55 protein-coding genes (2 of these 55 running past the window's edge) are annotated in these 57671 nt (G+C 46.0%); all 55 read right to left on the bottom strand.

All coding sequences use genetic code 11. The features are described from left to right. Positions 1-549: the 5' portion of a recombinase RecA gene (recA, locus tag MHI38_RS27620; RefSeq protein WP_090923809.1), read on the bottom strand. It extends 516 nt beyond the left edge of the window; 549 of the gene's 1065 nt are visible here — the first part of the coding sequence; the start codon lies at positions 547-549; the stop codon falls past the left edge of the window. A 240-nt stretch (positions 550-789) separates the two neighbouring features. Then, positions 790-2046, bottom strand: coding sequence for a competence/damage-inducible protein A (locus MHI38_RS27615; protein WP_154886336.1), 1257 nt, complete (start codon positions 2044-2046; stop codon positions 790-792). A gap of 109 nt (positions 2047-2155) precedes the next feature. Continuing rightward, positions 2156-2743 carry a CDP-diacylglycerol--glycerol-3-phosphate 3-phosphatidyltransferase gene (gene pgsA / locus MHI38_RS27610; protein WP_090923811.1) on the bottom strand — a complete coding sequence of 196 codons (588 nt, stop codon included), beginning with the start codon at positions 2741-2743 and terminating at the stop codon, positions 2156-2158. Between the two features lie 317 nt (positions 2744-3060). Continuing rightward, the gene (locus MHI38_RS27605; protein WP_090923812.1) at positions 3061-3552 is read right to left on the bottom strand and encodes a YajQ family cyclic di-GMP-binding protein; all 492 of its coding nucleotides are present in this window, start codon (positions 3550-3552) and stop codon (positions 3061-3063) included. 149 nt (positions 3553-3701) lie between these two features. Next, positions 3702-3866 (bottom strand): hypothetical protein, encoded by a 165-nt coding sequence (locus tag MHI38_RS27600; RefSeq protein ID WP_167375816.1) that lies wholly within the window; start codon positions 3864-3866, stop codon positions 3702-3704. A 73-nt stretch (positions 3867-3939) separates the two neighbouring features. Then, on the bottom strand, positions 3940-5022 hold the full coding sequence (locus tag MHI38_RS27595) for a helix-turn-helix domain-containing protein (protein WP_154886337.1): 1083 nt from the start codon (positions 5020-5022) through the stop codon (positions 3940-3942). Between the two features lie 66 nt (positions 5023-5088). Then, the gene (locus tag MHI38_RS27590; protein ID WP_090923944.1) at positions 5089-5856 is read right to left on the bottom strand and encodes a DUF3388 domain-containing protein; all 768 of its coding nucleotides are present in this window, start codon (positions 5854-5856) and stop codon (positions 5089-5091) included. A gap of 197 nt (positions 5857-6053) precedes the next feature. Further along, positions 6054-6317, bottom strand: coding sequence for a DUF3243 domain-containing protein (locus MHI38_RS27585; protein ID WP_090923814.1), 264 nt, complete (start codon positions 6315-6317; stop codon positions 6054-6056). Between the two features lie 141 nt (positions 6318-6458). Next, positions 6459-7190, bottom strand: a complete 732-nt coding sequence (ymfI, locus tag MHI38_RS27580; protein WP_090923945.1) for an elongation factor P 5-aminopentanone reductase — start codon at positions 7188-7190, stop codon at positions 6459-6461. Between the two features lie 91 nt (positions 7191-7281). Further along, positions 7282-8562 carry an EF-P 5-aminopentanol modification-associated protein YfmH gene (yfmH, locus tag MHI38_RS27575; RefSeq protein WP_090923815.1) on the bottom strand — a complete coding sequence of 427 codons (1281 nt, stop codon included), beginning with the start codon at positions 8560-8562 and terminating at the stop codon, positions 7282-7284. A gap of 2 nt (positions 8563-8564) precedes the next feature. Beyond that, positions 8565-9848: an EF-P 5-aminopentanol modification-associated protein YfmF gene (gene yfmF, locus MHI38_RS27570; RefSeq protein WP_154886338.1), complete on the bottom strand. Its 1284-nt coding sequence runs from the start codon at positions 9846-9848 to the stop codon at positions 8565-8567. 127 nt (positions 9849-9975) lie between these two features. Then, positions 9976-10809 (bottom strand): spore cortex-lytic enzyme, encoded by an 834-nt coding sequence (gene sleB, locus MHI38_RS27565; RefSeq protein ID WP_090923817.1) that lies wholly within the window; start codon positions 10807-10809, stop codon positions 9976-9978. Positions 10810-10988: 179 nt separating this feature from the next. Next, the gene (locus MHI38_RS27560) at positions 10989-13769 is read right to left on the bottom strand and encodes a DNA translocase FtsK (protein ID WP_154886339.1); all 2781 of its coding nucleotides are present in this window, start codon (positions 13767-13769) and stop codon (positions 10989-10991) included. A 90-nt stretch (positions 13770-13859) separates the two neighbouring features. Then, positions 13860-14090 carry a YlzJ-like family protein gene (locus MHI38_RS27555; RefSeq protein ID WP_154886340.1) on the bottom strand — a complete coding sequence of 77 codons (231 nt, stop codon included), beginning with the start codon at positions 14088-14090 and terminating at the stop codon, positions 13860-13862. Continuing rightward, positions 14087-14863: a ClpP family protease gene (locus MHI38_RS27550; protein ID WP_418792739.1), complete on the bottom strand. Its 777-nt coding sequence runs from the start codon at positions 14861-14863 to the stop codon at positions 14087-14089. Before MHI38_RS27550 ends, MHI38_RS27555 begins: the two co-directional genes overlap by 4 nt. 246 nt (positions 14864-15109) lie before the next feature. Next, entirely contained in the window at positions 15110-16759 is a 1650-nt protein-coding gene (locus MHI38_RS27545) for a ribonuclease J (protein WP_373323207.1), read from the bottom strand. 512 nt (positions 16760-17271) lie between these two features. Then, complete coding sequence (dapA, locus tag MHI38_RS27540) at positions 17272-18150, bottom strand: 4-hydroxy-tetrahydrodipicolinate synthase (RefSeq protein ID WP_341181884.1); 879 nt, start codon at positions 18148-18150, stop codon at positions 17272-17274. Positions 18151-18197: 47 nt separating this feature from the next. Then, positions 18198-19415, bottom strand: a complete 1218-nt coding sequence (gene dapG, locus MHI38_RS27535; protein WP_154886341.1) for an aspartate kinase — start codon at positions 19413-19415, stop codon at positions 18198-18200. A 304-nt stretch (positions 19416-19719) separates the two neighbouring features. Continuing rightward, positions 19720-20316 carry a dipicolinate synthase subunit B gene (locus MHI38_RS27530; protein ID WP_123064494.1) on the bottom strand — a complete coding sequence of 199 codons (597 nt, stop codon included), beginning with the start codon at positions 20314-20316 and terminating at the stop codon, positions 19720-19722. Next, positions 20313-21212, bottom strand: coding sequence for a dipicolinate synthase subunit DpsA (dpsA, locus tag MHI38_RS27525; RefSeq protein ID WP_090923824.1), 900 nt, complete (start codon positions 21210-21212; stop codon positions 20313-20315). Before dpsA ends, MHI38_RS27530 begins: the two co-directional genes overlap by 4 nt. Before the next feature lie 182 nt (positions 21213-21394). Continuing rightward, on the bottom strand, positions 21395-21847 hold the full coding sequence (gene dut / locus MHI38_RS27520) for a dUTP diphosphatase (RefSeq protein WP_186809549.1): 453 nt from the start codon (positions 21845-21847) through the stop codon (positions 21395-21397). Further along, positions 21804-23084 carry a M16 family metallopeptidase gene (locus tag MHI38_RS27515; RefSeq protein WP_090923826.1) on the bottom strand — a complete coding sequence of 427 codons (1281 nt, stop codon included), beginning with the start codon at positions 23082-23084 and terminating at the stop codon, positions 21804-21806. The genes dut and MHI38_RS27515 overlap by 44 nt, the downstream gene beginning before the upstream one ends. A gap of 102 nt (positions 23085-23186) precedes the next feature. Further along, a complete protein-coding gene (locus tag MHI38_RS27510) occupies positions 23187-24182 on the bottom strand; it encodes a polysaccharide deacetylase family protein (RefSeq protein ID WP_186809550.1) in 996 nt (331 codons plus the stop codon). Positions 24183-24362: 180 nt separating this feature from the next. Next, a complete protein-coding gene (gene pnp, locus MHI38_RS27505; protein WP_090923827.1) occupies positions 24363-26465 on the bottom strand; it encodes a polyribonucleotide nucleotidyltransferase in 2103 nt (700 codons plus the stop codon). A gap of 259 nt (positions 26466-26724) precedes the next feature. After that, the gene (gene rpsO / locus MHI38_RS27500; protein ID WP_056700672.1) at positions 26725-26994 is read right to left on the bottom strand and encodes a 30S ribosomal protein S15; all 270 of its coding nucleotides are present in this window, start codon (positions 26992-26994) and stop codon (positions 26725-26727) included. Between the two features lie 158 nt (positions 26995-27152). Continuing rightward, positions 27153-28091, bottom strand: a complete 939-nt coding sequence (locus MHI38_RS27495) for a bifunctional riboflavin kinase/FAD synthetase (RefSeq protein ID WP_373323191.1) — start codon at positions 28089-28091, stop codon at positions 27153-27155. A gap of 69 nt (positions 28092-28160) precedes the next feature. Continuing rightward, positions 28161-29084, bottom strand: a complete 924-nt coding sequence (gene truB / locus MHI38_RS27490) for a tRNA pseudouridine(55) synthase TruB (protein WP_154886344.1) — start codon at positions 29082-29084, stop codon at positions 28161-28163. Then, positions 29078-30055, bottom strand: coding sequence for a DHH family phosphoesterase (locus tag MHI38_RS27485; RefSeq protein WP_154886345.1), 978 nt, complete (start codon positions 30053-30055; stop codon positions 29078-29080). The genes truB and MHI38_RS27485 overlap by 7 nt, the downstream gene beginning before the upstream one ends. Positions 30056-30074: 19 nt before the next feature. Then, entirely contained in the window at positions 30075-30440 is a 366-nt protein-coding gene (gene rbfA / locus MHI38_RS27480; RefSeq protein WP_090923831.1) for a 30S ribosome-binding factor RbfA, read from the bottom strand. Between the two features lie 25 nt (positions 30441-30465). After that, positions 30466-33045 carry a translation initiation factor IF-2 gene (infB, locus tag MHI38_RS27475; RefSeq protein ID WP_154886346.1) on the bottom strand — a complete coding sequence of 860 codons (2580 nt, stop codon included), beginning with the start codon at positions 33043-33045 and terminating at the stop codon, positions 30466-30468. Further along, positions 33038-33367, bottom strand: coding sequence for a L7Ae/L30e/S12e/Gadd45 family ribosomal protein (locus MHI38_RS27470; RefSeq protein WP_154886347.1), 330 nt, complete (start codon positions 33365-33367; stop codon positions 33038-33040). Before MHI38_RS27470 ends, infB begins: the two co-directional genes overlap by 8 nt. Beyond that, positions 33360-33668 (bottom strand): RNase P modulator RnpM, encoded by a 309-nt coding sequence (gene rnpM / locus MHI38_RS27465; protein ID WP_154886348.1) that lies wholly within the window; start codon positions 33666-33668, stop codon positions 33360-33362. The genes MHI38_RS27470 and rnpM overlap by 8 nt, the downstream gene beginning before the upstream one ends. 27 nt (positions 33669-33695) lie before the next feature. Next, a complete protein-coding gene (gene nusA, locus MHI38_RS27460; RefSeq protein WP_090923835.1) occupies positions 33696-34793 on the bottom strand; it encodes a transcription termination factor NusA in 1098 nt (365 codons plus the stop codon). Between the two features lie 123 nt (positions 34794-34916). After that, positions 34917-35378 carry a ribosome maturation factor RimP gene (gene rimP, locus MHI38_RS27455; RefSeq protein WP_090923836.1) on the bottom strand — a complete coding sequence of 154 codons (462 nt, stop codon included), beginning with the start codon at positions 35376-35378 and terminating at the stop codon, positions 34917-34919. 267 nt (positions 35379-35645) lie between these two features. After that, the gene (locus tag MHI38_RS27450; protein WP_154886349.1) at positions 35646-39968 is read right to left on the bottom strand and encodes a PolC-type DNA polymerase III; all 4323 of its coding nucleotides are present in this window, start codon (positions 39966-39968) and stop codon (positions 35646-35648) included. Positions 39969-40116: 148 nt separating this feature from the next. After that, positions 40117-41571 (bottom strand): proline--tRNA ligase, encoded by a 1455-nt coding sequence (gene proS / locus MHI38_RS27445; protein ID WP_154886350.1) that lies wholly within the window; start codon positions 41569-41571, stop codon positions 40117-40119. A 62-nt stretch (positions 41572-41633) separates the two neighbouring features. Beyond that, a complete protein-coding gene (rseP, locus tag MHI38_RS27440; RefSeq protein WP_154886351.1) occupies positions 41634-42905 on the bottom strand; it encodes an RIP metalloprotease RseP in 1272 nt (423 codons plus the stop codon). A gap of 113 nt (positions 42906-43018) precedes the next feature. Further along, positions 43019-44158, bottom strand: a complete 1140-nt coding sequence (locus MHI38_RS27435; protein WP_090923840.1) for a 1-deoxy-D-xylulose-5-phosphate reductoisomerase — start codon at positions 44156-44158, stop codon at positions 43019-43021. A gap of 71 nt (positions 44159-44229) precedes the next feature. Beyond that, on the bottom strand, positions 44230-45024 hold the full coding sequence (locus tag MHI38_RS27430) for a phosphatidate cytidylyltransferase (RefSeq protein WP_090923841.1): 795 nt from the start codon (positions 45022-45024) through the stop codon (positions 44230-44232). A gap of 16 nt (positions 45025-45040) precedes the next feature. Beyond that, positions 45041-45808 (bottom strand): isoprenyl transferase, encoded by a 768-nt coding sequence (locus tag MHI38_RS27425; RefSeq protein ID WP_090923842.1) that lies wholly within the window; start codon positions 45806-45808, stop codon positions 45041-45043. An 89-nt stretch (positions 45809-45897) separates the two neighbouring features. After that, the gene (gene frr / locus MHI38_RS27420; protein ID WP_090923843.1) at positions 45898-46452 is read right to left on the bottom strand and encodes a ribosome recycling factor; all 555 of its coding nucleotides are present in this window, start codon (positions 46450-46452) and stop codon (positions 45898-45900) included. Beyond that, a complete protein-coding gene (gene pyrH / locus MHI38_RS27415) occupies positions 46452-47180 on the bottom strand; it encodes a UMP kinase (RefSeq protein WP_090923844.1) in 729 nt (242 codons plus the stop codon). The genes frr and pyrH overlap by 1 nt, the downstream gene beginning before the upstream one ends. Before the next feature lie 231 nt (positions 47181-47411). Continuing rightward, the gene (tsf, locus tag MHI38_RS27410; RefSeq protein ID WP_154886352.1) at positions 47412-48062 is read right to left on the bottom strand and encodes a translation elongation factor Ts; all 651 of its coding nucleotides are present in this window, start codon (positions 48060-48062) and stop codon (positions 47412-47414) included. Between the two features lie 123 nt (positions 48063-48185). Then, on the bottom strand, positions 48186-48884 hold the full coding sequence (gene rpsB / locus MHI38_RS27405) for a 30S ribosomal protein S2 (RefSeq protein ID WP_024630243.1): 699 nt from the start codon (positions 48882-48884) through the stop codon (positions 48186-48188). 243 nt (positions 48885-49127) lie between these two features. Beyond that, complete coding sequence (locus MHI38_RS27400; protein WP_154886353.1) at positions 49128-49718, bottom strand: endolytic transglycosylase MltG; 591 nt, start codon at positions 49716-49718, stop codon at positions 49128-49130. Positions 49719-49720: 2 nt separating this feature from the next. Next, positions 49721-50302 (bottom strand): hypothetical protein, encoded by a 582-nt coding sequence (locus MHI38_RS27395; protein WP_154886354.1) that lies wholly within the window; start codon positions 50300-50302, stop codon positions 49721-49723. 63 nt (positions 50303-50365) lie between these two features. Next, positions 50366-50680, bottom strand: coding sequence for a hypothetical protein (locus MHI38_RS27390; protein WP_154886355.1), 315 nt, complete (start codon positions 50678-50680; stop codon positions 50366-50368). Between the two features lie 51 nt (positions 50681-50731). Then, positions 50732-52141, bottom strand: a complete 1410-nt coding sequence (locus tag MHI38_RS27385) for a DUF342 domain-containing protein (RefSeq protein WP_154886356.1) — start codon at positions 52139-52141, stop codon at positions 50732-50734. A 59-nt stretch (positions 52142-52200) separates the two neighbouring features. Beyond that, positions 52201-52989 (bottom strand): FliA/WhiG family RNA polymerase sigma factor, encoded by a 789-nt coding sequence (locus MHI38_RS27380; RefSeq protein ID WP_090923849.1) that lies wholly within the window; start codon positions 52987-52989, stop codon positions 52201-52203. A 15-nt stretch (positions 52990-53004) separates the two neighbouring features. After that, on the bottom strand, positions 53005-53445 hold the full coding sequence (locus MHI38_RS27375) for a hypothetical protein (RefSeq protein ID WP_090923850.1): 441 nt from the start codon (positions 53443-53445) through the stop codon (positions 53005-53007). A gap of 3 nt (positions 53446-53448) precedes the next feature. Continuing rightward, the gene (locus MHI38_RS27370; RefSeq protein ID WP_090923851.1) at positions 53449-53946 is read right to left on the bottom strand and encodes a chemotaxis protein CheD; all 498 of its coding nucleotides are present in this window, start codon (positions 53944-53946) and stop codon (positions 53449-53451) included. Then, positions 53939-54559: a chemotaxis protein CheC gene (locus MHI38_RS27365; protein ID WP_090923948.1), complete on the bottom strand. Its 621-nt coding sequence runs from the start codon at positions 54557-54559 to the stop codon at positions 53939-53941. The genes MHI38_RS27370 and MHI38_RS27365 overlap by 8 nt, the downstream gene beginning before the upstream one ends. A gap of 9 nt (positions 54560-54568) precedes the next feature. Then, the gene (locus MHI38_RS27360) at positions 54569-55030 is read right to left on the bottom strand and encodes a chemotaxis protein CheW (RefSeq protein ID WP_090923852.1); all 462 of its coding nucleotides are present in this window, start codon (positions 55028-55030) and stop codon (positions 54569-54571) included. Between the two features lie 42 nt (positions 55031-55072). Next, on the bottom strand, positions 55073-57163 hold the full coding sequence (locus tag MHI38_RS27355) for a chemotaxis protein CheA (RefSeq protein ID WP_341181883.1): 2091 nt from the start codon (positions 57161-57163) through the stop codon (positions 55073-55075). A 32-nt stretch (positions 57164-57195) separates the two neighbouring features. After that, positions 57196-57671, bottom strand: the 3' end of a protein-coding gene (locus MHI38_RS27350) for a protein-glutamate methylesterase/protein-glutamine glutaminase (protein WP_154886358.1). The gene runs 976 nt beyond the window's last position; 476 of the gene's 1452 nt are visible here — the last part of the coding sequence; its start codon lies off the right edge, out of view; it ends in the stop codon at positions 57196-57198.

Genomic DNA, 57671 nt, shown 5'->3' with positions numbered 1-57671 from the left:
AGATTTACTGATTGCACCGGACAATTTACGGAGTGCCTGAGACATCAAACGAGCCTGCAGACCAACGTGAGAATCTCCCATCTCTCCTTCAATCTCCGCTTTTGGTACAAGCGCTGCTACCGAGTCAATAACAATGATGTCTACTGCACCACTTCGTACAAGAGCCTCGGCGATTTCCAATCCTTGCTCACCTGTATCCGGTTGTGACAAGAGCAATTCATCAATGTTAACGCCCAGTTTGCTTGCATAATTCGGATCAAGCGCATGCTCAGCATCGATAAACGCAGCTTGTCCACCTACACGTTGGACTTCAGCAATGGCATGCAATGCCACAGTTGTTTTACCTGAAGATTCAGGTCCATATATTTCAACAATACGGCCTTTCGGCAAGCCGCCTGTTCCTAATGCAATATCCAAAGCCAAAGATCCGCTGGGAATAATTTCCACATTCATGTGAGTTGACTCACCCAATTTCATGATGGAACCTTTACCAAATTGCTTCTCTATTTGACGGAGCGCCATATCAAGCGCGGCACGACGGTCTGACAATAAACTCACACCCTTTACTGTTTATAATATAATGATACCTTGTTTTAACTCGTTTGCCAAGCTTTTTTTCGAACATACATTCGTTTTTTTGTTCAGGCCGAGGCGCCTCTTCCTCATGGAAATCGATGAAAAAACAGAAAAAGAACCGTAAACAAGGCTGTAAAGCCACATTTTACGGTTCTTCCGTCTACAATCATTATACTTCCTCAATTATGCAAATGCAATCTGCCTGCGTAATCATCAATCAATAGCGACTAACTTTTGCCATAACCGATACAGAATGGCCTTTGCCGAGCGAATGCGAACCGTTTCCCGGTTACCGTTTATCCGGAGTTCATGAATCTCCGTATCCTTCCCACGCTCAGCCAAAGCGATAAACACGAGGCCTGGTGGTTTACGTTCCGAATATCCCGGACCGGCTACTCCGGTAATCGACAATCCAAAATCAGCATCCCCGATCATACGGATCTGCTCTGCAAGCACTTTTGCCACCTCTGGGCTAACGGCACCTGGTGCATCTTCACCCTCCAGGTAACTGTGAGGCACATTTAACAGCTTTTCTTTGATCTCATTAGAGTAACATACAATGCCACCTTTTAACATCGAGGCACTTCCAGGCACCGAAGTTAAACTCTGCATCACAAGCCCTCCTGTGCAACTTTCAGCCGCGCTCAGAGTCAGCCCCATATCAGACATCATTGTAACAATCGTGTACTCTATAGGCACATCCTCGTTAGCGTAGAGATGTTCAGATAAACGCTCACGAATCTGCACTTCCATCGCATCCAGCTTTAGCTTGGCTTCTCCTTCGCTCGGAGCCTTGGTAGACACACGTACGGTTACTTCTCCCTCACTCGCGTAAGGAGCAATCGTAGGGTCTGTCTGTCCGTCAATCAAGTCAAGCAAACGGTCCTCCAGAGCAGATTCTCCAATGCCTGCGAATTTCAACATTCGCGAATAAATCGGCATTTCTTCTGTAAGAGCATGCTGAAGCAACCAAGGTTTGACTTCCTGCTCGAACATTGGAATCAGTTCTTTAGGTGGCCCAGGCATAACAACATAATATTTATCGTTATCCGCAATCGCGTTTCCGGCAGCAAGTCCGGTTTCATTCGCCAGAGGGGTTCCACCCTCAAGCACAATGGCTTGGCGCCGATTATTTTCCGTCATTTCCACATTCCGATCGCGGAAGAAACCTTCAATTTTATCCATAGCCATACGGTCAATATGCAACTTCCGATTCAACACTGCAGCCAATGCGTCTTTAGTCAAATCATCCTGCGTTGGACCGATGCCTCCAGAAAATAAAATAATGTCTGCACGGCCCTGCGCGATGCGTATCGCTTCACTAAGCCGATTCTGATTATCTCCAACTACCGTTTGAAAATATACGTCAATCCCCATTGCAGCAAGTTCACGGGAAAGGTATCTGGCATTGGTATTTACGATCTGTCCCAGTAGTAACTCTGTCCCAACTGCAATAATCTCTGCCTTCATTTTGGCTTCCTCCTGTACATATGTGGAGTAGTCAAAGGGCAATAGGATGAGTTCCTATTGCCCTTTGACCCAATGAGTCTTTCATCATTACCCGATTCAGCTTAAGTCATTACGCTTTTGATAAATGAAGCAAGTTTTTGTTTTTGATAAAGTAGTCAATTCCAGACCAGATGGTGATCAGAGCCGCTACATATACCGCAATTTCATCGACATGAATACCCGTGTATGAGAAGGGGAAATTGTTCAGCAGTAGCAAAACAATGGCTACAATCTGTACTACTGTTTTCAGTTTACCCCAAGCACTCGCAGCTACAACCGAACCGTCCAACAAGGCGATCTGACGTAGGCCGGTCACGGCAAATTCACGGCTGATAATAACGACTGCAATCCATGAATCCAGCTTACCCATTTGAACCAATGAAATCAAAACAGCGGTAACCAGAAGCTTGTCTGCCAGAGGATCAAGCAGTTTGCCCAGATTGGTGACCATATTGTTTTTCCTTGCAAGATAGCCGTCTATTCCATCCGTGCTTGCAGCAACGATAAAAATAAAAGCAGCAATTAACTGATTATACGGAAGCGTAAAGCTCCCGAGATGTAACGGCTCTGGATAAAACGGAAAATCCACGAGCAGAAACACCATCAAAAAAGGGATTAAGCAAATTCGTGCAAGCGTAATCCGGTTGGGTAAATTCACAAGACGCCCTCCCTTTGTATCCTCCATTACTTCAAACAATCATCTTACATTCCGTATTCATCATCTGAAGCAAAAAATGAACGATTGAAACGTCGACTTATATTTACATAAAAGCCTATGTAGAAACGCAAAAAATAAAGTCTACCGCTCAAACGCAAAACTGCTTTTAAACGCTCCGGTGACTTCCAGAAGTGTACTGCTTTTCACAAAGTCAGCTAACGATGAAGACTGGACTTGATGCATGACTGCCAGCAATGCACATTCAGTATAATATACGTACCAATACAGTGTCAAAAAGACATTTCTGTACAAGAATTTTATTTAAAATTAGTATATTGCAGATCCAGTGGCAAGTTAGCTCCATTAAGAAGTTGCATAACGGCTTGCAGATCATTTTTGCTCTTACCTGTCACCCGAAGCTGGTCTCCCTGAATCTGACTCTTCACCTTCAGTTTGGAATCACGGATGAGGATATTGATTTTTTTAGCCACATCTTGATCAATGCCCTGCTTGAAATTCAAACGCTGGCGAACTGTACCGGAAGAAGCTGGCTCCACTTTCCCGTAATCCATATTTTTCAGCGGAAGCCCACGCTTTGCCATTTTGGATTGTAAAACTTCAATAACCGCTTTTAATTTGGTCTCATCATCAGACACAATCGTAAGAGCATCCTTATCCAGTTTCAAGCTACTTTTACTGCCCTTGAAATCATAACGAGCACCAATTTCTTTTTCCGTTTGCGTAACGGCATTGGTCAATTCTTGCAAGTCCATTTTGGACACAATATCAAATGAATTTTCTGAACTCAAACCAAGTCACCCTTTCAATTAATCATATGTTCTGTAACATTATAGAGTAAACTTCAAGCAAAAGTCTAATTTTAGTCATGTTTACTCATAGAAAAAAGCATTTTTGGAGTACCATTCGGTCACCAAAAATGCTTGCTGGTCGAGCTACCTTAATACCGGCTACGGTTAGGCTGTCTGAACATATCGAGCACACCGAGCACGATATGCGCAAGTCCAAAGCCCAATATTCCGTAACCCCAGGCATTTGGAGTCAGGTAATAACCCAGGAGGCTGACAATGATCCCTAAACCGGTTACGATCCAGCTGACTGTCACGGCCTTCCACCTCACTTCACCATAAGTTAACTGCAATTGAAGACAAGATTATTGTCCCCTGCAGTTAGCCAGGTTATTCGCTGCTGGAGCTTCCGCCTTCCGAGGAACCACTGGTCGTTGTGCCTGTCATGCCTTCAGTTCCCGTGGAAGTAGCCGCGCTATCTGTATCCAGTTTAAGACGAATGCGGTTGGTTGCTTTGCCGTCCGTTACGACTTGACCGCCAACATCAATTGTTGTTGCCGCCGCATAACCGGATTTAATGTACATGCCAGCGCTGTCCAATGTAAATGTGAACGTGTCACCGTCAGCAGTATTGCCATACTCGAGTTTCTCACCGCTTGAATTCTCACCTTTATACACTTCAAGCCAACTATGACCTGTCGCCTTGATCGTCACGGTTACAGGCTGACCCGTGCTTCCGCTAACTTTGAAGTTTGTAATATTGCCTGATTTTCCATCTTCAGAAACAGTAACAGAACCAGGTGTGGTTGGTGGTGTTCCCTCTGGGGTCTCACCTGTTTGGCCATCCGTTTGTCCGTCAGTTTGTCCATCGGTTTGACCTTTATTTTCTCCGTCGGTCTGACCATTCGTTTCATTACCGCCGCCGTTTCCGCCAGCATCACCTTTACCGGCATCATTCGATCCCGAATCGGTTGCAGGCGGAGTTGCAGTTTGCCCGTTATCGGATGGTTGATCAGGTTTGTCATTAGCAGGTTTTTGACTGTCCGTAATCTTTGTATCATCCAGCCCTTGTGGATTGGTGTCATCGCCCTTGTTGTTTGCCATATACAGATACAAGAGCACGATAATCAGAATAGGGAAAGTCCACATCAGAGCAACAGACATCCAGCGGTTGCTCCGCTCCGCCGGTCGGCTGGAGCGCTTCTGGATTACCGGCTCCATCGTTGCTTCCGCCGTTTCCGCAGGTACGTCCTTTTTGTGTCCTTCCAGCAGCTCATCGGCATTAAGCCCCACCGTTTCCGCATAGGTTTTTATAAATGCACGCACATAGAAGCTGCCGGGTAACACTTTATAGTCCCCTGCTTCTATAGCCTCCAAATACCTCTTGCGAATTTTCGTCATTTCCTGTACATCGTCGAGACTCATCCCTTTTTGCAGCCGGGCCTCTCTTAACTGCTGACCCAGTTCAGACATGCCATCTCCTCCTTATGTTTAACTCTTCAGTTGTTGCTGATCTATTCCATGATTCCGTACGGAGCTTTACAGTTCGTCGGTATAGCTTGCCGTAAACGTATCATAAATAATTTCTTCGTTAGGATTATTACGCAATTCAATAATAATATCAAAATCATTATAATCATATTCGGATTCCTGCACAAAAATATCCGGATGCTCAATCACTTTCGTACTAGGCATCGACATGATATCCTGCAAAAGATTATAGTGCCGCTCACTGGAGCGAATCGTACTGACAATCCCATCGATAATAAATACATTATTCGGGTTTAACTCATCTTCTGACATCTGGCTACGTATCGTTTGGCGAAGAAGGGTAGAAGATACAAAAGTCCAACGCTTCATGGCACATACACTGCCTGCGATGATTGACTCTGTTTTACCAACTCGCGGCATACCCCGCAAGCCGATAACTTGATTGCCTTCTCTTTTAAATACTTCACCCAAAAAATCAACTAATAACCCAAGTTCGTCCCGAGTAAAACGAAATGTTTTGCGATCATCTGAATCCCGGTCAATGTACCTACCGTGACGTACAGCCAGAATATCCACCAATTTAGGTTGACGCAATGCAGATACCGTAATGCTGTTGACTTTACCAAGCATCTCTCCCAGTAGACGAATCTTTTCGTCATCATCTGACTCGAGCAACATGCCCCGTGTTTTGCCTTCAACACCGTTGATGGTCAATATATTGACTTCAAGCATCCCTAGCATGGAGGCGATATCCCCCAAAAGACCAGGTCTGTTCTTATGTATTTTATATTCCATATACCATTGTTTAGTTTCCATGTATACACCCCGTAATGCATTATTCCACATTATTCGACAACATCCGAACGTGTCCATTGGACGCTATTTCGGGTCATCTTCTAAAAATGGGTCACGTTAATGATATATAAAATGAAAATGAATTACAAGAACAGCTCTGTAATCCGTTTGTAATCATTAGAGAAAAGCCCCCTTGCGGGAGCTCTTCATCTCTAGCCTTATGCGTTTTGTTTGGCCAATTTGACCATCAGGCACGCAATCGTACGACGCTCATCCGCATCGCCGACATCCCATAGTTCCTTCAATGCTCGGTTGGAATGGTTCGCCGGGTCAACTTTCTCATCCAGAAAGTCGCCGATCTCGTATGCCAGTTTGTTGATGGTTTCTTCACTCATCCCCATCCTCTCAGCTTGCAGTACGCGATCACCCAGGAACTTCTTCCATGTGTCGAAGTTAGAAACCACTGTTTTGTCTGTTGACATGATAAATCCTCCTTGGCTGACGCATGAGATTTAAAATCAACAGTTGTAATATGTGCTTTCGGGACATTTTATATACGAGCATTTAAAATTAAAATCAAGCTGTAAGTTCACAATCCACTGACTTGCAACTTGAACACGGCATTAAGTCAGCCAGCCCCCATTCGGACTGATAATCTGTCCATTGATATATCCCGACTCAGGTAGCGCGAGAAAATAAACCAGTGACGAAATTTCGTCCGGCTGCGCCAGTCGCCCCGCAGGAATCTCCTCTTCCAACATCTTCAACTCACTCTGATCCAGGTGGTCTAACATCGTGGTCTGAACAGCCCCTGGAGCAACGGCATTCACCGTAACGCCGGAGGGAGCAAGCTCTTTCGCAAGTGCCTTCGTGAAGGCATTTACCCCGCCCTTGGTTGTGGAATACAACACCTCACAAGATGCACCAGATAGCCCCCAGATGGACGACACATTAATAATTCTACCGTATCTTTGGGAGATCATATGTGGCATCATCTCTTGTGTACATAGAAAAGTACCTTTCAAATTAATTGCCATCACTTCATCCCATATTTCCTCTGTCACATCCGCTAGCAAACCATAGTGAGATATACCAGCGTTGTTCACAAGAATATCCGGCAACAACTCGTGAGCAGCCAATTTTTCCCGCATACGCTGAATCTGTTCCCTGCTGCGAAGATCAGCTGAAACCGTCATGATACGTCCATTTCCCCGCTCCATACAACGTCTTGCCGCTTCATTGGCTGCTTCATGCGATTTCATGTAGTGCAATACAACATTCATACCTACACTGGCAAACCGCTCTGCAATTGCGGCTCCTATGCCTCCGCTTGCCCCGGTAACCAGTACAGTCATTTCCCCTATAGCTTTCACAATGTGTTCCCCCCATAACTTTCACTCTCAATCTAGTGAACCCTTCGATCGCTGTCCTATTCCCTCTCCATGGTTAAGGACTAACAACGAGTGATACAGCGAGCTGATCCCAACGAATATGCTCTTTCAATCTTTGATTCACATCTTGAAGTGTAATCGTTTCATACAATGAAATCATATTGAAAAAGTCACCGCCACGGAAATGCTGCCGTGTGAATTCATTCGCAATGTTTTCTGGTGAATTGAGCATGCGCAAATAACCACCAATTTTCTTTTTGCGCGCACGTTCAAAATCGGAAGCATCGAATCCTTTTTGCATAATCGCTTCGACTTCTTGGCGTATCCGTTTCAACAATTGATCCGGGTCTTTCGTATCCCCACCGACTGCAGAGAAGGCATATTGTGGTGAACTGATATAGTCATGTCCAAAACTATCCGAGATCAGATCTTCATCATAAAGCTTCTGAAACAGACGTGTGCTGGAACCAAACAACAGATCCATCATCAGCTGCGTGGTCGTGTCCCGGCGCAAAAGTGGCTCTCCTGTAAGTCCAACATCCGTTTCTTTGAATCCAAACAAACATTTCGGCAGGGAAACGGATAATTTGACCTCTCGTCTGGCCTCCCCCACCTGCTCAGGCTCTGATTCAAAGAAGCGGTGAATCGGGCCCTGCGGCTCGAAATTTTTCTGCTCCTGATTGGAACGAACCATGCTAATGACCTGCTCAGGATCAACACCGCCGACAACAAACAAGAGCATGTTACTTGGGTGATAAAATGTGTTATAACACGTATACAACGTTTCTTTGGTGATCGTGTTAATGGATTGGACCGTGCCCGCAATATCAATATGCACCGGATGTTTTTGATACATTGCTTCAATCAACCCGAAATAAACACGCCAGTCCGGATTATCGGCATACATATTAATTTCTTGTTCGATGATGCCTTTTTCCTTATTGACGTTCTGATCAGTAAAGTACGGATTTTGCACAAAATCAACTAATGTTTGTATATTTTCGTTCATATTTTCGGTTGCCGAAAACAAATAAACGGTCTGATCAAAACTTGTGAAAGCGTTCGCAGAAGCACCGTGAGAAGCAAATGTTGCAAAAATATCACCCGTTGGCTCCTCAAACATTTTGTGTTCCAGAAAATGAGCAATACCGTCGGGCACCTTTACCTCGGCTTGCCCTTCCACCTGAAAGTGATTGTCCACTGACCCGTATTTGGTCGCAAAGGTGGCATATGTTTTCTGAAAACCCGGTTTAGGCAAAACATAGACATGCAGTCCACTCGCCATTACTTCGTAATATAATGTCTCCTGCAAATGTTCATACCGAATGCTCTCCACGACTATTCCTCCTTCTCGTCCCGCAAGAAATAAATCGTATCCAGACGGAACTGCTCTGCGGCCTCACGAACATCCTGCTTGGTAATCTGCTCGATTTGTGCAAGTAGCTCTTCAGATGTTCTCTCCTTACCAGACAACTGACGGTTAAAATCGTAAGCGATCATCTCAAAAGCAGCATCCTGCATTTCTTTTAACAGATTACGGATCATCGCTTTCGTCTGGGACATCTCCAGATCGGTGATATGGCCAAGTTTCATTTCCTCAAGTTGCTGCTTGATGATGGTCACTGCTTTTTCATAATTGGGAATTTCAATCCCGGATTGAACAGTAGCAATGCCTTTGTGCCCGTCGTATCTGGAAGAAGCATAATAGGCGAGGCTTTCTTTTTCACGAACATTGACAAACAGCTTCGAATGCGGGTATCCACCCAGAATACCGTTATACATTAGCGCTGATGCGTATTTATCGTCTGCATAGGTAATGGAAGTGCGAAGCCCCAGGTTCAGCTTGCCCTGCCCAATGTTCAGCCGTTCAATGACCGTATTTGGCTCCTCATCCCCACGCACCGCCTTCTGAGCCTGATAGTCAGAGGAAGTCTTGCGTTCAAGGTTAAAATGACGCTCTACCAGTTCCTCCACTTCTTCCAGAGTTGTATCCCCGACCACATACAAGTCCATACTGGCTTCTTTTAGCCAGTTTTCATAAGTAGCTGTTAATTCAGGAGGTTCAATTGCTGGCAGTGCTTTTCGTTCACCCAAGGGATGAAGCCGGTAAGGTTCATGCTTGCACATTTCTTCGATACACCGTTCAGCTGCATAACGCATTTTATCGTTCACAATCGACTCCAGCTTTTTACGAACCGTCTCGCGTTCTGCCTGTACATACGACGTTTTGAAGTGTCCATTTTCCCTCGCGGGCTTGGTCAACACTTCTCCAAGAAACGCAAACGAACGATCCAGAAGTTGCTGCTCCCCACCTCCGACAAACGAATCATTAATGGTGTCCATACGAAACTGCACAATCTGATAATCACCGCGTTTATAGACGTCAAAACCAAATCCTGCTCCATACAAGTGCTCCAATTGCTCTCGAAACTGCGTTGTTTCCGGATACGACTCCGTCCCTCTTCTTAAAACAAACGGTGTCAGTGCCACGGGAGTAACGGTGTCCTCGCGTAGCGGAACTCCAGCATACAGTGAGATAGCGAACGTCTTGAAACGTTTGGTTGGAAGCACATGGATACGTAGCTGTTTACGGCTACCTCGTTCAAATGCTACGGTATTCAAATGTCAAAACCCCTTTACGGCGTCATTTAGATAACCATTTCCTCAAGCTTAAACGTAACCACCATTTTAAACTATCCAAAAGCCAAGAAGCAACCGAAGTCATGCCTTCTGGTTGCTTCCCGCCCGATTACATGCAGAATATATGCTGCCCAATCGTTTTCACCTGCGGACGAGTCCATATCCATTTGGATGTGGCTGTCTTCGGGTTAAAATAATACAAACATCCACCGGAAGGGTCCCACCCGTTCAATGCCTGTTCTACAGCTTTTTTCGCCTGTGCATTGGGCTCCAGATAAATCTGTCCATCTGCTACGGCTGTAAAGGCTCCCGGTTGAAAGATGACCCCGGAAGGCGTAGATGGAAAACTTGTTGAGTTTACGCGATTCAGAATAACAGCGGCTACGGCTACCTGACCTTCAAACGGTTCTCCTCGCGCTTCGCCATATACGGCATTCGCCATAATTTTAAGCTCGTTCTCGGAGAGTCCGAGCGCATTGGCAGAACCCATATTGTCCTTCTCATTACTTGAAGGTTCTCCACCTCCGCCTGTGTCTCCGCCAGATGCTCCTTCTTTGTGCAAAGGAGGCTCGGTAGGGGACCATTTGGTGCTGGCGTTATACAGCTTTAGCTTCGTTTTGGCTCCAACCACGCCATCTGCCTTCATGCCAAATTCAGATTGAAACCATTTCACTGATTTTAGCGTGCTACTGCCGAAATTACTATCGATTTTGCCATTGTAAAAACCGAGATACTTCAATCGTCCCTGAAGCTCGTAGACATCCTGACCGTAACTGCCATATTTCACGGTATTGTTACTGAAGGTCGGCACTGCTTTTTCCTCTACTGGAGGGTTGTTCTGAGCAGCACTTTGAGGTGCTGTATGCTCAGGAAGCAAATAACGGATTCCAAGCGCGGTTATCAGCAAAATAGCAGTGAAAAGCCATAGGTTCATTTTTCGCATCGACTATGCTCTACCTTTCTCTTGTGGGATTTAACAGAATCGCTACCGTTATTATGACAAGCAGTGTTGTTTCCTATGCACCAATCGATCCGAACTCTGGATCAAATGGCAAAACCTCAAAAGCTGTGAAACAGCAAAAAACCTTCAACCATAACGGTTGAAGGTTTTCTAATGCTTCGCTATGAGCTTATTTTGTTCTGTTGATACTGTTCCAGCGAAACAAGGACTTCGCGCGGTTTGCTGCCTTCATATGGCCCAATCACACCTCTGGCTTCCATCGAGTCAATCAAACGCGCTGCACGCGTATAACCTACCCGCATTCGACGTTGTAAGAGTGACACCGAAGCCTGCTTCGCTTCCAGAATGATCTGTACAGCCTGTTCGTATAGCTCATCCTGTACTTCTTCCGTTGCTTGATTGGAGTCATCTACCTCTGGCACAAGCGATTCGTCATACTGCGCTTCACCTTGACCTCGGACATAATTCACAATATTTTCAACTTCCTCATCGCTCATAAATGCACCCTGAACACGAATTGGCTTGGAAGCACCCATTGGCATGAACAGCATATCGCCCCGACCTAACAGTTTCTCCGCTCCGCCCATATCCAGGATCGTCCGTGAATCGACTTGTGAGGATACGCCAAATGCAATCCGTGAAGGAATATTGGCTTTGATTACCCCTGTAATAACATCAACGGAAGGACGCTGCGTCGCAATGATCAGGTGAATGCCGGCTGCACGAGCCATCTGCGCAAGACGCGCAATCGCATCCTCTACATCTCCAGCAGCTACCATCATCAAATCAGCAAGCTCGTCCACAATAACCACAATGTAAGGCAGTACCGCCGCCGGATTATCTTTCATCAGATTGTTATATCCCTCAACGTTACGTGTACCTGATTTGGAGAACAACTCATACCTTTTCTCCATCTCGACTACGATCTTTTTGAGCGCAAGCGACGCTCTTTTCGGATCGGTCACAACGGGTGCCATCAGATGCGGAATTCCGTTATAAACATTCAACTCAACCATTTTGGGGTCAACCATTAGAAACTTGACCTCATCCGGCTTTGCTTTATACAAAATGCTGGTAATAATGCCGTTGATACATACCGACTTTCCTGATCCGGTAGCACCAGCCACTAACAAGTGGGGCATACGGGCCAAGTTGCCAATGATCGTCTGACCTGATATATCACGTCCAAATGCGATCGTTACTTTGGATTCAGCATCCTGGAACGTGGCTGTTTCCATCACTTCACGCATGGTCACAACGGATACCTCGCCATTCGGAACTTCAATGCCAATTGCCGATTTTCCTGGAATTGGTGCCTCCATCCGAATATCCTTCGCAGCCAGAGCTAGAGCGATATCATCGGTAAGACTGACGATCCGGCTAACCTTGACCCCGATATCTGGCTGAATTTCATACCTTGTGACCGCTGGACCTCGGACAACCTCCAGAACTTTGGCACGTACACCGAAACTTTCTAGCGTCGCTTCCAGCTTGCGTGCTGTCTGCATATAATCCTTCTGGTCTGCGCCTTTTCCATTATTATTAGGCTTGGACAAAAGACGGAACGAAGGAAGCTTGTATGGCTTCGGCGGTGGTGGTGGCGGTACGACCGGTTGCGCATTCTCTCCTGTCACACCATCCTGCTCCGTTCCTGAGTTCAACGTTTCACTCGGTCCGTCTGCTCCATCCGTTATCTCTTGCTCAAGATCGGCTTGAAGCTTGTCTGTTGCGTCATGCGCATCAGTCCACTCAGCTTCTACCAGTTCATCTGTAAATTTAATATCCGCTTTGTCTACCTGATCCAGAGTACTGTCGTTATGATTCAGATCGTCCGGGAACGGATATGCATCATCCAGATCATCATCTTTGTCAGAGCCATCTGATCTGACATGTTCAAAGAAGTCACGAATGATCGGTGCCGAATCAGCCTTGGTCTGCGTTACTGATGCTGTTGCACCAACAGCTGCTACACCAGAACCTTTGATCACAGGTGACTCAGGCTCCCCAGACCATGCCTCGGTTGGCAACTCCTGCCCAGCACGATAAACGACCTGTTCCGATTCAAGCACATCTGTTTCCGATGATTCATCAGCCTGCTTCGCGGGCTGACGATCCGCCCCCCATTTTCCAAACAACTGGAAGAATATCGGTGCCTTACGTTTGGGCAGCTGTCCTTCTTGGGAATCGGGAGAATCATATTCGTCATCCTCTTCCTCATCATCAACGGGTACAGGTGCGAGTTTACGTGCGTTGTTTTTCTTAATCCCCGCAACACTGGAAGCGGAACGTTTTGCTGGTCTGGATTCCAGCTTTTTGTACATCGAGCTGCCAGCATCCCAAATCTTTGTTCGGAATATGCGTATCAAATCAACATAGGACAATCCCGTAACAAGCATAAAGCTAATCACAAACATGACGATCATGATCAATCTTGCGCCTAGACTGCCAAATAACCACAAAAATAAAGCAAACTGTCCTGCACCAAGATACCCGCCGCTAATATCCTTACCCAGCATGGAATCCCGTTCTCCAGAGGCAGCAGGTGTCAATAGTTCAATTTGCATATCATTATGTACCTGGGTCAGCACCGCACCTGGTTCAAGTGCGTCAACCGGAAGCAGCTTCTGATGCATGGCGGATATGGTGCTCATCAAGGTTAACGCAAAGACGAGCAGTACCAAACCAGTCTTGCGTGTAGTCCAGCCACTCGGCCACTTCCGATGAATCATCACCATCAAACCGTAATATATGCCCACAAGCGGAATCGCAAAATAAAACTTGCCAAGCATCAGTCCAAACATCTTGGAAAGCGAGCGTCCCACTGTAGCTTCACCCGATAGTGCTATAACTGCCAGCGTGATTAGCACAATGCCATAAATTTCATATTTTAAGACGCCACTAAATCCGGCACCCTTTTTTTTCCTCTTTTTTCTTCTGGCCAAAATCAGGTCACCCCCAGAAGAATATTATACCATACAAATATATTCCGTACATATGTTCTTTTTCTGCACCATTTGTCTGAATTCGTCGCGTTATGTTGGACTTGTGTTACCCGAAAGCGGAACGGTTGCGCCCGGCAGATTGGACGGGTCCAGATACGCTTCAAGTGGGCAGTCAAGTAAACGCACAATAACAGCCTCGGTGTCGTTTACCGGTCTGACCTGCATTAACAAACCATTCATTCGAATCTCTTTCGTATCCCCCGCCTCTCTCCACATGCCTGACCATAGTTGCTCTGGAGGCATCACAGTATACATTGTCATTGCGTGTATCCTCCCGCCTGCATCGACTGTCTTTTATCTCCCATAAGCTTGTTCAATTGTGCAATGGCTTGACCAATACCACCAACAGCATCCATCAAACCGTACTTCACTGCGTCCGCACTTCCTACCGCTGTTCCAATATCCCGATTCAACTCTCCTGTCTTAAACATCAATTCTTTGAACATGTCTTCGGAAATGTTAGAGTGCGAAGTTACAAACCGTACAACACGTTCCTGCATCTTCTCCATGTATTCAAACGTCTGGGGTACACCTATGACAAGTCCGTTCATACGTATCGGGTGAATCGTCATTGTGGCACTTCCCGCAATAAGCGAGTACGTGGAAGCAACTGCAATAGGTACACCAATACTATGCCCTCCTCCAATGACAACGGTCACCGTTGGTTTGCTCAAAGAGGCAATCATCTCAGCAATAGCAAGTCCAGCCTCCACATCGCCACCTACCGTATTGAGAATAATCAAAATGCCTTCAATCTTCGGATTTTGTTCTGCCGCTACCAGCTGCGGGATAATATGCTCATATTTGGTTGTTTTGTTCTGTGGGGGTAAAATCAAATGTCCCTCTACCTGACCGATAATGGTCATACAGAAAATATTAGATTCACTGGCTGGTGACTGTGTTTGCCCGAACTGCTGAATGGATTCTGTGACTGGAGAAAGTTGCTTCTCCTCCTGCACCGGAATATCTGGAGCTTCGGCCTCCGACTGATTGGATTTTGGCATTCGTTTGTTGTCATTCATCTGCTCATTCATAAAATGCTGTCTCCTTCTCCTGAAAAATATAATTGTTGTCTTTTCCTTAGTATGGGGAATCTGTCAACGACCTTATACTTTCCCTGAACAAACATTTCCATCAATCAGTCTTTGAAATTTTTGCTTCCCTCTCATACTCCCTTTTAAAAACACAAAAAAGCCCCTTCTCTACGAGGAACCGTCCAATATTACTCGTAGAGAAGGGGCGACTGTGTGCCTGATTATATGTTTTTCATTAAACTTATTTTAAACTTCCATAATGATTGGCAAAATCATCGGTCTACGACGCGTTTGCTCATACAGGAAACGTCCCAAAGCATCTTTAACATTTGTTTTAAGTGATGCCCATTCGTTTACATTTTCACTCATCAGCTTCTGCAAAGTACTGCTTACAATGCGATTAGCCTCATCGAGCAGTCCTTCTGATTCACGTACATACACGAATCCGCGGGAGATAATGTCCGGACCAGAGACGATTTTACCATCCTGCTTGCTGAGTGTTACCACGACAACCAGAATACCATCCTGAGACAGCAACTTACGATCACGCAATACGATGTTACCAACATCACCTACACCCAGACCATCAATCAACACGTTACCTGCAGTTACTTTACCTGCTTTACGTGCAGCTCCACCTTGAATCTCGACAACTTCACCGATATCCGTAATGAAAATATTATCCGGGTCGATGCCTACAGATTCAGCGAGAACCGCGTGACGACGTTGCATCCGGAATTCACCGTGAATCGGCAGGAAGTATTTCGGTTTCATCAGGTTGAGCATAAGCTTCAATTCTTCCTGACTTCCGTGACCAGATACGTGAACGCCACTGTTAGCACCGCTGTAATGTACGTTAGCTCCCAAACGGAACAGTTCGTCAATTGTACGGCCTACATACTTTTCGTTTCCTGGTACTGGTGTTGCCGCAATGATAACAGTATCTCCAGGAAGGATGTCCACTTTACGATGCGTAGAACGCGCCATACGTGTCAATGCGGACATTGGCTCACCTTGGCTACCTGTGCAAAGGATAACTACACGATCTGCAGCCATTTTTCCAACTTCTTCCGGCTCAATGATCATTCCGTCTGGAATTTCCAGATAACCTAAATCAGAAGCGATCCCCACCACATTTACCATGCTACGTCCGATCACTGCAACTTTACGCCCAGTAACCTCTGCTGCATTGATCACCTGTTGAATACGGTGCACGTTGGAAGCAAACGTTGCGACAACGACACGTTGGCTAGCTTTGCGGAAAATATCTTCCAGCACAATGCCTACGTTTTTCTCAGATGGAGTAAATCCAGGTTTCTCCGCATTGGTACTGTCAGACAGCAACGCAAGTACGCCGTTGGTTCCGATCTGTGCCATTCGTTGAAGATCTGCATACTGACCATTCACTGGCGTATGATCAAATTTAAAGTCTCCCGTGTGAACAACTGCGCCTTCCGGCGTTTCTACACATACCCCGACGGAATCCGGAATACTATGGTTAGTAGCAAAGAATGATGCTTTCAGCGTTGTTCCCAGTTCGAGCTCTGAATCTGCGTTGATGAGGATACGTTTCGTCTCACCAAGCAAATTAGCTTCTTTCAGTTTGTTCTCGACAAGACCAAGTGTAAGTCTTGTTCCGTAAACAGGAACATTCAAGTGTTTGAGGACATATGGCAAACCGCCGATGTGATCCTCGTGTCCGTGAGTTAAAATAATGCCGCGTACTTTATCACGGTTCTCAGTCAAGTACGAAATGTCAGGGATGACAATATCAATACCAAGCATATCTTCTTCAGGGAATTTAAGACCAGCGTCTACGACTACAATGTCGTTCGCGTATTGGATAACATACATATTTTTACCAATCTCGCCTACGCCGCCCAATGCAAAAATCATCAGCTTCTCGTTATTATTATTTTTCTTAGACAAATGAATCTGAACCTCCTATGGTAGTTGGACGTCGTACCTTATTATTTATTGTAAGTTAAGAAAAGTAGTTCAAACATCACACCCCTAAGAATTAGGGATGAATGCAAAAGAACACCTTTATTCACGATATCTGGAAGAAGTTCTTCGAAGTTATACCCCATCACCAACAGGTTGGATCCGAATTTCCCCTCTTAGCCGTTCCTTCCTTTTTCACCGCAAAGCCACACCAACGAAACGATGTCGCTTTCAATTTCAAAAAAATACCGCACCCAGTCACTTGACATCATTATACATGATTAAAAACAGAAAAAACAAGTCACTCTCTCGTTAACCTGTAGGTTTCCCTTCCTGCAAAAAAAGAAACCTTACATCGCTCGTCAAAAAAAGAACCGCTGCCTCTACTTGAGAGGTGCGGTTCTTTCATTAAACAAAGCGTTCATGCTTATCATTAATAAACGTCTAAAGAATCCAACTTTTATTTACAATTGAAGCAGATTTTTAATGTAATCCTGCTCCTCCGTAGTAGGCGGAATCAAAGGCAGACGTACTGAACCTACGTCCAGTCCGCGTAAAGTTAATGCATATTTTACCGCTACCGGATTAGGCAAAGGCTGTGGGCACTCAAACAGCCCTTTGAAGAGCGGGAAGAGCTTCTGATGAATGCGTCTCGCCTGTAGAGGGTCGCCGCCATAAAAGGCATCGATCATATTTTTCATCTCCGCACCTACGACATGACTCGCCACGCTAACAATACCGTGAGCACCGACTGCAATAGCAGGCAGACCTGCTGCGTCATCCCCTGTATAGACTCTGAAATGGTCAGGCGCACCCGCTGCTATTAAAGTCACCTGCTCCATGGATGCACATTCCTTCGTCGCCACAATATTCGGGATTTGTGCCAGTAGCAATGTGGTTGCGGCAGACAGGTTTGCGACAGTACGTCCAGGTACATTGTACAGCATCACTGGCAACGTCGTTGCAGCAGCAATCGCTTCAAAATGTCTAAACATACCTTCTTGGCTAGGTTTGTTGTAGTACGGTACAACTAATAATACCCCGTCTACCCCGACACGTTCAGCTTCCTCTGTCAGATGGATAGAATGCGCTGTATTGTAGCTGCCCGTCCCGGCTATAATCTTGCACCTTCCAGCCGCATGTTTCACTGCAAATTCGAATAATTGAACTTTCTCTGTATCACTAAGTGTTGGCGACTCCCCTGTTGTACCAGAAATCACGAGAGTCTCCGACTTTTGATCAACGATCAGATAATCGATGAGACGTGCCGTTTCCTCCCAATGTATCTCTCCTTGTGCATTGAACGGAGTGACCATTGCTGTAATCAATCTTCCAAAGTCCAAATCGATTCCTCCCTCAAAACAAGTCTGGGTCCGCTAACATGGGTGAGTTACAAGTGAAGTTCGAATGAGGTATGAAGTGCCCTCAGGGCCTGAACCATATCTTCTTTTTTGACAAGCACCCAGATCGTCGTGTTGGAATCCGCTGATTGCAAAATCTGAATGTCTGCGAGCGTCAGTGACTCCACAATGCGGGCCATAATTCCAGGCACACCGTTAATTCCTCCGCCAATAACAGATACTTTGGCACAGCCGGACAGACTTTGAGGCTTTAGACCGATCTCCTGCAATACGCGTAAAGCCTTCTCTGAATCACTATCAAACACGGTATAGACGACTCCCGAGGGGGTAACATTAATAAAATCAACGCTAATTGAATTTTCAGCCATCGTTTTGAAAACTTTTAATTGCAGTCGATCCGTCCCACCAGGCACATCCACCGTAATTTGCGTAACATTGCTCACATAAGCAATACCGGTTACATAGCGGTCAATAATGCCTGTCTGTACATCCTGAAACCCTTCCGGATGGGTAACAAGCGTACCTTCTGTATCGGCAAAAGTAGATCTTACCCGCACGGGAATTTGCGATTGCATCGCAATCTCGACGGCACGCGGATGAATAACCTTTGCCCCATGATGAGCCATGTTACAGATTTCTGCATAGCTTACTACGGTTAGTGGACGAGCATCTTCAACAATCCGAGGGTCAGCCGTTAATATCCCGTTAACGTCCGTGTAGATGTCCACCATCTCAGCTCGTAGTGCTGCACCCAGAGCTGTAGCGGATGTATCACTGCCTCCGCGTCCGAGTGTGGTAAAATCGCCTTTTTCCGTTTGTCCCTGGAATCCAGTTACAATGACAACACGACCAAGTTGAAGCTGTTCCAGCACACGAACAGGACGGACATCCAATATCCGGGCATTCCCGAAATTGTCGTCCGTCACAAAACCCGCTTGTGCGCCGGTCAGCACTGAAGTTGGAATGCCTTCATGTTCAAGCAAGCTGCTGAGCGTTGTTGCAGAAATAATTTCACCACAGCACAGCAGTAAATCTTTCTCCCGAGCAGATAGAGCATTTCCGTTCTGTGCAGCCCAGTCCAAAAGTGTATCCGTAGCATACGGCTCACCGCGGCGGCCCATAGCTGAAACCACAATAACGAGGTTAAAACCCGCTTCGAGCTCACGTTTAACATGCCGGAGCACATGCTCTCTTGCTTGCACTGTAGAGAGCGATGTACCTCCAAATTTTTGTACCATAATACGCATCTTTATTCCTCCATTTGTGTACGCAAGAAGACTGGACACGGGTCAAATCAACAAATGCATAACCCTTGGGAGCGTTCCGATGCGATAATCTCAGCAATGTATACGGCATGTATGACATGTATATCAAATACATCTCTCCTGCTTGCTGCATGAAGATCATATGCAAGCAGGAATGCCCTTATGAACAGGAACGTGTTTAGAGGTAGCTGTATAGACCAGCTATCGTCCCCCATGATTTTCTTTGTCTCTCGTACCCTTCTTCATTTCTCCAAGCGCATTGCCGTTATTGCCCTAAATGCCATCCTTAAGCCTGTGGAGCACGCTCCACAATCATCGGTTGCAATTGCTTTCCTTCTAGTGCACTCCAGCAAGCCTCCGGGATAAGTTCCATTTTGGCAACTAACGAGTTTGGTTTTTTCATTGGATCATCTTGACCAAACGGTACAAAATATACATATTTGGCCACTAATAATTTAGCTATATTTGCTGCATTCAAACCAAGTCCATCATTCGTCGATATCGCCAGCACAAGCGGACGCTGATTACGCATCTGCGCTTTTGCAGCCATAAGCACCGGACTATCCGTCATCGCGTTCGCCAGCTTGCTTGTGGTATTCCCCGTACATGGAGCAATGACCAGCACATCAAGCAGCTTAGAGGGCCCTAAAGGCTCCGCCTCAACAATTGTAGAGATGATATCATTACCCGTTATATCTTTCAATTGTTTTTGCCAATTCTGCGCTGTACCGAAACGTGTATCTGTCGTCAGTACCGAGTTGGAAATAATCGGAACGACATTCGCGCCTTCGGATACAAAGCGGCTAATGACCGGCATAACCTCTTCAAAAGTACAATGAGACCCCGTAATTGCGTAACCTACCGTTTTACCCTGCCAGTTCATGATTTAACCTCCCGTGCGTTCTGTTCTTCCAAAAGCAAACGGATTAACGCGTCGGCAATAATGCCGCCAGCCGTTTTGGGAGCAACAATGCCGGGGAGGCCAGGTGCGAGCAGTGCCTTGATGCCACGTTTGTCGGCATATCTAAAGTCGCAGCCGCCAGGGGCGGATGCAAGGTCAATAATAACCGCTTTTTGAGGCATTCTGGACAGGATTTGTGCTGTGATTATCATAGTCGGTATCGTATTAAAAAGCAAGTCAACTTCCCCGGTTTGAGCGGCCAAATCCGTTGTCATGAAAGGCTTCCAGCCCATGATTGTTGCTCTGGCAACATCCTCATTCCGCCGAATTCCCACTCGTACATTAGCTCCAAGTCCTTGCAATGTTTTGGCTAGCGTAAACCCTGTTCGACCGATGCCAAGCACGATGCATTCAGACCCGTGAATCGTAAAATCCGTTTCTTTAATTGCAATGGCGATGGCTCCCTCCGCTGTCGGAATAGAGTTGTATAGTGCGATATCATCACGATCAAGCACTTCCACAAGCCGAAGGCCATTCTCCTCGCAAAGTTCACGCAAAAACGGCTTTGCCATACCAGTAAATACGGTGCAATGCTCCGGCAGGGCGGCCATATGTTCCTTTTTCAGAACAATCGGTTCACCACTAAACGAAGAGCTCACTTTTCCTTGATCATCACAGCTCACAACAGGCAGTACCAGTACATCTGCAGAAGCAAATACTTCATCCTTGAGCTCGCGGTGCTCAATGCCCGGAATCACTTGCTCCAGTTGATCGAAGCCTACTACACTTACCGTCGCATCGAGCTCGGCGCATTTTTGAATGACTTCAAGTTGCCTTGCATCTCCGCCAAGAACGACTATCCGGACTCCGGTCAGCATCGGGACGTCACTCCTTTCACCACATGTATGCCTTATCGTATGCAGTGGCCTACAGGGGGGTGAAACAATAAAGGAATGAAATCCTTGTTCAACATAAAAAGCCGCCCTGTAAAGGACGGCTGGGATACACGATATTATTATAGTTATCCAACTATATATTTGTAAAAAAGAAATCGGTATTGTTATTTACCTGTGTGCCCGAATCCGCCTTCGCCCCGCACGGTCTCCGAAAGTTCAGCCACTTCCGTCAATTCGATGGCAGGCACCGTCTGAAACACGATTTGAGCAATCCGTTCCCCACGCACAATCGTAAAGGGCTCCTGACCCAAATTAATGAGCAACACCTTCACCTCACCACGATAATCCGCATCAATGGTTCCCGGTGTATTCAGGCAAGTAATCCCGTGTTTGAAAGCAAGTCCGCTACGTGGACGAATTTGAGCTTCCAGCCCAGCAGGCATCGCCATCGCAAGACCAGTCGGAATCAATGTACGCTGCCCTGGCTCTAGCACAACTTCTTCTTTCAATGCCGCCACCACATCAAAGCCAGCAGCCAGCTCGGACATCTTTTGCGGCAGTTTAATATCTTCGTTACCCGGTAATTTCTTTATTTGAACGTAATGCAACCAAATCATCCCTTCTAAGTCCAGCAATCGTCTTGTCCGATGCTCCTACCATCGCGAGCGCAAACGGCTCTGCAAACATCAGATCAAGCACAGCGTCAATGTCTTTCATCGTGACTTGCTCAATCTTGGCAATCATTTCGTCAAGCGTATGATGTCTGCCAAGCATCAATTCATTTTTCCCCAGTCGGTTCATGCGGCTGCCCGTGCTCTCCAGACTCAGGATCAGACTGCCTTTCAGCTGCTCCTTGCCTTTACGCAGTTCATCTTCGGATAATCCATTTACAGCCAGATCACGTAGCACCTCTTTGGTTAGATCCAGTACTTCTTTGGTCTGTTTCGGCGCTGTACCCGCATAGATCGTGAATAGTCCGCTGTCCGCATGAGAGCTATGATAAGAATAAACGGAGTAAGCTAGCCCTCGCTTTTCACGGATTTCCTGGAACAATCTGGAGCTCATACCGCCGCCAATCGCATTGTTAAGAACAACCATCGCAAATTGTAGCGGGTCTCCGATTTTGCAACCTGGAAACGAAATACAGATATGATTCTGCTCCGTTTTCTTTTTGTGGAAGAGCTGACCGCTTTGAAAAGCCGGAATGTTTACTTCCTCGGTTACACCGTTAACATCAAACGCACCAAAGTGTTTCTCCATCAGATCAATCACGCTATCGTCAATGTTACCCGCAATACTGATCACGGTGTTCTCGATGGTGTAATGTTCCTTCATATATGCACGTAAATGACTGGAATCCATCGCTTTAAGACGTTCTTCGGTTCCCAGGATTGGATATGCCAGCGGATGCTCTCCATATGCAGCGAGCGCCATCAAATCGTGAACCATGTCGTCAGGCGTATCCTCGTACATTGAGATTTCTTCCAAAATCACATTTTTCTCTTTGACGAGTTCACCGTCGTCCATTTTGGAGCGGAAGAACATATCGGACAACACATCCACCGCAATGGGAAGATGCTCATCCAACACTTTTGCGTAATAGCAGGTATATTCCTTGGAGGTAAATGCATTTACGTTACCGCCGATCGCATCAAACTGCTCCGCAATCGCCTTCGCATCAAACCGATCCGTCCCCTTAAAAAGCATATGTTCAATAAAATGGGATACCCCGTTATTTTCTGTTCGCTCATTACGCGAACCTGTTTTGACCCAGATTCCAAATGACACGGAACGACAGGTCGGGATTTGTTCCATCACAACTCTGAGGCCATTGCCCAGCTGAATTTTTTTCACGGTTGGCCCTCCTACATCTCTATAATTGCCCTGATTTCAATAATGATGAAATTGAAATCGACATTTGGTTCCAACTTTTTGATATTAACAAAAAAACGGCGTTCACTCAACCGTATGGCCTTGCACCCGTTCAGAAGACAACGTTTCACTTACAGTTCCTAACGACAGTCCTTTAGCATGTATGGAATCGATCATACCTTTCAGTGCTCCTGCGGAGGATGAGGTTGGATGCATGAGAATTAACGATCCGGCCTCGGTTTTATTGGCAATTTTGGCTATGACAGAGTCTGGGCTGGGTTTGCGCCAGTCCACTGTATCTACCGTCCACAAGACGGTTTTTAGCCCCATAGATGCCGCGATATCCACCGTTTTTTGATTAAAATCACCCGAAGGCGGAGCGAACCAACGATTTTCCACTCCAAGGGTTTGTTGCAACAGATCCTGGGTTTTGCTAATTTCTAATCGGGCTCGCTCTGCACTCAAACGACTCATGTCGGGATGTGAATATGCATGGTTGGAAAGCTCATGTCCACGCTTCTGAATTTCCTTGGCGAGTTCTGCATTTTTGCTCAGCCAACTTCCATCCAGAAAAAATGTAGCCTTCACCTTCTCCGCGTCAAGCGTGTCCAACATTGGAACAAGGAATTCATTGCCCCAAGCGACATTAATCATAAAAGAAACCATGGGTTTACTCTCATTGCCTCGATAAATCGGATGTGCCCCCAGGTCTTTTAACTGAATTTCCGGCTGGGTCTGGCGATAGACATATGGAATTTTGGTATTCAGCGTGCCACCCAGCGCCTTGCGATACGTAGCTTCTACGTCGATCTCCAGGCCGTTATAACCCGGGATCGCTTTCCATACTCGATCAACTCTCGCATTCACCGGTGCAATTCGAGTTTCAGCTGCCTTATCCTTGATCGCAGATAACAATGACTCTTCTCCGGTCGCTTCCTTAAACATGTCAAAAGCATTCTGAGTTCCCGGACCATCACGGATCTCCGTAATGTATGTACGTACACTGTCCACTTGTCCGATTAGCATGACCGCCGCCACACCCGCAAGAACAACCGCCAGTTTTTTGGATTGGTTTCTCACAGCTCCATCCTCCTGCCGTCTTTGTCCCCATCATATGAGGACAAGGACAGGAATATGAATAAAAACTGCAATCTTTTGAATGGAACGTATTTTTGTTTAAACGTTAAAAAAAGAGCCAGAAATTCACATTCTGTCTCTTCATTCAATCATGCTTATGTTATTCAAACCAACGTCAGCAACCTAAGATTGCGCAGGAGCTTCTGCTGTTAGTACTGCTTTACGGGACAAGTTGATTCGACCTTGCGGGTCAATCTCGGTTACTTTTACAGTAATAGAATCACCAATCGCCACAACATCTTCTACTTTCGCTACACGCTCAGTAGACAATTGGGAGATGTGAACCAGACCCTCTTTGTTTGGCAACACTTCAACGAATGCACCGAATTTCTCAACGCGTTTTACTTTGCCGACATAGATTTCGCCAACAAGCACTTCGCGTACAATGCCTTCGATGATCGCTTTGGCTTTATCATTCATCTCCTGATTGGAAGAAGCGATAAAGACACGTCCATCCTGCTCGATATCAATTTTAACACCGGTTTCTTCGATGATTTTATTGATGATTTTACCACCAGCGCCGATGACATCACGGATTTTGTCCGGATTGATATGCATAGTCGTAATTTTAGGCGCATATTGGGACAATTGCTCACGAGGTGTTTTCATCACTTCGGTCATTTTACCCAAAATGTGCATACGTCCCTCTTTGGCTTGAGCTAGCGCTTCGGACAAGATTTGACGATCGATTCCATCAATTTTAATATCCATTTGAATCGCTGTTACGCCTTCAGGTGTTCCTGCTACTTTGAAGTCCATATCGCCCAGATGATCTTCCATACCTTGAATATCACTCAGGATAGATACATGGTCTCCGTCTTTGATCAGACCCATCGCCACACCAGCTACCGGTGCTTTGATTGGTACACCTGCGTCCATCATGGCAAGTGTACTTGCACAGATACTTGCTTGGGACGTAGAACCGTTGGATTCCAATACTTCAGATACCAAACGAATCGTGTATGGGAAGTCCGTTTCAGAAGGAATAACCTTAGACAATGCACGCTCACCAAGGGCACCATGTCCGATTTCACGACGTCCTGGCGCACGAAGCGGACGAGCTTCACCTACGCTGAACGGCGGGAAGTTATAGTGATGCATGAAACGTTTCGTTTCTTCTAAACTGATGCCATCCAGAATTTGAACGTCACCCAGTGCACCTAGTGTACAGATGCTCAGTGCTTGCGTTTGTCCACGTGTGAACAGACCTGAACCATGTGTACGCGGAAGCAGTGAAGTATCACATTCAATTGCACGAATTTCAGCAAGGCCGCGTCCATCCGGACGTACTTTATCGTGAGTGATCAGACGGCGCACTTCTTCTTTGACGATATCGTGCAGCACTTCTTTCACATCTTTTAACAATTCAGGTGATTCAATGTATTTCTCTTCAAAATGAGCAACAGTTTCGTCATTCACGACATCAATCGCATCTTGACGGGCATGTTTCTCAGCAATTTTAACAGCTTCCACCAAACGTGCACTTGCAAACTCACGCACGCTGCTGTTCACTTCTGCATTAACGGCATGCAGTTTCACTTCCATTTTTTCTTTACCAGCTACTTGTACAAGCTGCTCAATCACCGTTACGATGTTTTTGATCTCGTCATGTCCGAACATGATTGCTTCAAGCATCACTTCTTCTGGTAACTCGTTCGCTTCGGCTTCAACCATCATGATCGCATCTCTAGTTCCTGCAACCACGAGTTCAAGTTCGCTGACTTCAAGCTGTGCAATTGTTGGGTTAATGATGAACTCTCCATCAATACGGCCCACCTTCACACCACCAATTGGCCCACTGAAAGGTACATCGGAAATGCTCAGTGCTGCTGAAGTACCAATCATTGCTGCGATTTGTGGTTCACAATCCTGATCCACGCTCATAACAATATTCAGAACTTGTACATCGTTACGGAAACCTTCCGGGAACAATGGACGAATCGGACGGTCTGTCAGACGACTTGCCAGAATTGCTTTCTCGGATGGTCTACCTTCACGCTTGATAAATCCACCTGGGATTTTACCAACAGCGTACAATCTTTCCTCATAGTTCACCGTTAGTGGGAAAAAGTCCAAATCTTTCGGCTCACTGGATGCTGTCACGGTACACAATACGACGGTATCCCCGTATGTTACCTTTACGGCAGCATTTGCCTGCTTGGCCAAACGCCCGGTTTCAAGCGTAAGCTTTCTTCCACCAAGCTGCATTTCAACACGCTGTTCCATGAAATCCCTCCTTTAATTCGTTCCTATCACAATGGATTCTGCATATTCACAGTATTTCCTGCTTGTCCAGCATTCATTAACTATAGTTGGACAGGCCGGAGACTGACTTGCAAAACAAAAGCTCCTTGCGGAGCCCTCAGCTACAAATATATGGCAACATGTTCATCTACAAAACAACCCGGCTGTAAGCTCCGCTTGTCCTTTTAGACAAAAGAAAAGCGGATAACAGCCAGGTTGATTTTGAAAACATGTACGATAATTAACGACGCAATCCGAGTTTTTCGATCAGTGCGCTGTAACGTTTAACATCTTTGTTTTTCACGTAAGCCAAAAGCTTACGACGTTGACCTACCATTTTCAAAAGTCCACGACGTGAGTGGTGGTCTTTCTTATGCGTACGCAAGTGGTCTGTCAAACTTCTGATGTTTTCCGTAAGGATAGCAACTTGCACCTCAGGTGATCCAGTATCGGACTCATGAGTTTTGTGCTCGTCGATCAGTTGTTGTTTACGTTCTTGAGTCAATGCCATCCTATTCACCTCCTTCATTATAATCGCCATTAGCCTCGTCACCGCCGGTGAGAGCGTGTAACCAAGCTAAGGTTAATGTTGCCTCATTCGACAACGTAGTACATTATACCATACTTGCCCGGACAAAGTAAATGTAAACATCCATTTTATTAAAGTTTTTAGGACAGTAAGCGAGCTGCGGTCAGTGCATCTTCACGGATCTGAGCAATCAGAGCATCGATGGAATCGAATTTTCGTTCATTTCGAATGTAATGCACCAGTTCTACTTTCAGTTCCTGATCATAGATTTGGCCGTCAAAATTAAGCAGATGTACTTCGTACGTCGGTCTCATTCCATTCTCGTGAAAGGTAGGTTTGACACCAAGGTTCATCACACCTGTCAATTCTTGATCGCCAACGTTTACTCGTACAGCATATACACCTTTGGCTGGTGTAACATAGTGATCGGTAAGTTCGAGATTGGCGGTAGGAAAACCGATGGTCCGTCCCCTTTTCTCTCCGTGAATCACAGTACCTCTGACACTATAAGGACGTCCAAGCCACTGGCTTGCCTCACCCATCTCACCACGCTTCAAAAGAGCACGGATCAGCGAGCTACTTACTTTCTCCCCGCCCAGCAAAAACGGAGGCACGGTCTCTACTGTCATTTCTCCATCCCCGAGCGCACGAAGCATTTGTTCATCCCCAGCACCTTTGTGCCCGAACCGGAAATCAAATCCAACAACCGCTGTACGCGTTTGGAGAGGAAGCAACAGTTCATGAACGAATTGCTCTGGCGAGAGCTGTGAAAATGATTCATTGAACTCAACAACATAGAGTATGTCTACGCCCATGCCAGCCAAAATTTCTTCTTTGTCTCTCAGAGGCGTCAGATAACCCTCGTAATCCCCTTTGCGCATAACTTCCTTCGGGTGTGGGTGGAAGGTCATGACGGCCGCCTTCATATCCGATTCCCTAGCGATGCGAACAGCGGATAGAATGACGCTTGCATGTCCGAGATGCAACCCGTCAAATTGACCGATAGCCAGCACTTGGGGATGTGTACTCAGTTCCGCCGATTGCAATGTTTGCGGATAGGTTAGCATTACGGTTTTCACAATCATTCACCTGCATTTCACTTGATAGGCCAAGCTTGAACCTCGTCATCACGCCAAGCCATTGCCTCTTTATTCCGGTAAGAAGACTTTAACAGCCCTCACGGTTGGTTTCGATTCATCCCGTTCAAAAATACCTAGAAACGTTCCATCTTGAGCGTATAGACGGAGTAGCCCTGGCTTCTCCACAGGTGGCTCCAGTAAACGTGCTGACAGCTTTTGGCCCTGTAGAGCGCCCTTCGTCTGTTCTTCTCCAACTTTATGGGCTGGAATGGAAGAGATCGCTTCATCTACGGGAATCAATGCTTCAGAGAGAGTCCCTTCGTTCATACGCTGTTCCACGTCTTCGATACGAAGACAATGATCTGCCGAGATACCAGCAGATATGGTGCGCTCCAGCTTAACCATGGTGGAGGGGAAACCAAGTTCACGACCGATGTCTACACATAATGTGCGAATATACGTCCCTTTTGAGCACAAGGCACGGAACGATATATCCGTTGTGCCATCATGGGTTTCGATCCCTATAAGCTCAAGCTCGTAGATGGTGACTTCACGACTCTTGCGTTCTACGGTCTTACCCTCGCGGGCAAGCTCATATAGCCGTTTTCCGTCGACCTTTACTGCTGAATACATTGGCGGAACCTGTGAAATGGTACCCAGAAACTTCTGTAATACCTCTTCCACCTGATCCTGAGTTACTTCTACAGGCGATTCCGAACGTTCAATAACTTCACCCGTCAGATCCTCGGTGTCTGTAGCAAGGCCCAGCCTTAGTGTCGCCAGATACTCCTTCGGAAGTTCCTGCATATACTCCACCACCCGTGTCGCTCGCCCAAGGCATAACGGAAGAACGCCAGTTACCTGCGGATCGAGCGTTCCCGTGTGACCGATGCGCTTCATTTTCAAAATCCGACGCATTTTGGCTACAACATCATGGGAAGTGAATCCCGCTGGTTTGTATACCGGGAGAATACCTTCAAACGGTTTTACCATTGTGTATTCACCTGCTTCAACACTTTTTCCACGCTTTCTTCGACTTTGCCTTCCAGTCGGCATCCAGCTGCGAGAACATGTCCGCCGCCACCAAAAGTTTGTGCCAGTGCTGCAACATCTATTTTACCGGCAGAACGCAAGGAAGCTTTAACAGCATTATCGTTGATCACTTTGAAAAAGATGCCCACTTCTACTCCACGAATGTTACGGGTATAGTTGACGATCCCTTCCAGATCTTCGTTGGCTGCTCCACACTCCTGCATATCTTCTGGTGTAATAACAACCCAGGCAACTCTACCGTCTTCTGACATTTGCAAAGAGGACAGTGCCTTGTTCAATATGCGAATCTGCGGGAGCGTCACCTCTTCGAGTAGCGTTTGTGCCAAATAAGGCCCATCTACACCATGCTCCAGTAAGCGGGAAGCAACAGTCATCACATTGGGACTTGTATTCGCATAACGGAATCCACCCGTATCTGTTAGCAAGCCTGTATATACTGCCGTAGCTATATCCTTATCCCATGTAATGTCAAAGAGTTGTAGCAATTCAAACAAAATTTCGGCCGTTGCTGCTGCATCGGATTTTATAATGTTAACTGAACCATATCCGTTATTCGTAGGATGATGATCGATATTCAAAATAATGGCGTCTTCTTCAAAATATTGACGAGTAAGCCCCACTCTTGCAAAGTCAGCGCAATCAACACAAATGATCGCTTTAAACTTACGCTCCGGGGGGTGTTCGGTCATGTTCACAATGGCATCCGCATGATACAGAAAACGCATGCGTGATGGGATTTCGCCCTCATTAATCATTGTGAATGTTTTTCCCAGACATGACAGCAGCCAGCCCATCGTTACCGTCGAGCTGACTGCGTCACCGTCCGGCTGTACATGCGACACGACCAGGTAATCGTCATGCTCCAGCAAGAATTGTTTTCCTGCCTGGAGCGCCTGTTCATAAGTGTGCATTGCCGTCTCCTCTATTCTGTTACTGGGATTCGTTTTTGTCGTTGTCAGAACCAATATCGCCAAGCAGCTTTTCAATTCGGCTACCATATGCAATTGATTCGTCAATCTTGAATATCAACTCGGGAACATGACGGAACCGGATACGTTTGCCCAGCTCCGTGCGCAAAAAGCCGTTTGCTTTTGCAAGTGCTTTAAGCGAGTTATCCTTTTGCTCCTGTTCACCGAAGACACTCAGATAAACTTTGGCTTGCGACAAGTCGCCAGTTACTTCAACTCCTGTCACGGTAATAAAACCGATGCGTGGATCTTTCAGTTCTGACTGGATGAGCAGACTCAGTTCTTTCTTGATCTGCTCGCCCACTCTACCTGTACGAATCTTAGCCATTGTTGTTCACCTCAAACTTCCTTGCTTATCGTTGTACGGTCTCCATGATGAAGGCTTCAATTACATCGCCTTCCTTGAGATCGTTGTATTTATCCAATGTGATACCACACTCGTAACCTTGAGCCACTTCTTTGGCATCATCTTTAAAGCGTTTCAGGGAATCCAGCTTACCTTCGTAAAGGACGATACCATCACGAATCAGGCGAGCTTCCGCAGAACGAGTGATTTTGCCAGAGGTAACCATACAGCCCGCAATGGTACCCACTTTACTGATGGAGAAGGTATTACGTACTTCAGCATGGCCAATCACTTTTTCTTTGTAGATCGGATCAAGCATACCTTTCATTGCTTGTTCAATCTCTTCGATAACACTGTAGATGACGCGGTGCAGACGAATGTCTACTTGCTCTTGATCCGCAGTAATTTTGGCTTGGTTTTCAGGACGAACGTTGAAACCGATCACGATGGCATTGGAAGCTGCAGCCAAAATGATGTCGGATTCCGTGATCGCACCAGCACCGCTGTGAATGATCTTCACGCGTACACCTTCAACCTCGATTTTCGCAAGGGAACCTTTCAATGCTTCAACCGAACCTTGTACGTCACCTTTAATGATCACGTTCAAATCTTTGATCTCACCATCTTTGATGTGTTGGAACAGATCATCCAGAGTTACACGTGTGTTCGTACCCAGATCGGATTCACGTTGCGTAATCGCACGTTTGTCAGCGATGGAACGAGCTTTACGCTCATCTTCGAACACCATGAACGGATCTCCTGCTCCTGGCACTTCAGTCAAACCTGTAATTTCTACCGGTGTAGATGGTCCTGCTTCTTTCAAACGGCGGCCTTTATCATTGACCATTGCACGTACACGACCAAAACAGTTACCCGCTACGAACGCATCTCCGACTTTCAATGTACCATGCTGTACAAGGATACGTGCAACTGGTCCACGTCCTTTATCAAGCTCAGCCTCAATGACCGTACCCCGGGCACGTTTATCCGGATTTGCTTTGTATTCATTTACTTCTGCAACGAGCAGAATCATTTCAAGTAAACCTTCCAGACCCATTCTTTGTTTCGCAGATACGTTTACAAAGATCGTATCTCCGCCCCACTCTTCCGGAACGAGTTCATAGTTGGTCAGTTCCTGTTTTACTTTGTCAGGATCAGCGCCCGGCTTATCAATTTTGTTAACCGCTACGATGATTGGCAAACCTGCCGCTTTCGCGTGGTTAATCGCCTCAACCGTTTGTGGCATAACACCGTCATCGGCAGCGACTACAATAATCGTCATATCTGTAACTTGTGCTCCACGCGCACGCATTGCTGTAAATGCTTCGTGACCCGGAGTATCCAGGAACGTGATTTTCTTGTGGTTAATTTCAACTTGATATGCACCGATATGTTGCGTGATTCCGCCCGCTTCGCCGCCAGTTACATTCGTAGAACGAATGGCATCCAGCAATGTTGTTTTACCATGGTCAACGTGACCCATAATCGTTACAACTGGAGGACGGGATTGAAGGTCAGCAGGATCATCATTCTCTTCAACGGTTTCAAAACGATCGTCTTCAAGCACAATTTTCACTTCAACTTCAACACCGAATTCACCTGCAAGGAGGAGAATGGTATCGATATCAAGCTCTTGGTTAATGGTTGCCATAACACCCATACCAATCAGCTTTTTAATAACTTCAGAAGCATCCTTGTGAAGAAGTTTCGCTGTTTCACCAACCGTCATATCACCACGAACGATGATTTTCTTAGGCGTGTTATCGATTTTCTCACGTTGTACATATTGTTGCTGATTTCTGTTACGGTTGTTCTTGCCACCACGGTTATTACGGAAGTTACCGCCACGGTTATCGTCGAAACGACGTCCGCCTCCGCCACCACTATTGGAACGGTTGCCGCTGTTATTATTACCGGAATTGCCTTGACCACCTCTGCGCTGGCCGCCTTGTCCCTGCCCTTGGCCACCAGTACGGTTAGCGCTATTGGCAGAGTTACTACCGGTGTTCGGTCCTGTAGTTCTGCCTGGACCACCGCTATTGTTCGGACGTTGTCCGGACCCTTGCGGGCGGGAAGCCGTGTTTCCTTGACCGCTTGAAGCTGGTCTTGGACGATTTCCTGTTTGTCCTCCTTGGCTTGAACCTTGGGAAGAAGAATTTGTTCTGTTACGGCTGTCTTGGCCGCTTGGTCTCTGAGTGCCATTGTTATTGTTGGAATTTGGTCTATTGTTCATACCTACCTGCTTTTCCTGTTGTATTTTTGTTTGTACGGGACTACCGGCTGTTGTGCTGTTATTCGGCGTGTTCACTCCGCCGCCCGGCTTGTTGCTGTCCACTGATTTGTCACTGCGCACAGCCGAAGTCGCAACAGACTTGGCTTCGCCACCTTGTTTCGAAGCGGCAGTGGATTTTATATCTTTAAAAAATTGTTCCACTTTACCGACTGAACCATTCTCCATCACACTCATATGATTGTTAACGGGAATATCCAGCTTTTTAAGAATGGTTATAATTTCTTTACTGCTCATGTTAAGGGACTTCGCATATTCATAAACTCGCAATTTTTCCTTGTTTTCCTGTTTACTCAATATACTCCACCTCCGACATTATACCGACTTGCTTGGAGATCATTTTTGCAAACCCAAGGTCTGTTACTGCAAGAACCACCCGCGTGTCTTTACCGATGCTTGACCCAATACGGTCACGATCCAATCCGATAAGAAGCGGAACCTTGTAAGTAGCACATTTGTCGCGAAATTTCTTTTGTGTATTCGCCGAGGCGTCGCCTGCAACTATAACCATCTTGGCTTCACCCGAACGGATCGCCTTATGCACAATCTCATCACCTGTGAGCAGTTTACCAGCGCGCATGGACAGACCGAGGTAAGACAACACTTTCATATCACTCATCCTCTTCACGCTCCTGTGCAGCAATGAATTCACCCTCGACTGCAATGAAATCGGCAGCGAGCTGTTCATAGATTTCTGGTGAAACTTTACTCTTCAGCGCACGATCAAGCGCACGATTTTTAAGTGCAAGCTTGAAACAAGACTCTTTGCCACACAGATATGCGCCTCGTCCGGACTTTTTCCCGGTCAAATCGATCAGTACTTCGTCCTCAGGCGTTTTAACGATGCGAATCAGTTGTTTTTTGGGCATCATTTCTTGACATGCCACACATTTGCGCAGCGGCACTTTTTTAGGTTTCATACGTCAGCGCCCCCTCCGTGCTTTCCTTTAGTCGACGGAGACGGAATCCTGATGCATTTCCGAAGAAGAATCTTTTTCTCTGCCGAATTCCTGCTCCGCCTGGCTCTCGCTCTTAATGTCGATCTTCCAGCCCGTTAATTTGGCTGCCAATCTAGCATTTTGACCTTTGATGCCGATGGCAAGGGACAGTTGATAGTCAGGAACGATCACCCGAGCCATCTTTTCCTCCTCGAACACGTGAACTTCCAAGACTTTAGAAGGACTCAGTGCATTCGCCACATATTCGTCCACTTGTTCGGAATAACGAACGATGTCGATTTTCTCACCGCGCAGCTCACCCACAATGGTCTGCACGCGCATCCCTTTTGGACCTACACAAGATCCAACCGGATCAACTTCCTCATTGCGAGAATGAACTGCGATTTTGGAACGGAATCCTGCTTCGCGGGCAACCGAACGAATCTCAACTACACCGTCAAATATCTCAGGTACTTCCAGCTCGAAAAGGCGTTTTAAGAGGCCCGGATGAGTACGGGACAAAATGATTTGTGGCCCTTTGGTCGTATTCTCTACTTTGGTGATGTAAGCCTTGATGCGGTCACCGTGAACAAACTTCTCGTTCGGCATTAACTCTGTGAGTGGCAGTGCCGCTTCGATTTTGCCCAGGTCGATGTAGATATTGCGCAAATCCTGACGCTGCACTACTCCCGTAACGATATCTTCTTCCTTATCCACGAAAGCATTGTAGATCAGGCCACGTTCGGCTTCACGAATCCGCTGAGTTACAACCTGTTTAGCCGTTTGTGCGGCGATACGTCCAAAGTCGCGCGGCGTAACTTCAATCTCCGCAATATCTTCCAGCTGGAAGTGTGGATTAATTTCCCGTGCAGCAGGCAATGAAATCTCAGTGCGTGAATCCAGGACTTCTTCCACGATCAGTTTGCGGGCATATACGCGAATAACCCCCGTATTACGGTTCATGTCAACACGTACGTTCTGCGCCGTGTTAAAATTACGCTTGTAACTGGAGATAAGTGCAGCCTCGATCGCTTCAAACAGCACATCCTTGCTGATCCCTTTTTCCCGTTCCAATTCATTCATTGCTTCAATAAAATCCATACTCATGAATGTTGATCCCCCTTTCAAACATGGCATCCCATACGTAAAACGGCTAAGGCTCGAAACTTGTGAGCACCTTGCCGTTATCGTGAGATGTGTCTTTTTCATTAATCAAGTGAACAAGGCACTTTAAAACAAAATGGCCAAGCGCGCACTGGCAACCTTTTCATAAGAAATGGTATGCTGCTTCTTGCCTGCTTCAATCACAAGCTCCCCATTATCAAAGGAAAGCAGCTTGCCTTCGAATTCCTTTAATTTATTCACCGGCTCGTAGGTTGTAACAAATACGTTTTTGCCTACGGCTTTGGCAACATCCTCCGCTTTTTTCAGTGGACGCTCCGCACCGGGAGAAGACACTTCAAGGAAATAGACAGATGGGATCGGATCGTTCTCATCAAGCTTGGCGCTCAGCTTTTCGCTGATCAAGACACAATCGTCGATGTCGATTCCACCCTCTTTGTCGACATACACCCGTAAAAACCAGTTGCTGCCTTCTTTGACGTATTCGATGTCAACCAGCTCGAAGCCTTGTTCGTTCAAGTAGGGTTGGATCATTTCTTCCACGGTAGATTTAATATTCGTTGTGCTCAAAACCGATAACCTCCAACTTAGGTCACACCAACTATAATCGCTGGCAGATGATTAAATACCCAAGATTCTTGTATACCAAAGACTAAAGAGTGGGTTTCCCCACTCTTCAGAAATTCGTACTATCTCGTTCACTTCAGAAATTATAACATAGTCTGGTAATAGTGACAAGTAACCCACCTTTGCATACCAACCACACTAATGAAGGAAAAATCGAAGTGTATGGCTTCAGACATAACAAATGAAGTTATCCTGCTAATTACCTGTCAATTAGAACAAGGACAGCTGATTGCTTTCAGGCAAACCACGGAAACATCCCATGTTGGTCAGCAACTCCACAATCGTTTTGGTTGCTTTGGACTTCTGCTGGAAATCCTCAATCGACAGAAATTCCCCATGCTCGCGGGCCGCTGCAATGTTACGAGCCGCGTTATCCCCAATACCTGCCAGTGCAGAGAATGGAGGAATCAGAGACTTCTCGTCCACAATGAATTTGGTCGCTTCTGAGCGGTACAGATCAATCGGTTTAAGCGAGAAGCCGCGAGCGGCCATCTCCAGTGCCATTTCAAGAACAGGAAGGCTGTTTTTCTCTTTTGGCGGCGCCTGGAAACCGAGCTGTTCGATCTCTACAATTTTGCGATAGATGGCATCATAACCTTGGCACACCAGCTCAATATCCAGCTCGTCTGCACGAACGGTAAAGTATGTCGCGTAATATTCAATCGGATGATACAGCTTGAAAAATGCTGTACGTACAGCTGAAATAACGTAAGCAGCCGCATGGGCTTTCGGGAACATGTACTGGATTTTGAGACAGGAGTCAATGTACCATTGCGGTACCTTGCAGTTTTTCATCTCGTCAATCCATTCCTGTGGCAGTCCACGTCCTTTACGGACACTCTCTGTAATCTTAAAGGCCAGACTCGCATCCATTCCCGCCTTATAGATCAGGAACAACATGATATCATCCCGACAGCCAATTACCGTTTTGATGTTACATGTGCCGTTCTTGATCAGATCCTGCGCATTGCCAAGCCATACGCCAGTCCCGTGAGAAAGCCCCGAAATCTGCAACAAATCGGCAAAAGACGACGGCTGAGATTCGACAAGCATCTGACGCACAAATTTCGTACCCATCTCTGGCACACCGAATGTCGCAACAGGGGAGCGAATCTGCTCCGGGGTTACGCCAAGGGCATCCGTAGAGTTGAACATGCTCATCACCTTGGGATCATTCATCGGAATCGTTGTTGGGTCAACGCCCGTAAGATCCTGCAGCATACGCATCATCGTCGGATCATCGTGTCCCAGAATATCAAGCTTCAACAGGTTTTCTTCAAATGCGTGATAGTCAAAGTGGGTCGTTTTCCACTCTGCTGTAACATCATCTGCCGGATACTGGACAGGTGTAACATCTTCCACCTCAATATAATCCGGTACAACGACGATTCCGCCGGGATGCTGTCCCGTGCTTCGCTTTACACCGGTACAGCCGGATGCCAGACGATTCAACTCGGCGCCGCGCCATTTCTTTTGATGTTGTTCTTCGTATTTCTTCGCAAAACCAAACGCCGTTTTCTCAGCGACCGTTCCGATCGTACCCGCACGGAACACACTTTTCTCACTAAACAGCACTTTCGTGTAATTATGGGCATGGGGCTGATAATCCCCCGAGAAGTTCAAGTCGATATCGGGAACTTTATCCCCTTTAAACCCAAGGAAAGTTTCAAACGGAATATCCTGTCCTTCCCCTTTGAGTTTCCCACCACAATCAGGACATGGTTTGTCTGGCAAGTCAAATCCACTCGGTACACTACCGTCAAGGAACCATTCGCTGTGCTTACATTCAGGGTTCACGCAGATATAATGTGCAGGAAGCGGATTAACTTCCGAGATGCCCAGGAACGTTGCTACGACGGACGAACCCACCGATCCCCGCGAACCTACAAGATAACCATCTTGATTTGATTTTTTAACGAGACGTTCCGAGATCAGATAGTTGGCAGAAAATCCGTATTTGATGATTGGCTGCAATTCTTTTTCCAAACGAGCAATAATGACTTCCGGCAGGTCTTCACCATAGATCGATTTGGCCGTGTTGTAACAGGTGTTACGGATTTCCTCCTCCGCACCCTCCAAAATCGGCGTAAAGAGTTTGTCCGGAAATAGCTTGATCTCCTCAAAACGATCGGCTAGCTCAATGGTATTGGTAACCACAACTTCATACGCTTTATCCTGTCCAAGGAACTGGAATTCCTCCAGCATTTCAGCTGTTGTTCTAAAATGAGCATCGGGTTTGCGCTGGTCCTTAAGCGGGCTGAAGCCTGTTATTCCATGAATCGTAATATCCCGATAAATTTTATCTCGCGGCTCCAAGTAATGCACGTTACCTGTCGCAATGACCGGTTTGTTCAATTTGGCTCCGATGTCGATAACTTTACGGACCGCAAGTTTTAGTTCTTCTGGCGTAGCCACAAGTCCTTTGTCCACCAGATGCATGTACATGGTCAATGGTTGGATCTCCAGAATGTCGTAAAACTCGGCGATTTCCTCGGCTTCTTCCACCGATTTGTTCAGGACAGCCTCGAAAAACTCACCTTTTTCACAACCGGATATAACAACCAGTCCTTCGCGCAAGCTTACCAGCTTGGACTTCGGTATACATGCAACACGTTTAAAATACTCGGTATGTGATAGGGAAACGAGCTTGTACAGGTTCTTCTTGCCCACATCATTCAAGGCATAAATTCCGCAGTGGAAAGGACGTGTATTCGACAAGTCTACCCCAACGAAATCATTCAAACGATCCAGCATCGTCAGACCTTTTAATTGGGCTGCATCATTGATGAGTCCATTCAAAATGCCTGCCAAAGCAATCGTATCATCGATCGCCCGGTGATGGCTTTCCAGTGCAACTTTATATTTATCAGCCAGTGTATTCAACCGGTGATTTTTCATTTTTGGATATAAAAGACGAGCCAGTTCTAGGGTATCAAGCACCGGATTTGGTAGCTCAGGCATGTCCAGATTTTTGAGGGATGCCTGAATAAAGCCCATATCAAACCGTGCATTGTGCGCGACCAGTACACCATCTCCGGCAAAAGCAACAAAGTCACGAATAACCGGTTCAAGCTCTGGTGCATCTTTTACCATCTCATCTGTAATGTTGGTTAACTGTTGAATGTTGTATGGGATTCGTTCATGCGGATTGACAAAGGTAGCAAAACGATCCACCTCTTTGCCCTCTTGAACTTTGACAGCGGCGATCTCAATGATTTTGTTCTGCGTTACCGACAGTCCCGTGGTCTCGATATCAAATACGATATACGTCGCCGTTTTCAGATCCATTGATTGTGGATTTAGCACAACCGCTACAGAGTCATTCACCACATTCGCTTCCAGGCCGTAGATCATCTTAATCCCATTTTTCTTGGCCGCCTTGGATGCTTCCGGGTAAACCTGAACACCACCGTGGTCCGTTACGGCAATGGCCTTATGTCCCCAATCAGCAGCTGTTTTGACATATTTATCAATGGACGTTACGGCATCCATCGTGCTCATCGTGGAGTGTAAGTGGAATTCTACACGTTTCTCATCCGCTGTATCCTTACGAGATGGCGGTGCCTTGATTTCAGTCAGATCCGAAGGAATCATAGCAAGCTCAGGAATTTGCATAAACCGGTCGTACTCTACACGTCCGCGAACTTTTACCCATTTTCCATTCGCCAGCAAGCTGAGAATTTTGACATCTTCTTTGGTTTTGGCAAACATCTTCATTTGCATTGAATCCGTAAAGTCTGTCAGATAAAAGGTGAATAACGTATTTCCATTCCGCAGTTCCTTGCGGTCCAGACCAAAGATCGTTCCCTGGAGTGTAATTTTCTTCTCCTCATCCTGAACTTCCTGCATCGGAACAGCCGGCTCTTTGATCTCATACCCCATCTGCAACCGCACATCACCTTGATCTTCTTCTTCCGGCAGTTCCGTCTCGATGACTTCACTCATCATTTTTTCGATTACCTGTCGTTCTTCTACTTTCTTCTGGGCCTGGAATTGCTCCATCGCCTCTTTGTTGCTTCCCGCTTCGCCCACCTGCATTTTAATACGCAGTGGCAAGTGAAAATACTTCTCGTAGAATCGAGTAATAGCTTGGTCAATCTGCTTTTTGCGAGCAAGTTCCATAGATGTGGAATCACTCATCGTCAGTTGCAGCAGATCGTCTTCACATTCCACTGTCGCACGATTCATCCAACCATTTACAGACGGAATTTCACGAGTAACCCACTCCAGAAACAGGTTCCAATACTCATTTACGATATCATTAGACAGCACCTTGTCTGTATATTTAAAAGCAAATGTAATTTTAGCTATATGATTTAACTTCTCCTGAATATGCAGACTGAACGTTCGATAGATCGGCGCTGGCACCAGTGTGTCCTTTCCAATCTGAATATGCCATTCGCGATTCGTACGATTGGTCTCGACCTGTTCAATCCACCCATCCAGGAAATAAGGGTCAGTCAAACCTACCGGAAGTTCTGCCTGTTTCATCAACAACTCAAACCGTTTTCTCTTCTCCTCAAATCCACTCATCGTGTTCCTCCTGTGCCCCCTTAAAACATGAAAAGCCTCTGTATTCAAAAATGTCCCCGATCCGAACCCGCACCGATCCATTTTATCCGACAGAAGCTCTTCATTCATTACTAAACCGGTGAATAAGCTCTCTTCATCAAGCCGTCAACTAGTATGCTCTTGCAAACACAACAGTGTGCTGCGCTTTTTCACCACACGCCAGACATGTGTGCTTTTCTTCCGCAGGCTGGAACGGAATGTTCCGACTGGTTGCACCCGTGACTTCTCTTACTTTATCTTCACATACTTCTGACCCACACCAGCCAGCCAGTGTAAATCCGCGTTTGTTTTCCATCAGTTCTTTCATCTCATCCAGTGTGTCTACGGAGTAGAAGTTGTCTGACATAAATGTACGAGCACGATCAAGCATGTCTGCCTGAACTTGAGTTAACATCGTTTGAATCTCTTCAACGAGGTTTGCTTGCTCAACCACTTTCTTCTCTCCAGTAATACGGGAGACAAGAACACATACGCCGTTCTCCATATCACGAGGACCAATCTCCAAACGGATCGGTACACCACGCATCTCATACTCGTTGAACTTCCAGCCTGGACGAACATCACTGCGATCATCCATTTTCACACGAATACCTGCTTTTTTCAGTTCAGCAAACAATTCATCCGCACGACCTACAACGGCATCACGTGTTTTTGGCGGTCCAATCGGGATCATCACCACTTGCGTTGGTGCCACTTTTGGCGGCAGCACAAGACCACGGTCATCTCCGTGAACCATAATCAAAGCTCCGATCAAACGTGTACTTGTTCCCCATGAAGTGGTATGCGCAAGTTCCAGAACGTTATTACGGCTCAAATATTGAATTTCAAAGGCTTTGGCAAAGTTCGTTCCCATGTAGTGAGAAGTACCTGCCTGTACGGCACGTCCATCTTTCATCATGGCTTCAATCGAGAACGTATCCACAGCCCCGGCAAACTTCTCGGATTTGGTCTTCTGCCCCGTAATAACCGGAATGGCAAGGTATTCTTCGACTACTTCACGGTAGATTTCAAGCATTTTCATCGTTTCTTCGCGAGCTTCTTCTTCTGTCTCGTGCGCTGTATGCCCCTCTTGCCACAGGAACTCACTCGTGCGAAGGAACGGCAACGTTCTCTTTTCCCAACGAACCACGTTAGCCCATTGGTTAATCAATACTGGCAGATCACGATAGGACTGAATCCATTTGGAGTACATATGTCCAATGATCGTTTCGGAAGTTGGGCGGATCGCCAAACGTTCTTCGAGCTTTTCTCCGCCTGCTTCAGTTACCCAAGGCAACTCAGGGTTAAACCCTTCTACGTGCTCTTTTTCCTTTTGGAAAAAGCTTTCGGGAATGAACATTGGGAAGTACGCGTTGCGATGGCCCGTTTCGCGGAAACGGCGATCCATCTCATCCTTGATGTGCTCCCAAATTTCGAAGCCGTCCGGTTTAAATACAATGCAGCCACGAACCGGTGAGTAGTCCATCAGATCTGCTTTTTTAATAACATCAATGTACCAGCGAGAGAAATCCTCACCCTGCGGTGTAATTTCTGTCACGAACTGTTTATCGTTTTCCTTTGACATAAGACTCCAGCGTCCTCCCATAACGACTAGTACTGAATACTCAGCACATAGTCAAACCGTAATTATCCGTTAATTAAACGTAGTATATCATTATATGTTACAGCCAGCATTAGCACAAAGAGCATCGCGAACCCGACAAAATGCACCATACCTTCCCGGTTAGGGTCAACCGGACGTCCACGCAACGCTTCGATTCCGAGGAAAACGAGACGGCTTCCATCAAGCGCAGGAATCGGGAGCAAATTGAAAATTCCCAAATAAAGGCTTAGAATCGCCGCCCATCTTGTTAATTGCTCGATACCTTGCTTGGCAATCTGACCAGTTACCTCAAACGTACGCACAGGTCCACCAATGTCATCCATGCTAAACTGATTAATCAAATGTCTGAATCCTTCAAAGATAACCCTGGTCGTATCCACCATAGCTACTCCCGAGAACTTGAACATTTCCACGAATCCAACAGAACGAGTCGGCAAGACAGGCGCAATGCCTACCTTTCCGCCTTCCTGACCTTCTACCGCACGAGGTGTAATCGTGACATTAAATGTCTCGTTCCCCCGACGCAGAGTCCATTCCATCGGCTTGTCTTTGGACTCAGCAATCATGGATACCATCTTCTTAGAATCCGTACCGATAACTGTACCGTTAATGGTTTCAATGATATCGCCCTTTTGTAGATTCGCTTGATCTGCCGCTCCGCCTTTAAACACTTCACCGATCTGCAAATTCTTTGGATTTTCCACCGGAACGCCTGCCATCTGTGCATAAACAGCGAACAGAACAAAAGCAAGAATAAAGTTCATGAGTGGACCTGCAAAAATTGCCATAGCGCGTTGAGCAACCGTTTTACTGCCGAACTGTCGATCTTTAGGCGCAATTTGTGTCTGCTTGCCTCGGCTGACCAACATTGCTTGTGGATGTATTTGATAATGCTGCACTTCGCCATCCACATCCAGTTGTAACTTAAGCGCGTTCTCCATATCAATGGAGATCACTTCACCGCGAATTACATTTTTACGGTTATCCAATTGGTCCAAATAGATCATTTTGACCTGATCGTCCACAGTTCGTACCGCTATGGTCTGTCCTTCTTGAATCTCAATCAGTTCCGGGTCTTCTCCTGCCATCCGTGCATATCCGCCAAAAGGCAGCAAGCGCAGTGTGAACTGCGTCTCATTTCTTTTATATGAGAATAATTTGGGACCAAAACCGATCGCAAATTCCCGTACAAGAATGCCGGCGCGCTTGGCAAAATAATAATGCCCCCATTCATGCACCGTTACGATGACAAAGAACATAAGCACCGTTAGAAATACCACTTGTATGGTTTCCAATCCCTATTCATCCTCCTTCACGGCACGTACCGCAGTCTGTCCCTCTAGACTATCATTATTCTCTAATCCCGCACAAGAGAATCGCTTCGTTCCGTTTACCTCAAAAAAAGAGATTACAGCACGGAAGCAAGCTTGCGGCTATCCTGATCACAGGCAGCAATTTGCTCCAGATCAGGGTTGTCCACATTTTGGTGCGCTTCTAGCACTGAGGCAATGATATCTTCTATTTTAAGGAATGAAATCTCTTTCCGCAAGAAACGTGCTACAGCAACCTCATTGGCTGCATTAAAAGCCGTCGTTGCAGTCCCTCCCATTTTACCACATTCATATGCCATTCTTAAACACGGGAAACGATCCATATCCATCTCCCTAAAATGAAGTTGTCCAACTTGGGCAAGAGACAACCGTTTTGCCGGAGAAGGCATACGGTCAGGATAGGTCAAAGCATATTGAATGGGGACACGCATATCCGGAGTACCAAGCTGCGCAATGATACTTGTGTCTTCAAATTCCACATAAGAATGAATGATGCTCTCTGGATGAAGTAGTACATCAATCTGTTCATAATCAAGACCAAACAACCAATGTGCCTCAATGACTTCAAGGCCTTTGTTAACCATCGTTGCTGAGTCAATCGTGATTTTTGAACCCATGGACCAGTTTGGATGCTTGAGTGCATCCTCTACAGTCACCTGCTGTAGTTGCTCACGTGTAAGATGTCGAAATGAACCACCTGATGCAGTCAATGTAATTCCAGCCACACTGGAGCGATTCTCTCCATTCAAACACTGGAAAATTGCCGAGTGTTCACTGTCAACAGGTAAAATAGAAACTCCTTTGGCTACTGCCCTCTCCATAACGATGTGTCCAGCTGTAACCAGAGTCTCCTTGTTGGCAAGTCCAATCTGTTTTCCGGACTCGATCGCTGCAAGCGTAGACTCCAGCCCAACACTTCCTACAACAGCCGTAACAACCGTGTCTGCATCTGTTCCTGCAGCAACCTCGATGAGACCTTCTGAACCGTAATACACTTTCGTGCCTGCTGGCACATGTGGAGCAATCTTATCAGCCAACTCTTTTGATCCTACCGAAATCTTTTTAGGCTGATAACGTCTAGCTTGCTCGATCAGCAAATCTGTATTGCCCCCTGCAGCTAGTGCTTCCACTTGAAAGTGTTCTGGATGCATATCAACAACATCCAATGTCTGTGTCCCAATCGACCCTGTCGAACCAAGAATCGCTATTTTTTTCATTAATGCACCTCACCTCTAACGAATCCAATGCTTGTGGGCGAGCCACCTTAGTCATCTTAAGCTGTCTTCTTCTAATATGGCAGTAGCATCAGTATATGTACAAATGGAAACACCACAATCCAACTGTCGCACCGATCCAGAATACCACCATGCCCAGGAAGAAGATTGCCTGAATCCTTAATGTTGTAAACGCGTTTGTAGGCTGACTGGATCAAGTCACCCATCTGACCAACTACTGCACAAGCAATCCCGATGAGAATTGCTCTCTGCCAGGAGAGCAAGCCATCTGATACCAAGGCAAACACCACCGCGGTGGCAATCGCAATAACAATGCCGCCGAGTGCGCCTTCCACGGTTTTGTTTGGACTGATCGAAGGCCAAAGTTTGTTTTTCCCAATCCACTTACCTACAAAATATGCTCCGGCATCACTTGCCCAGATTGAACCTAACAGAAGGAAAGTCCAGAATAAACCATGATATAAATGTCTAGACTCTGCGATGTAATAGAATCCTGTTCCAATATACAACACGCCGATGAAAAGCATAGCGACTGTATTAATTGGTAATCTGTTCTTAGTGACAACCGAAGCGGTCATCAAAATGAGCATGATGATCCACGAAATTTGAAACAAGGATAACGGTCTTACATCCCATACCATTTCCCAAGGAAATACCATAGAAACAATTCCAGCATATCCGATTAGGGCTACACCTGAAAACGGCTTCACCCCGGTCATTTTCACAAATTCATAATAACCGATGAGAGCCATAAGCAAGACCAATCCGTGATACCAAGGCCCGCCAAGCATACAAAAACCCAAAAACAACACACCTGCAATAATTCCAGTCGTTAATCGCTGTTTCAACGGCTTCATCCTCCATCTATTTCAAACCGCCGTAACGCCTTGTTCTGCGCTGATATTCGGCTACTGCTTCAAGCAGATGCTGTTTGCCAAATTCGGGCCAGTATATATCCGTAAACCATAATTCGCTATATGCAAGCTGCCATAACATAAAATTGCTCAGTCGCAGTTCTCCGCTCGTTCGAATCAACAGATCCGGATCTGGCATATCTGCGGTCAGCATATGTTTGTCGATGAGTTCAGGTGTGATATCTTCTGCAGCCAGCTCCCCCGACTTTACCTGCAGAGCAATGTCTCTCACACATTCCGTCATCTCCCGGCGGCTTCCATAGTTCATTGCAAAGTTCAACACCAGACCAGTGTTATGCTCCGTAAGACGAATAGCTTCCCGCAAAGCATTAACCGTATGTGAAGGCAGATGTTCCTCATGTCCCATCATACGGATACGTACATTTTTTTCGATCAGTTCTTCTAACTCAATAGCCAAAAACTCTTGCGGAAGTCTCATCAGAAAATCCACTTCTTCTTTTGGACGCGTCCAGTTTTCTGTCGAAAAAGCGTACATCGTCAGATATTTGATGCCCAGTTCATCCGCCGCGATGGTTGCACGTTTGACTGCCTTCATGCCGTTCTGGTGTCCAGCTATACGCGGGAGACCCAGACGTTTGGCCCATCGTCCATTGCCGTCCATAATGATGGCGACGTGCTGCGGGATATTATCCTCGGATATAGTCAGCGTTTCCTGCTTGTCAGCCCCATTCCACCACGACCGAACCCGTTTGATCATTCCTGTTCCTCCAAAATCCCTGAAGTTTCTTCATCTGAAGCTTGGAAAAAGAGACAAAACCCCACCGTATTGGAGGGGCTGCGCTTGTCTTACACTTCCATGATTTCTTTTTCTTTGGCAGCAAGTACCTTATCGACTTCAGCGATAAATTTATCAGTCGACTTTTGGATGTCGTCCTGATGTCTCCGGGATTCATCTTCGGAAATCTCGGACTTTTCCATTTTCTTAATATCATCATTCGCATCACGGCGAATGTTACGAATCGCAACTTTACCTTCTTCGCCAAACTTTTTGGTTAGTTTGACAAGCTCAGCTCTACGCTCTTCCGTCAGCGGCGGAATAGCGAGACGAATCATACTGCCATCGTTAGCCGGGGTCAGACCCAGGTCTGATTTCATAATCGCACGTTCGATATCACTCATCGCTGATTTGTCCCAAGGCTGAATCATCAATGTCCGGGAATCCGGTGTACTGATATTTGCCAATTGGTTCAGAGGTGTCATTGCACCATAATACTCAACTTGCACACGATCCAGAAGAGCAGGCGTTGCACGACCTGCACGCAACGTAGCTAGGTCACGGCGCAATGCCTGAATCGCTTTTTCCATACGCTCTTCAGCATGTTGTTTAACTGCTTGTGGCATTAATCTACACTCCCTTTAACGATTGTTCCGATACGCTCGCCCAGAACAACACGTTTGATGTTACCTTGTTCAGTAATGTTGAATACAATCAACGGAATGTTGTTATCCATGCAGAGCGAGGACGCCGTTGAATCCATTACGCCAAGGTTTTTGTTAAGTACATCCAGGTATGTCAACTGCTCAAACTTTTCAGCTGTGCTGTCTTTGAATGGATCTGCCGAATAGACACCATCCACTTTATTTTTGGCCATCAAGATCACTTCTGCTTCAATCTCCGCTGCGCGCAGTGCTGCTGTTGTATCCGTGGAGAAGAACGGATTACCTGTACCTGCTGCAAAAATAACGACACGGCCTTTCTCCAGATGACGAATGGCTTTACGACGAATGTACGGCTCAGCAATCTGCTGCATAGCAATTGATGTCTGCACACGAGTTGGCACTTCAATCTGTTCAAGTGCGTCTTGCAGCGCCAGAGAGTTCATCACCGTCGCGAGCATACCCATATAGTCCGCAGTTGCACGATCAATCCCGTTTTCACTGCCAGCAATGCCGCGCCAGATGTTTCCTCCGCCGCATACAATCGCAACCTGTACGCCAAGCGCAACTACATCTTTTACCTGCTGGGCAATGGATGAGATCGTTACTGCATCAATGCCATAGCCGTTTTGACCGGAAAGAGACTCTCCGCTCACCTTTAAGACAACACGTTTAAATACTGGCTGTTCCAATTGTTCACCCTCCACTTTGAATTGAACACCTTCCAGTGTCCAACCAACAAAACTTCTCGCGCATGGACTCCTGCTTAAAAAGAAAGGAACACAGAAGTGTTCCGCTCTTTTAGGAAAAACAAATTGCCGTTCAGTCATTGTTTTCCTGAGATATAAGGGAGTTTACGCTTCGAAGTTTCATCATTCTTATATCTTCGAAAATCAATCCTGCTTTGTCGGCTTGATAACGTCTTATTTGTTAACTTGGGACATAACTTCTTCTACGAAGTTATCCACTTTTTTCTCCAAACCTTCACCCAGTTCGTAACGAACGAAACGACGGATGGAGATGTTTTCACCAATTTGGCTGATTTTTTCATTCAACAATTGGGAAATTGTTTTGTCTGGATCTTTAACAAAAGTTTGTTCCAACAGGCAATATTCTTCGTAGTATTTACCGATACGGCCTTCAACCATTTTTTCAATGATTTTTTCTGGTTTACCTTCGTTAAGAGCTTGAGCTTTCAAGATTTCTTTTTCTTTTTCCAACTCATCTGTAGGAACTTCTTCGCGTGTAACATATTTAGGATTAGCTGCAGCGATTTGCATAGCTACGTCTCTAACGAAATCCTTAAATTGATCTGTTTTACCAACGAAGTCAGTTTCGCAGTTAACTTCAACCAAGACACCGATACGTCCGCCAGCGTGGATGTAAGATTCTACAGCGCCTTCAGTAGCTGCACGACCTGCTTTGCTTGCTGCTGCAGAAAGACCTTTTTCACGCAACAATTCAGCCGCTTTCGTTACATCACCGTTGGCTTCTTCCAGTGCTTTCTTACAATCGAGCATACCAGCGCCCGTTCTTTCGCGAAGTTCTTTTACTGCACTCGCATTAACTGCCATTATAAATTCCCTCCAGATTAAGTATTGTACGTACACGTACACTCTAAAAAAAGGGCAGTGAGAGGTTATCCACCTACCAACCACCCTTTACATTTAATTCATGAATGTTATGTTCGAAAACTATTAAGCGGAAGTTTCTTCGCCTTGGTTAGCTTCGATAACGGCATCAGCCATTTTACCTGTCAGCAATTTAACAGCGCGGATCGCGTCGTCATTACCTGGGATAACATAATCGATCTCGTCTGGATCGCAGTTAGTATCAACGATACCAACGATTGGGATACCCAATTTGCGAGCTTCAGCAACAGCGATACGCTCTTTGCGTGGATCGATGATGAACAGGGCGCTAGGCAGGCCTTTCATATTTTTAATACCGCCCAAGAATTTCTCGAGACGATCTTTTTCTTTGCGAAGCAAGATAACTTCTTTTTTAGGCAGAACAGCGAAAGTACCGTCTTCTTCCCAAGCTTCCAACTGTTTCAAACGATCAATACGTTTTTGAATAGTAGAGAAGTTAGTCAGGGTACCGCCGAGCCAACGTTGGTTAATGTAGAATTGACCAGCGCGTTCAGCTTCTTCTTTAACGGAGTCTTGAGCTTGTTTTTTAGTACCTACGAAAAGAATAGTACCATTCTCGCCTGCGATTCCTTTAACGAAGTTGTAAGCCTCTTCGACTTTTTTCACCGTTTTTTGCAAATCGATGATGTAAATTCCGTTTCTTTCAGTGAAGATATAACGATCCATTTTTGGGTTCCAACGACGAGTCTGGTGACCGAAGTGTACCCCAGCTTCGAGAAGCTGCTTCATGGAGATTACTGCCATCTTCACACACCTCCTAATATGGTTTTTTATTGTGTCCTCCGCCAGCATCATTTTTCGCTAAGACTCTCCATTAGGAAAGCACCCTCAACAAAATTAGCACAGCGTGTGTTTTAACACCGTTATCTAATATATCATAAGTGTCAGTCTGTTGCAACATTATCTAAATCTAAATTTTATAGTTACATTATATCAAAAATAATCCATCTACCATCAAAAAGAACCGTCCAGTCCGAGCATGTACGCTCAGCTTGACGGTTCTTTGGTAATTTTGGCGATAATCGACTTAAAACTCTCACCCTTTTCAAGAGAGTATGTGCCCACTTGAATTTTTTTATTAATACCTTGAGACTTCCCTGCCTTGATAAAGGCTTGTGCATCGTCCACAATACCGGCTTCTTTCAGATTTTCGGCAACCATAACCAAACTATTTCCAGAACGAACCTTAAATGTTACGGCCGGTCCATTAGGTTTAGTTGGCGTCACAGGTGTATTCGTCTTGGGTTGATCTGTCTGTGGCTGCGTTGGTTCTGTCGGTTCTGCAGCAGAGGTGGTTTGCTGTGGTTTTTCAGCTGACTTCCCTTGCATCTGGCTGCTTTCCTGCTTTTTCTTTGACACCCATTCGGCTTCAGTATATAACTCGTCCTGAGTACCAACCAGTTTCATATCCAGACTCTTTGCTGCTGTTTCCAATTGTTCTTTCGTCCAATTGTCACGTTGTACCGGTTCCAAATTACTGTCAGACAGGGCTTTTTGCCCCACCGTAGCTAGTTGAAGCAAGATTGCTCCTGTAATCATGCCACTTCCTATACCAATCCACAAAGATCGCTTGTCCATGGTCAGCTCTCCTCCCGCTCTGCAAGCTGCAGTATTAATTGCACCTCACCAAGCTGTATGCCTGTTTGTCTAGAAATAGCATCCATAGACTTTCCTTCATCATGTAGCCTAAAAAGCTCTGTGTAACGATCTTTAATCGATTCACGCTTCTGATCTTTTTCTTGCTGCGGGTTATCTTGTAGCTCTGATGCTGATGCAATTTGTTGATTCGTTTCAGCCCTGACACTGTCCATGAGGCTTTGTGCTTGTAACCCCTCTGATCTCTGACCCGTTATGTTCTCTGCAGTGCTGAATTCAGTTGTCTTAACCTTTTGCTGCTCCAGCTGGTCAAGCCGTTGTTGTAATTCCTGAAGCTGTGACTGCATCCGATGATCTGCTGCGGTGGCTTCACCTTTGAGTTCAGCCACACGTTGAATAAGAGCATCGTTATCTTGTTCAATCTCTGTCATATAATGTTCGAGCGTTGACTCCATCTCCTGCACCAACTGATGCGATGGTTGCTGTACTTTGTCCTTACGAGGCATTATGAATGCATAAGCAATTGCGCAAGCTCCTAATATGACAATAATGATCCATGGTGACAAATTGCTTCTCTCCTTTTGTTACGACCACCCTCGGGCGCAAGCTTCCAGCATGTTTGTAGTCTTTTACATAGACAGATCAATATGTTTACCTTTGTAGGGATGTTCAGCAAGTTTCAAGTGCTCCTGATCATCCATCGTCTCCCGTCCATCAGTCCCACTATGCTGGTCTCGCCCGTCTGCATGACCATCTCGTACCGAAGTATGCGATGTCTCAGCCATGGCTTCACTGCGCTGCCGTGCCTCATTGGCTTCTTTATTCGTCTGTTCGGCGAGCAGATTCTGGTCAGTAACCGGTCTCTGCTGGGCTTCACTTTGATATCGTCCCGCTTCACTCGTTCGCGGTACCGCAATCTGCAACTCCACTGCTTTGAAACTCATACGCTCACCTCACGGTTTCGAATGGATTTCCTCAAAAGGATGTTGCTGGTTTTAAACGTACGGCACCATGGTAATATCTCCGTCCTGATAATAAAATGACATTCGGCTAACGGGATCTTTAATAAATTTCGTATATCTGCCGATAACTATTTTAGAGCCCCCGTAGATCATCTTCAAAATATCAACACGAGCTCTGCTTGTATCTTCAAGTACCTTTTCAATTTCCAAGATACGCATTTTCATTTCTTCACTCTGATGAAGAGCCGATTTTTGAGTTGAGTTTAATTTGATTCTCATCGCCATCTTGTCTGGCGTTAGTTGTCCTGCTGCAGCCAGCTGATCAAGTAGAGTCAATGCTTTCTTGGTTTTATCCAAGGAGCCCATCTGTTCTCTCATTTCTTTACGCAATTCATTCATTTCGTTTCGGAGTCTTGGTAGCACGCCAACCTCAATCGAGGTGACTGTCGACATCGTGTTACCAATAACACGCGCAGATACGTGCTCTCCGGCCTGTGTTGAGCCGCCAACGATAAGTCCTTTTGTTCCTGCACAGATTACAGCATGACCCGCACGGACATTGGAGTGCATAATACTTTGGGATACAAGTACATCTTCACCTGCATCAACATTGCCTTCTTGAATGAATGTGCATTTCACATGATGCCCGGCATGAATTAAACCTTTGTTGTAACCGATGATGCCACCGGTAATTTCGATAGAGCCACCTGCCTCCAGTTCTGCTCCTTCGACACCTCCGACGACACGAATGTCACCTGCCGCTTTTACCTTAAAGCCAGTTAGTACATTGCCTCGGATCACGACATTACCTACAAAGTCAATATTTCCATGCTTATAATCGACATCACCATTGACTTCGTACACTGGAAATACGTTAAGCTTGTTTCCATCTGTCCTGCTCACCAAGCCGTCAATTGCAGCATACATCGCAGAACCGTCAGGACTGACAACAACGTTTTTTCCAACTTTGAATCGGGCTTCTTTTCCGGAACGAAAAGGGATTTCTTCACCAGTCACTGCTTTACCTGGTGTGCCATCTACAGGATCGATACGCTTTGCAATGATCTGACCACTGCGCACATTATCTAACTGTATCAGCTCTTTGTAATCCACTTTTCCATCTTCTGCTTCAAGTGGCCGTTGCTCTCTGTCATCTTCTTTACCAATCAAAACTTGAATATATCCATCAATCCCTTGTACAGGAGAAACGCCTTCGGCTATCTTGCATTTATCTTTCAGGTAGGCAGACGGGTTATTCACAAATACTAGTAATGCTTCTCGCAATAGACCATGCTTAACGCCCTTGCTCTCCACAAATTGTTCAAGCTCTTCCGTGGTACAGGAAAAGCCTTCTTCTTCGTTGTAATATTCAAGATAAGCGATGCATTTATCATCGGATAAAACAACGTTTAGTGATTTTTCCATAACAGTCCGTTGTGTCAACGCAGATCTTCCTCCTTATTAGCCTGTCCACTCCCTATACGTATCTTAACTTCTGCTCTCTAGTCTTTACGCATCAGTAGATCTTTTTGTTTATCCAGTGTGCCGCGAAGCCGCAATATAGCTTTGGAATGTAGTTGGGAGATACGAGACGGCGAAAGAGACATGACCTCTGCAATTTCACTTAAAGAAAGGTCTTCGTAATATAAAAGGGAGACCACCGTTCGTTCTTTCACTGTCAGCTTCTCAAGCCCTTGGACCAGCGCTTCTTTTAAATAAAATTCATTGACTTTATAATCCGGATTTTTGGCTTTTTCATCTACCATTAAAGACAGACGTGTCTCTGACTCTTCTTCCCGGATCGGATCTTCCAGCGAGCAGAGCGACATAACTGCCACCTCCTGAAGCATATGTTGAAAATCCTTTGTTGACACGTCCAGATACTGGCTCATTTCTTCATCACTCACAGAACGCAAATAGGTCTGCTCCAATTGCTGGTAGGCATCTTCAATCCGTTTCGCTTTTTCACGTACAGATCTGGGAACCCAGTCTCCTTGACGCAATCCGTCGAGTATGGCTCCGCGAACCCTCCATGAAGCATATGTCTCGAATTGCAAGCCTCGTTCATAATCGAATTTTTCCAGTGCATCAATTAGACCCATTACCCCGTTGCTTTCCAAGTCATCTTTCGGAACGTTTTTGGGTAAACCAACGGCCAGACGGCCTGACACATAGTTAACAATATGAAGATATTTTTCGATCAACAATTTCTTTGCTTCAAGATCTCCGTATTCTTTCCACTTTTCCCACAGATCTGAATGGTTCAAATGTGAAGCTTTACGCTCGTTCAATTGCTTTCACCCTCCTTATTTGTCTGTCAGGTGACGAACGGCCTGCGCCAACTCCTCCGGGTCCTTGGTCCGGACAAGTTTAGGCGGATCCAAGGGAGCAAATCCCGTTGGAGCTTTCGTCTCAGATGGCGGATGATTAGCCCCGGCGGAGTCGCTCTGTCCGTTCTTGAGCAAGTCATTCAGCTCTTGTCCATCGTCTTCGAGTTTGATGTCCACCTGTGAACCTCTTAGATCTTGAGTGCCCTCTGAAGCATAACCAGATCCATTTTCTACATGAGGGCTAAACAATATGCCCAATCCCCAACGCAGACCATATGCAAGAACATACCAGGCTGCGAATCCAATTAATCCGCGTATTAAACTGGTCATCAACACATTGCTGCTGAATGCTACAAAAAAAGTCAGAACGAATCCGACTATGCCTGCTCCAAGATTAATGCGGTAGTTTCCTATCATGTATTATAATTCCTTTACACCCATTTGTACGCTGCGAATAGTTAAAAGTCCTGTCTCACAATTCATTTCGATAGTTCGACCGTAATTTCCTCCTGTATCTTCGCCCAAAAGTGGAATTTTGAGCTGTTCCAACATTTCTCGACAGGAGTCTGCATTTCGCGGTCCAATTCGCATTGTATCTCCTGCACCCGAGAAAGCAAACATCTGCGAACCTCCGGCCATCTTAGATACAATTCGCGATTGAGACGCGCCCATTTTCAGCATCTTCTCAAGCAATTCTGGCAATGCTGTATCCGCGTATTTAGCCGTGTTCAAATTACCCTCCCGGGCAATCTCTGAACTCGGAAGCATGACATGTGCCATTCCAGCGAGTTTCAACTGTGGGTCATACATCGTTAGCCCCACACACGACCCTAAGCCAGTTGTACGGATTACGCCAGGAAGTTGAGCGATATTCAGATCCGCCATACCGACTTTAACGATGCTTTTGTCCTCAATCATTGTCCAGTGGCACCCCTAGCGATTCAAAAATCTTTGCAAATGACGGCGGATCAGGAATCAGGAAAAATTGCCCTTCTACTTGATCTCTACCTTCAAAGAAAGAAGTATCAATTAACAATGCCGCATCGCCCATCTCTCCAAATTGCAACAGTCCATAACTAAGGATTGCTCCCGCCATATCAATTGCAAGCCCCGGCACCGTTGGGTACATCGATAACTTTGTGAAATCCGCCAGAGAAGACAGGTAAGATCCAGCCAGAATGTTTCCGATCTCAGATAGAGCTGAATGTTCCATTTCAGTGAACGCCAAACCTTCTTTCAGCTCAAAACCAGCGAGGCGGTTCAACAACAATTTAGCAGCCTCTGGTGTCATCATAAAGAAGAGATTACCAGGCGCTTCACCTTCTACACGAAGAAATATTGTGACTACAATGCGCTCATCACCACCCACTTTTTCAGCAATCTCCTCAAATGGAAGCATCTGAACGGTGGGTACGCCCATATCAATCGGTCTGTTAAGGAGTTGAGACAACGCCGTAGCGGCGTTGCCTGCTCCAATATTACCGACCTCTTTGAGCACATCCATTTGGAAACCCTCAAATCGGTTAAACATCTCCACGTGCTAGCCCTCAACACTTTCCAGCTGCACAATCTCGCTTTTATTTAATACTTCGTTAAGGTTAAGCATAATCAACAAGCGGCCATCATCCAATTTTGCAACACCACGAAGATATCTCGCTTTCACGCCACCAACCACTTCAGGCGGAGTATCGATCGAACTGCTTTTAATGTCGATAACATCATTGGCAGAGTCAACGATAAAACCAACCTGCATATCGTCAACACCAACAATGACGATCCGCGTTTGATCTGTATATTCCGTTTCCGCAAGGGAGAAGCGTCCGCGGAGATCAATAACCGGAATAACAACACCACGCAGGTTGATAACTCCTTTTACAAATGAAAGTGTTTTGGGAACGCGGGTAATGGGCATCATGCGCTCAATAGTCTGAACCTTGTCTACCTCAATTCCGTACTCTTCGGTTCCCAATTTAAAGACGATGACCTTCAACTCTTCTTCCATGTAAAAAACCTCCCTATTCGATTTAAAACTCCATTACTATGCTTATTTAATAAATGCGTTTGGATCAAGAATCAAAGCCACTTGTCCATCTCCAAGTATCGTCGCACCGGAGATTCCTTCAATCGCAGGAAGATACGTGCCCATAGACTTCAGAACTATTTCGCTCTGACCAATGAATTCTTCAACAGCGACAGCTGCCAGACGCTCTCCTTTTCGAATCACAACAATCTCAGTTTCTTTCTCATCCGCATCGTTGAAATCCGGCACTCCGAAAACTTCGCTTAATGACAGATAAGGAATCAAAGACTCGCGGAACGTAATCATTTTATTACCATGGATATTACGAACTTGCTCTCGCTGTACAATCGCGGTCTCTACGATCGAAGACAATGGAACTGCATACTTCTCTGAACCAAGTCGTACCAGCATCGCTGCAATGATAGACAGTGTCAATGGAAGCTGTACGGAGAAGTTAGTACCTTTGCCTGGAGTCGACGTAATCGTTACATTACCGCCAAGCGAAGTGATTTTTGATTTTACAACGTCCAGACCTACTCCGCGGCCTGAAATATCCGAGATTTTATCAGCTGTACTAAATCCAGGGGCGAACAACAATTGATTGACTTCATCATCGCTCATTTTCGCACCTTGCTCCTCCGTCACAACGCCTCGTTTGATCGCTGTTTGCAGGAGTTTGTCACGATAAATCCCTTTACCATCATCTTCAATCTCAATAAACACGTGGTTACCACTGTGGAAAGCTCGCAGGTTAACTGTACCCATTTCCGGTTTTCCAGCCGCAACCCGCTCCGAGATCGATTCAACACCATGGTCAACCGCATTACGCAACAGATGCACAAGCGGATCTCCGATTTCATCAATAACCGTTCTGTCCAGCTCTGTTTCAGCACCTGTAATGACGAGATCGATCTTTTTATCCAATGTTTTAGCCAAATCACGAATCATCCGTGGGAAGCGGTTAAAGACGGTATCAACCGGAACCATCCGCAATTTCAGTACGATGTTCTGCAAGTCCGTACTCACACGGCTCAAGTGAGCTACAGTATCCGACAGATCGTTATTGCCTGTCTCACTTGCTAATTGTTCAAGGCGTGAACGGTCAATCAATAATTCGCTGAACAAGTTCATCAGCACATCAAGACGCTCAATGTCAACACGAATTGTGCGTGAAGGTGCGGCTGCCTGTTTTGGCGTTGCTGCCTTCGCGGGAGCTGCTTTGCCTTCTTCTTGAGGTTTAGAATCTAAAACAGGCGTATCCTTACCAACCTCAGGTGCTGGTGCTGGTGCTGGTGCTGGTGCTGCTTCTACCGCAACCGCGGCTGCCGCCTGATTGGTCATCTGTTGCAACGTTTCTTGATCCAGCTGAATCAATTTGGCACTCTCAATTTCCGAGATGCTCATAATACCCTTTTCCAGTTCTTGCGCCTCTTTGGTCGTTATGTAATACAACGAGAAACTGCGCTCAAACTTCTCTTGCTCGATATCCTGAACAGAAGGATAGGCTTTAACAACCTCACCTGAACGCTCAAGCATGTCAAATACCATGTATGCCCGAACACCTTTTAACTGACTATGCTCACTCACAAGGACGTCAACGTAGAATACACGGTGACCTTCTGCGATCGACTGATCAAGAACTGAATATTGGAATTCATCCAGTTCTACAGCATTGGAGATCGAGGAGTTCGTTTGCTTGTCTACCTTTGCAACAGGAGCACTGCCTCCTGTCCATTCGCCACTTTCAATAGCCTGAAGCGAAGCAACAATGGAGGAGACATCCGCTTTACCTTCACCGCCACCTGTAATATCCTGAACCATAGTCTCCAAAGCATCCAAACTTTTGAACATGGTGTCAAAAATGTAATCCTGCATTTTCAGCTTTTCATTACGAACCATATCCAGTACATTTTCCATTTTGTGTGTCAGTGAAGCCAAATCCTCGAACCCCATGGTTGCCGCCATACCTTTGAGAGTATGAGCTGAACGGAAGATGACCTGCACTATACCCAGATCTTCCGGATTCGCTTCTAGTTGTAGCATGTTTTCGTTAAGAGATTGTAGATGATCGTTAGACTCATCAATAAACATGGATAAATATTGGTTCATGTCCATTGTGAGGCACCTCCTCCGTAAGTTACACTCCGTTATTTCACTGCTTGAACAAGTTTTGACGCAATCTCCTGCAGGGGCAGAAGATGACGCACGCATTGCAGCTCCACAGCTGAACGCGGCATACCATAGACAACACAAGTTTCTTCATTTTCGGCAAACGTTGATGTGACTCCAGTCTCGTATAATTTTTTCATCATACGCGCCCCGTCGCTCCCCATACCTGTCAGAAGAACAAGATGTCGTTGTAAAGATGTAAACGGCAGAAGCGACTCAAACATCGTATCCACTGAAGGTCTGTGACCATTCACCTGTTGATCCTCACTCAACTTCAAGATAAACCTTCCATCTGCTGTCTTGTGAACTCTCAAATGGAAACCACCAGGTGCGATATAAGCCGTTCCTTTTTTAAGCACCATACCGTCTTCTGCCTCGACTACATGGAGCGGACTAAATGTATTCAACCGTTGTGCAAGTGAACGGGTGAAATTAGGCGGCATATGCTGCACAA

The organism is Paenibacillus sp. FSL K6-1558 (assembly GCF_038002565.1).
Classification (GTDB): domain Bacteria; phylum Bacillota; class Bacilli; order Paenibacillales; family Paenibacillaceae; genus Paenibacillus; species Paenibacillus polysaccharolyticus.
Note: the sequence above shows the minus strand (reverse complement) of the source record. Positions and strands in the feature narration are given on the sequence as shown.

Coding starts and splice junctions, on each gene's coding strand:
- proS (WP_154886350.1), bottom strand. CDS start 41,571: ATGTCAAAGGAAAACGATAAACAGTTCGTGACAGAAATTACACCGCAG.
- MHI38_RS27555 (WP_154886340.1), bottom strand. CDS start 14,090: ATGACAATGTATACTGTGATGCCTCCAGAGCAACTATGGTCAGGCATG.
- MHI38_RS27615 (WP_154886336.1), bottom strand. CDS start 2,046: ATGAAGGCAGAGATTATTGCAGTTGGGACAGAGTTACTACTGGGACAG.
- MHI38_RS27365 (WP_090923948.1), bottom strand. CDS start 54,559: ATGTTTAACCGATTTGAGGGTTTCCAAATGGATGTGCTCAAAGAGGTC.
- rpsO (WP_056700672.1), bottom strand. CDS start 26,994: ATGGCATTGACTCAAGAACGTAAACAACAACTGATCGACGAGCACAAA.
- MHI38_RS27485 (WP_154886345.1), bottom strand. CDS start 30,055: ATGCACACTTATGAACAGGCGCTCCAGGCAGGAAAACAATTCTTGCTG.
- frr (WP_090923843.1), bottom strand. CDS start 46,452: ATGCCACAAGCAGTTAAACAACATGCTGAAGAGCGTATGGAAAAAGCG.
- dut (WP_186809549.1), bottom strand. CDS start 21,847: ATGATTTGGTTGCATTACGTTCAAATAAAGAAATTACCGGGTAACGAA.
- MHI38_RS27450 (WP_154886349.1), bottom strand. CDS start 39,968: ATGAGTGGATTTGAGGAGAAGAGAAAACGGTTTGAGTTGTTGATGAAA.
- MHI38_RS27550 (WP_418792739.1), bottom strand. CDS start 14,863: ATGAATGAGCAGATGAATGACAACAAACGAATGCCAAAATCCAATCAG.
- truB (WP_154886344.1), bottom strand. CDS start 29,084: ATGGTAAAACCGTTTGAAGGTATTCTCCCGGTATACAAACCAGCGGGA.
- MHI38_RS27545 (WP_373323207.1), bottom strand. CDS start 16,759: ATGATTTTTGCATTGGGCGGCGTAGGCGAGATTGGTAAAAATATGTAT.
- rbfA (WP_090923831.1), bottom strand. CDS start 30,440: ATGGCTAAGATTCGTACAGGTAGAGTGGGCGAGCAGATCAAGAAAGAA.
- MHI38_RS27375 (WP_090923850.1), bottom strand. CDS start 53,445: ATGATAGGAAACTACCGCATTAATCTTGGAGCAGGCATAGTCGGATTC.
- MHI38_RS27390 (WP_154886355.1), bottom strand. CDS start 50,680: ATGAGTTTCAAAGCAGTGGAGTTGCAGATTGCGGTACCGCGAACGAGT.
- MHI38_RS27585 (WP_090923814.1), bottom strand. CDS start 6,317: ATGTCAACAGACAAAACAGTGGTTTCTAACTTCGACACATGGAAGAAG.
- ymfI (WP_090923945.1), bottom strand. CDS start 7,190: ATGACTGTACTGGTTACCGGGGCAAGCGGAGGCATAGGAGCCGCAATT.
- MHI38_RS27435 (WP_090923840.1), bottom strand. CDS start 44,158: ATGAAAAAAATAGCGATTCTTGGTTCGACAGGGTCGATTGGGACACAG.
- MHI38_RS27355 (WP_341181883.1), bottom strand. CDS start 57,163: ATGGACATGAACCAATATTTATCCATGTTTATTGATGAGTCTAACGAT.
- MHI38_RS27400 (WP_154886353.1), bottom strand. CDS start 49,718: ATGGACAAGCGATCTTTGTGGATTGGTATAGGAAGTGGCATGATTACA.
- nusA (WP_090923835.1), bottom strand. CDS start 34,793: ATGAGTATGGATTTTATTGAAGCAATGAATGAATTGGAACGGGAAAAA.
- tsf (WP_154886352.1), bottom strand. CDS start 48,062: ATGGCAGTTAATGCGAGTGCAGTAAAAGAACTTCGCGAAAGAACGGGC.
- MHI38_RS27370 (WP_090923851.1), bottom strand. CDS start 53,946: ATGATTGAGGACAAAAGCATCGTTAAAGTCGGTATGGCGGATCTGAAT.
- pnp (WP_090923827.1), bottom strand. CDS start 26,465: ATGGAACAGCGTGTTGAAATGCAGCTTGGTGGAAGAAAGCTTACGCTT.
- sleB (WP_090923817.1), bottom strand. CDS start 10,809: ATGCGAAAAATGAACCTATGGCTTTTCACTGCTATTTTGCTGATAACC.
- MHI38_RS27470 (WP_154886347.1), bottom strand. CDS start 33,367: ATGAGTGATATGAAAGTGTTGTCTTACCTCGGTCTGTCCATGCGCGCT.
- dapG (WP_154886341.1), bottom strand. CDS start 19,415: ATGCGTATTATGGTACAAAAATTTGGAGGTACATCGCTCTCTACAGTG.
- MHI38_RS27590 (WP_090923944.1), bottom strand. CDS start 5,856: ATGGAAACTAAACAATGGTATATGGAATATAAAATACATAAGAACAGA.
- dpsA (WP_090923824.1), bottom strand. CDS start 21,212: ATGCTGACCGGAGTCCGGATAGTCGTTCTTGGCGGAGATGCAAGGCAA.
- MHI38_RS27595 (WP_154886337.1), bottom strand. CDS start 5,022: ATGTCTGAACTGGGTCAGCAGTTAAGAGAGGCCCGGCTGCAAAAAGGG.
- rpsB (WP_024630243.1), bottom strand. CDS start 48,884: ATGGCAGTAATCTCCATGAAGCAGCTTCTCGAAGCTGGGGTACACTTC.
- MHI38_RS27360 (WP_090923852.1), bottom strand. CDS start 55,030: ATGGAAGAAGAGTTGAAGGTCATCGTCTTTAAATTGGGAACCGAAGAG.
- MHI38_RS27530 (WP_123064494.1), bottom strand. CDS start 20,316: ATGAACTGGCAGGGTAAAACGGTAGGTTACGCAATTACGGGGTCTCAT.
- MHI38_RS27425 (WP_090923842.1), bottom strand. CDS start 45,808: ATGATCAAACGGGTTCGGTCGTGGTGGAATGGGGCTGACAAGCAGGAA.
- rnpM (WP_154886348.1), bottom strand. CDS start 33,668: ATGAAACCTAAAAAAGTGCCGCTGCGCAAATGTGTGGCATGTCAAGAA.